Annotated in this window: 76 protein-coding genes (1 of these 76 running past the window's edge); 69 read left to right on the forward strand and 7 right to left on the reverse strand. The window is 35.4% G+C overall.

Annotated features, from left to right (window positions below):
- A partial coding sequence (locus tag H964_RS01830; protein WP_039764249.1) for a M23 family metallopeptidase occupies positions 1-384 on the forward strand: 384 nt, incomplete at its 5' end.
- Positions 385-422: 38 nt separating this feature from the next.
- Here the strand turns inward: H964_RS01830 and H964_RS01835 are convergent.
- A complete protein-coding gene (locus tag H964_RS01835; RefSeq protein WP_011917841.1) occupies positions 423-1,535 on the reverse strand; it encodes an MGDG synthase family glycosyltransferase in 1,113 nt (370 codons plus the stop codon).
- 127 nt (positions 1,536-1,662) lie between these two features.
- Here H964_RS01835 and H964_RS01840 point away from each other — a divergent pair, with 127 nt between their 5' ends.
- The 28 genes from H964_RS01840 (at position 1,663) to H964_RS01975 (ending at position 25,940) form a co-directional block, all read left to right on the forward strand.
- On the forward strand, positions 1,663-2,220 hold the full coding sequence (locus H964_RS01840) for a cell wall hydrolase (RefSeq protein WP_011917840.1): 558 nt from the start codon (positions 1,663-1,665) through the stop codon (positions 2,218-2,220).
- 55 nt (positions 2,221-2,275) lie between these two features.
- Positions 2,276-3,676, forward strand: coding sequence for a germination protein YpeB (ypeB, locus tag H964_RS01845; RefSeq protein ID WP_011917839.1), 1,401 nt, complete (start codon positions 2,276-2,278; stop codon positions 3,674-3,676).
- Between the two features lie 79 nt (positions 3,677-3,755).
- On the forward strand, positions 3,756-3,929 hold the full coding sequence (locus H964_RS01850; RefSeq protein WP_011917838.1) for a small, acid-soluble spore protein, alpha/beta type: 174 nt from the start codon (positions 3,756-3,758) through the stop codon (positions 3,927-3,929).
- A gap of 134 nt (positions 3,930-4,063) precedes the next feature.
- On the forward strand, positions 4,064-5,047 hold the full coding sequence (gene gpr, locus H964_RS01855; RefSeq protein WP_039764250.1) for a GPR endopeptidase: 984 nt from the start codon (positions 4,064-4,066) through the stop codon (positions 5,045-5,047).
- Between the two features lie 92 nt (positions 5,048-5,139).
- Positions 5,140-6,279 carry a stage II sporulation protein P gene (spoIIP, locus tag H964_RS01860; protein WP_039764251.1) on the forward strand — a complete coding sequence of 380 codons (1,140 nt, stop codon included), beginning with the start codon at positions 5,140-5,142 and terminating at the stop codon, positions 6,277-6,279.
- The gene (locus tag H964_RS01865) at positions 6,276-6,599 is read left to right on the forward strand and encodes a hypothetical protein (protein ID WP_039764252.1); all 324 of its coding nucleotides are present in this window, start codon (positions 6,276-6,278) and stop codon (positions 6,597-6,599) included. The genes spoIIP and H964_RS01865 overlap by 4 nt, the downstream gene beginning before the upstream one ends.
- Before the next feature lie 53 nt (positions 6,600-6,652).
- Positions 6,653-7,216 carry a hypothetical protein gene (locus tag H964_RS01870; protein WP_039764253.1) on the forward strand — a complete coding sequence of 188 codons (564 nt, stop codon included), beginning with the start codon at positions 6,653-6,655 and terminating at the stop codon, positions 7,214-7,216.
- Between the two features lie 43 nt (positions 7,217-7,259).
- Positions 7,260-8,135, forward strand: a complete 876-nt coding sequence (xerD, locus tag H964_RS01875) for a site-specific tyrosine recombinase XerD (RefSeq protein ID WP_039764254.1) — start codon at positions 7,260-7,262, stop codon at positions 8,133-8,135.
- A gap of 75 nt (positions 8,136-8,210) precedes the next feature.
- Positions 8,211-9,551: a MurT ligase domain-containing protein gene (locus tag H964_RS01880; protein ID WP_039764255.1), complete on the forward strand. Its 1,341-nt coding sequence runs from the start codon at positions 8,211-8,213 to the stop codon at positions 9,549-9,551.
- A 20-nt stretch (positions 9,552-9,571) separates the two neighbouring features.
- Positions 9,572-10,285 (forward strand): type 1 glutamine amidotransferase, encoded by a 714-nt coding sequence (locus H964_RS01885; protein ID WP_083931420.1) that lies wholly within the window; start codon positions 9,572-9,574, stop codon positions 10,283-10,285.
- A 183-nt stretch (positions 10,286-10,468) separates the two neighbouring features.
- Positions 10,469-11,491: a BMP family lipoprotein gene (locus H964_RS01890; protein WP_039764326.1), complete on the forward strand. Its 1,023-nt coding sequence runs from the start codon at positions 10,469-10,471 to the stop codon at positions 11,489-11,491.
- A gap of 104 nt (positions 11,492-11,595) precedes the next feature.
- Complete coding sequence (gene mtnP / locus H964_RS01895) at positions 11,596-12,330, forward strand: S-methyl-5'-thioadenosine phosphorylase (RefSeq protein ID WP_039764257.1); 735 nt, start codon at positions 11,596-11,598, stop codon at positions 12,328-12,330.
- Positions 12,331-12,349: 19 nt separating this feature from the next.
- A complete protein-coding gene (locus H964_RS01900; protein ID WP_039764258.1) occupies positions 12,350-13,861 on the forward strand; it encodes an ABC transporter ATP-binding protein in 1,512 nt (503 codons plus the stop codon).
- 7 nt (positions 13,862-13,868) lie between these two features.
- A complete protein-coding gene (locus H964_RS01905) occupies positions 13,869-14,942 on the forward strand; it encodes an ABC transporter permease (protein ID WP_039764327.1) in 1,074 nt (357 codons plus the stop codon).
- Position 14,943: 1 nt separating this feature from the next.
- Positions 14,944-15,873 (forward strand): ABC transporter permease, encoded by a 930-nt coding sequence (locus tag H964_RS01910; protein WP_039764259.1) that lies wholly within the window; start codon positions 14,944-14,946, stop codon positions 15,871-15,873.
- A gap of 20 nt (positions 15,874-15,893) precedes the next feature.
- Positions 15,894-16,625: a GntR family transcriptional regulator gene (locus H964_RS01915; RefSeq protein WP_039764260.1), complete on the forward strand. Its 732-nt coding sequence runs from the start codon at positions 15,894-15,896 to the stop codon at positions 16,623-16,625.
- Positions 16,626-16,629: 4 nt separating this feature from the next.
- Positions 16,630-17,037 carry a cytidine deaminase gene (gene cdd, locus H964_RS01920; RefSeq protein ID WP_011917824.1) on the forward strand — a complete coding sequence of 136 codons (408 nt, stop codon included), beginning with the start codon at positions 16,630-16,632 and terminating at the stop codon, positions 17,035-17,037.
- 39 nt (positions 17,038-17,076) lie between these two features.
- Entirely contained in the window at positions 17,077-17,247 is a 171-nt protein-coding gene (locus H964_RS01925; RefSeq protein WP_039764261.1) for a XapX domain-containing protein, read from the forward strand.
- A 33-nt stretch (positions 17,248-17,280) separates the two neighbouring features.
- Positions 17,281-18,606, forward strand: coding sequence for a pyrimidine-nucleoside phosphorylase (locus H964_RS01930; RefSeq protein WP_039764262.1), 1,326 nt, complete (start codon positions 17,281-17,283; stop codon positions 18,604-18,606).
- Positions 18,607-18,629: 23 nt separating this feature from the next.
- Positions 18,630-19,292, forward strand: coding sequence for a deoxyribose-phosphate aldolase (gene deoC / locus H964_RS01935; protein WP_039764263.1), 663 nt, complete (start codon positions 18,630-18,632; stop codon positions 19,290-19,292).
- A gap of 38 nt (positions 19,293-19,330) precedes the next feature.
- Positions 19,331-20,500, forward strand: a complete 1,170-nt coding sequence (locus H964_RS01940) for a phosphopentomutase (RefSeq protein WP_039764266.1) — start codon at positions 19,331-19,333, stop codon at positions 20,498-20,500.
- A 37-nt stretch (positions 20,501-20,537) separates the two neighbouring features.
- Positions 20,538-21,353 carry a purine-nucleoside phosphorylase gene (locus tag H964_RS01945; protein ID WP_039764268.1) on the forward strand — a complete coding sequence of 272 codons (816 nt, stop codon included), beginning with the start codon at positions 20,538-20,540 and terminating at the stop codon, positions 21,351-21,353.
- Positions 21,354-21,506: 153 nt separating this feature from the next.
- Positions 21,507-22,061, forward strand: coding sequence for an ECF transporter S component (locus tag H964_RS01950; RefSeq protein WP_039764270.1), 555 nt, complete (start codon positions 21,507-21,509; stop codon positions 22,059-22,061).
- 47 nt (positions 22,062-22,108) lie between these two features.
- Positions 22,109-22,810: a DUF6873 family GME fold protein gene (locus tag H964_RS01955; protein WP_237738165.1), complete on the forward strand. Its 702-nt coding sequence runs from the start codon at positions 22,109-22,111 to the stop codon at positions 22,808-22,810.
- Between the two features lie 88 nt (positions 22,811-22,898).
- The gene (ytxC, locus tag H964_RS01960; protein ID WP_039764273.1) at positions 22,899-23,792 is read left to right on the forward strand and encodes a putative sporulation protein YtxC; all 894 of its coding nucleotides are present in this window, start codon (positions 22,899-22,901) and stop codon (positions 23,790-23,792) included.
- Between the two features lie 99 nt (positions 23,793-23,891).
- Entirely contained in the window at positions 23,892-24,194 is a 303-nt protein-coding gene (locus H964_RS01965; protein ID WP_039764275.1) for a YerC/YecD family TrpR-related protein, read from the forward strand.
- A 6-nt stretch (positions 24,195-24,200) separates the two neighbouring features.
- Positions 24,201-25,316 (forward strand): THUMP domain-containing class I SAM-dependent RNA methyltransferase, encoded by a 1,116-nt coding sequence (locus H964_RS01970; protein WP_039764276.1) that lies wholly within the window; start codon positions 24,201-24,203, stop codon positions 25,314-25,316.
- Between the two features lie 48 nt (positions 25,317-25,364).
- Positions 25,365-25,940: a tropomyosin gene (locus H964_RS01975; RefSeq protein ID WP_039764277.1), complete on the forward strand. Its 576-nt coding sequence runs from the start codon at positions 25,365-25,367 to the stop codon at positions 25,938-25,940.
- 80 nt (positions 25,941-26,020) lie between these two features.
- On the opposite strand, the gene H964_RS01980 is transcribed toward H964_RS01975, so the two are convergent.
- Together H964_RS01980 and H964_RS01985 are read right to left on the reverse strand one after the other, a co-directional pair.
- Complete coding sequence (locus tag H964_RS01980) at positions 26,021-27,895, reverse strand: hypothetical protein (RefSeq protein WP_039764278.1); 1,875 nt, start codon at positions 27,893-27,895, stop codon at positions 26,021-26,023.
- Positions 27,896-27,918: 23 nt separating this feature from the next.
- Positions 27,919-29,031 carry a S1C family serine protease gene (locus tag H964_RS01985; protein WP_011917811.1) on the reverse strand — a complete coding sequence of 371 codons (1,113 nt, stop codon included), beginning with the start codon at positions 29,029-29,031 and terminating at the stop codon, positions 27,919-27,921.
- Positions 29,032-29,252: 221 nt separating this feature from the next.
- Between H964_RS01985 and H964_RS01990 the strand changes: the two genes are divergently transcribed.
- The 6 genes from H964_RS01990 to H964_RS02015 all read left to right on the forward strand — a co-directional run bounded on the left by H964_RS01990 (position 29,253) and on the right by H964_RS02015 (position 32,590).
- Positions 29,253-29,456 carry a 4Fe-4S binding protein gene (locus H964_RS01990; protein WP_039764279.1) on the forward strand — a complete coding sequence of 68 codons (204 nt, stop codon included), beginning with the start codon at positions 29,253-29,255 and terminating at the stop codon, positions 29,454-29,456.
- 9 nt (positions 29,457-29,465) lie between these two features.
- A complete protein-coding gene (locus H964_RS01995; protein ID WP_011917809.1) occupies positions 29,466-29,723 on the forward strand; it encodes a metal-sensitive transcriptional regulator in 258 nt (85 codons plus the stop codon).
- A 194-nt stretch (positions 29,724-29,917) separates the two neighbouring features.
- A complete protein-coding gene (locus tag H964_RS02000) occupies positions 29,918-30,142 on the forward strand; it encodes a sulfurtransferase TusA family protein (protein WP_011917808.1) in 225 nt (74 codons plus the stop codon).
- Positions 30,143-30,154: 12 nt separating this feature from the next.
- Positions 30,155-30,631 carry a DsrE/DsrF/DrsH-like family protein gene (locus H964_RS02005; RefSeq protein WP_011917807.1) on the forward strand — a complete coding sequence of 159 codons (477 nt, stop codon included), beginning with the start codon at positions 30,155-30,157 and terminating at the stop codon, positions 30,629-30,631.
- A gap of 127 nt (positions 30,632-30,758) precedes the next feature.
- Entirely contained in the window at positions 30,759-32,369 is a 1,611-nt protein-coding gene (locus tag H964_RS02010) for a B12-binding domain-containing radical SAM protein (RefSeq protein WP_039764281.1), read from the forward strand.
- A gap of 20 nt (positions 32,370-32,389) precedes the next feature.
- Positions 32,390-32,590 carry a DUF6485 family protein gene (locus H964_RS02015; RefSeq protein WP_011917805.1) on the forward strand — a complete coding sequence of 67 codons (201 nt, stop codon included), beginning with the start codon at positions 32,390-32,392 and terminating at the stop codon, positions 32,588-32,590.
- Positions 32,591-32,647: 57 nt separating this feature from the next.
- Here H964_RS02015 and H964_RS02020 read toward each other — a convergent pair whose 3' ends face one another.
- On the reverse strand, positions 32,648-33,862 hold the full coding sequence (locus tag H964_RS02020) for an Nramp family divalent metal transporter (RefSeq protein WP_039764282.1): 1,215 nt from the start codon (positions 33,860-33,862) through the stop codon (positions 32,648-32,650).
- Between the two features lie 209 nt (positions 33,863-34,071).
- Between H964_RS02020 and H964_RS02025 the strand changes: the two genes are divergently transcribed.
- Entirely contained in the window at positions 34,072-35,496 is a 1,425-nt protein-coding gene (locus H964_RS02025) for an aminopeptidase (protein WP_039764283.1), read from the forward strand.
- A gap of 16 nt (positions 35,497-35,512) precedes the next feature.
- Here H964_RS02025 and H964_RS02030 read toward each other — a convergent pair whose 3' ends face one another.
- On the reverse strand, positions 35,513-36,706 hold the full coding sequence (locus H964_RS02030) for an MFS transporter (RefSeq protein ID WP_039764284.1): 1,194 nt from the start codon (positions 36,704-36,706) through the stop codon (positions 35,513-35,515).
- A 123-nt stretch (positions 36,707-36,829) separates the two neighbouring features.
- Complete coding sequence (locus H964_RS02035) at positions 36,830-38,221, reverse strand: phosphoglucomutase/phosphomannomutase family protein (protein WP_039764285.1); 1,392 nt, start codon at positions 38,219-38,221, stop codon at positions 36,830-36,832.
- A gap of 161 nt (positions 38,222-38,382) precedes the next feature.
- Between H964_RS02035 and H964_RS02040 the strand changes: the two genes are divergently transcribed.
- Entirely contained in the window at positions 38,383-39,087 is a 705-nt protein-coding gene (locus tag H964_RS02040; RefSeq protein ID WP_039764286.1) for a response regulator transcription factor, read from the forward strand.
- Positions 39,071-40,438: a sensor histidine kinase gene (locus H964_RS02045; protein ID WP_039764287.1), complete on the forward strand. Its 1,368-nt coding sequence runs from the start codon at positions 39,071-39,073 to the stop codon at positions 40,436-40,438. The genes H964_RS02040 and H964_RS02045 overlap by 17 nt, the downstream gene beginning before the upstream one ends.
- Before the next feature lie 13 nt (positions 40,439-40,451).
- On the opposite strand, the gene H964_RS02050 is transcribed toward H964_RS02045, so the two are convergent.
- A complete protein-coding gene (locus H964_RS02050) occupies positions 40,452-41,642 on the reverse strand; it encodes an HD domain-containing phosphohydrolase (protein WP_237738167.1) in 1,191 nt (396 codons plus the stop codon).
- A gap of 202 nt (positions 41,643-41,844) precedes the next feature.
- Here H964_RS02050 and H964_RS02055 point away from each other — a divergent pair, with 202 nt between their 5' ends.
- The 31 genes from H964_RS02055 to rpsD form a co-directional block, all read left to right on the forward strand.
- A complete protein-coding gene (locus H964_RS02055; RefSeq protein WP_011917795.1) occupies positions 41,845-42,351 on the forward strand; it encodes a ferritin-like domain-containing protein in 507 nt (168 codons plus the stop codon).
- Positions 42,352-42,410: 59 nt separating this feature from the next.
- Positions 42,411-42,572 (forward strand): hypothetical protein, encoded by a 162-nt coding sequence (locus tag H964_RS12580; protein WP_011917794.1) that lies wholly within the window; start codon positions 42,411-42,413, stop codon positions 42,570-42,572.
- A gap of 331 nt (positions 42,573-42,903) precedes the next feature.
- Positions 42,904-43,224 (forward strand): 30S ribosomal protein S10, encoded by a 321-nt coding sequence (gene rpsJ / locus H964_RS02060; protein WP_011917792.1) that lies wholly within the window; start codon positions 42,904-42,906, stop codon positions 43,222-43,224.
- 4 nt (positions 43,225-43,228) lie between these two features.
- Entirely contained in the window at positions 43,229-43,861 is a 633-nt protein-coding gene (gene rplC / locus H964_RS02065) for a 50S ribosomal protein L3 (protein WP_039764288.1), read from the forward strand.
- 29 nt (positions 43,862-43,890) lie between these two features.
- Positions 43,891-44,517, forward strand: a complete 627-nt coding sequence (gene rplD, locus H964_RS02070; RefSeq protein WP_039764290.1) for a 50S ribosomal protein L4 — start codon at positions 43,891-43,893, stop codon at positions 44,515-44,517.
- 1 nt (position 44,518) lies between these two features.
- On the forward strand, positions 44,519-44,809 hold the full coding sequence (gene rplW, locus H964_RS02075; protein ID WP_011917789.1) for a 50S ribosomal protein L23: 291 nt from the start codon (positions 44,519-44,521) through the stop codon (positions 44,807-44,809).
- 34 nt (positions 44,810-44,843) lie between these two features.
- Positions 44,844-45,674: a 50S ribosomal protein L2 gene (gene rplB, locus H964_RS02080; protein ID WP_039764293.1), complete on the forward strand. Its 831-nt coding sequence runs from the start codon at positions 44,844-44,846 to the stop codon at positions 45,672-45,674.
- Positions 45,675-45,709: 35 nt separating this feature from the next.
- Positions 45,710-45,994, forward strand: a complete 285-nt coding sequence (rpsS, locus tag H964_RS02085) for a 30S ribosomal protein S19 (RefSeq protein WP_011917787.1) — start codon at positions 45,710-45,712, stop codon at positions 45,992-45,994.
- A 56-nt stretch (positions 45,995-46,050) separates the two neighbouring features.
- Positions 46,051-46,419, forward strand: a complete 369-nt coding sequence (rplV, locus tag H964_RS02090; protein WP_011917786.1) for a 50S ribosomal protein L22 — start codon at positions 46,051-46,053, stop codon at positions 46,417-46,419.
- A gap of 22 nt (positions 46,420-46,441) precedes the next feature.
- Complete coding sequence (gene rpsC / locus H964_RS02095) at positions 46,442-47,110, forward strand: 30S ribosomal protein S3 (protein ID WP_011917785.1); 669 nt, start codon at positions 46,442-46,444, stop codon at positions 47,108-47,110.
- Entirely contained in the window at positions 47,110-47,553 is a 444-nt protein-coding gene (gene rplP / locus H964_RS02100; protein WP_039764296.1) for a 50S ribosomal protein L16, read from the forward strand. The genes rpsC and rplP overlap by 1 nt, the downstream gene beginning before the upstream one ends.
- A complete protein-coding gene (gene rpmC / locus H964_RS02105; RefSeq protein WP_011917783.1) occupies positions 47,540-47,758 on the forward strand; it encodes a 50S ribosomal protein L29 in 219 nt (72 codons plus the stop codon). Before rplP ends, rpmC begins: the two co-directional genes overlap by 14 nt.
- A gap of 25 nt (positions 47,759-47,783) precedes the next feature.
- Positions 47,784-48,044, forward strand: coding sequence for a 30S ribosomal protein S17 (gene rpsQ, locus H964_RS02110; protein WP_039764298.1), 261 nt, complete (start codon positions 47,784-47,786; stop codon positions 48,042-48,044).
- Positions 48,045-48,086: 42 nt separating this feature from the next.
- Positions 48,087-48,455 (forward strand): 50S ribosomal protein L14, encoded by a 369-nt coding sequence (gene rplN, locus H964_RS02115; RefSeq protein WP_011917781.1) that lies wholly within the window; start codon positions 48,087-48,089, stop codon positions 48,453-48,455.
- Between the two features lie 20 nt (positions 48,456-48,475).
- Entirely contained in the window at positions 48,476-48,808 is a 333-nt protein-coding gene (gene rplX, locus H964_RS02120) for a 50S ribosomal protein L24 (protein WP_011917780.1), read from the forward strand.
- A gap of 27 nt (positions 48,809-48,835) precedes the next feature.
- Positions 48,836-49,378 (forward strand): 50S ribosomal protein L5, encoded by a 543-nt coding sequence (rplE, locus tag H964_RS02125; protein WP_011917779.1) that lies wholly within the window; start codon positions 48,836-48,838, stop codon positions 49,376-49,378.
- Between the two features lie 26 nt (positions 49,379-49,404).
- Positions 49,405-49,590 carry a type Z 30S ribosomal protein S14 gene (locus H964_RS02130; RefSeq protein WP_011917778.1) on the forward strand — a complete coding sequence of 62 codons (186 nt, stop codon included), beginning with the start codon at positions 49,405-49,407 and terminating at the stop codon, positions 49,588-49,590.
- Positions 49,591-49,616: 26 nt separating this feature from the next.
- Positions 49,617-50,015, forward strand: coding sequence for a 30S ribosomal protein S8 (gene rpsH / locus H964_RS02135; protein ID WP_011917777.1), 399 nt, complete (start codon positions 49,617-49,619; stop codon positions 50,013-50,015).
- 33 nt (positions 50,016-50,048) lie between these two features.
- A complete protein-coding gene (gene rplF / locus H964_RS02140) occupies positions 50,049-50,597 on the forward strand; it encodes a 50S ribosomal protein L6 (protein WP_011917776.1) in 549 nt (182 codons plus the stop codon).
- A gap of 16 nt (positions 50,598-50,613) precedes the next feature.
- Complete coding sequence (gene rplR, locus H964_RS02145) at positions 50,614-50,982, forward strand: 50S ribosomal protein L18 (RefSeq protein ID WP_039764309.1); 369 nt, start codon at positions 50,614-50,616, stop codon at positions 50,980-50,982.
- Between the two features lie 20 nt (positions 50,983-51,002).
- Entirely contained in the window at positions 51,003-51,509 is a 507-nt protein-coding gene (rpsE, locus tag H964_RS02150) for a 30S ribosomal protein S5 (RefSeq protein WP_039764310.1), read from the forward strand.
- 17 nt (positions 51,510-51,526) lie between these two features.
- The gene (gene rplO, locus H964_RS02155) at positions 51,527-51,970 is read left to right on the forward strand and encodes a 50S ribosomal protein L15 (RefSeq protein WP_039764311.1); all 444 of its coding nucleotides are present in this window, start codon (positions 51,527-51,529) and stop codon (positions 51,968-51,970) included.
- Between the two features lies 1 nt (position 51,971).
- Complete coding sequence (secY, locus tag H964_RS02160) at positions 51,972-53,279, forward strand: preprotein translocase subunit SecY (RefSeq protein ID WP_039764312.1); 1,308 nt, start codon at positions 51,972-51,974, stop codon at positions 53,277-53,279.
- 37 nt (positions 53,280-53,316) lie between these two features.
- Complete coding sequence (locus tag H964_RS02165) at positions 53,317-53,964, forward strand: adenylate kinase (RefSeq protein WP_039764313.1); 648 nt, start codon at positions 53,317-53,319, stop codon at positions 53,962-53,964.
- Between the two features lie 17 nt (positions 53,965-53,981).
- Positions 53,982-54,725 (forward strand): type I methionyl aminopeptidase, encoded by a 744-nt coding sequence (gene map, locus H964_RS02170; RefSeq protein ID WP_039764314.1) that lies wholly within the window; start codon positions 53,982-53,984, stop codon positions 54,723-54,725.
- Between the two features lie 12 nt (positions 54,726-54,737).
- The gene (locus H964_RS02175; RefSeq protein ID WP_013429983.1) at positions 54,738-55,007 is read left to right on the forward strand and encodes a KOW domain-containing RNA-binding protein; all 270 of its coding nucleotides are present in this window, start codon (positions 54,738-54,740) and stop codon (positions 55,005-55,007) included.
- A gap of 14 nt (positions 55,008-55,021) precedes the next feature.
- Complete coding sequence (infA, locus tag H964_RS02180) at positions 55,022-55,240, forward strand: translation initiation factor IF-1 (protein ID WP_011917768.1); 219 nt, start codon at positions 55,022-55,024, stop codon at positions 55,238-55,240.
- A gap of 27 nt (positions 55,241-55,267) precedes the next feature.
- Positions 55,268-55,381, forward strand: coding sequence for a 50S ribosomal protein L36 (rpmJ, locus tag H964_RS02185; protein ID WP_011917767.1), 114 nt, complete (start codon positions 55,268-55,270; stop codon positions 55,379-55,381).
- 23 nt (positions 55,382-55,404) lie between these two features.
- A complete protein-coding gene (gene rpsM, locus H964_RS02190) occupies positions 55,405-55,779 on the forward strand; it encodes a 30S ribosomal protein S13 (RefSeq protein ID WP_011917766.1) in 375 nt (124 codons plus the stop codon).
- A gap of 19 nt (positions 55,780-55,798) precedes the next feature.
- Positions 55,799-56,191 carry a 30S ribosomal protein S11 gene (gene rpsK, locus H964_RS02195; protein ID WP_011917765.1) on the forward strand — a complete coding sequence of 131 codons (393 nt, stop codon included), beginning with the start codon at positions 55,799-55,801 and terminating at the stop codon, positions 56,189-56,191.
- A gap of 23 nt (positions 56,192-56,214) precedes the next feature.
- Positions 56,215-56,420, forward strand: the 5' end (the start) of a protein-coding gene (rpsD, locus tag H964_RS02200; RefSeq protein ID WP_039764315.1) for a 30S ribosomal protein S4. 421 nt of this gene lie beyond the right edge of the window; only the first 206 of its 627 coding nucleotides appear in the window; it begins with the start codon at positions 56,215-56,217; the stop codon falls past the right edge of the window.

Genomic DNA, 56,420 nt, shown 5'->3' on the forward strand with positions numbered 1-56,420 from the left:
ATAATCAGAGAGTTTTCTGACCAGTCACTTGTGTACTCTAAAACCTTAGATGAATGGACAGAACATTCAGGGATTGATATTGAGGCAGAAGAAGGTAGCGATGTAAAAGCTTGCTTTGACGGTACTGTAATTGACTTAGGTGAAGACCCTCTTTATGGCAAATATGTTGTTGTTGACCACAGCGATGGATATATTTCAAAATACTTTAACTTGAGAGATTTAAAATATGTCCAAGTTGGAGATATAGTTAGGCAAGGGCAAAAAATTGGTGAGGTGGGCACAAGCTCTAATATAGAATATATGGACCCACCACATTTACACTTTGAGATTTTATACAACGGTGAGAACCAAAACCCAGCAAGATTTTTGCCACAACCACAATAAAAAAGAGAAATCTTTTATAGAAAGGGGAATGGGGCCTTTTAAAGCACCATTCCCTTTATAAATTCCACAATGTCATTTGATGAACTTGGCTTTGCTAAAAATGAACACGCAAGTTTCATGTGTTCAAGCCTTTGAGGGTTATTTATTATTTGGTTAAAAACTATATCAAAGCTTTCAATATTTTTTACATAGGCAGCAGCGCCGTTGTTTATAAGATAAAAAGTATTTCTTTCTTCTTGCCCTGGAATTGGTGATATCAAAATCATTGGAAGTTTGCAAGAAAGTGCTTCAGCACAGGTAAGACCACCAGGCTTTGTAATCAAGATATCACTTATTGCCATGAGCTTGTCTATAAAACTGATAAAACCAAATACAACAACCTTTCTTCCAAAATTTCTTTCCTCCAATGACTTCTTTAATGTTTTGTTTTTCCCAGTAACAACAATTATTTGATAACTCTCGTCACATATGTGGCAAACCATTTCAACTATATCCTCAATATTTCCAAGCCCTAAACTTCCACCCATAATTAAGATTGTTGGCTTATCTTCGAGGTTTAACTCAGATAAGATTTCTTTTTTTTCATAATTTATTGAGAAAGAAGGATTAATGGGAATACCAAGAGGTATTACTTTTTTTCCTGGAGCTCCTTTTTTAACCGCTTCATAAACCAAATTCTCATGATGGACAATTATATAGTCTGCATATTCGTTAATCCAATAAGGGTGTATTGTAAAATCTGTAACTATGCTGATGATAGGGACATTTATGTTTCCACGTTTTTTTAGCTGACTTACCATATCAATTGGTGACGGATGAGTTCCAATTATTACATCAGGGTTTAGTTCAGAAATAATGTTGTAAAGCTTATAAAATGCAAAATAAAATTTTTCATAAATTGCCTTGCTAAAGCGTGTAGGTGGGTCTTTGTCTGTTGAATCATAAACAAGGCCATATATAAATGGAACTGTTTTAATAGCTTTCAAATATGTTCCAACGGCCAACTTGTCCAAGATTGGACTTATAATCTTAAGGGTGTCTACAATTTCAACTTTTGCTTGGGGATCTTTTTGCAAAAATGCAGTTTTCAATGCGTTTGAAGCAGCAAAATGTCCACCACCGGCATCAAGGCTCAGTATCAAAATGTTCATGTTTTCTCTTACCTCGTTTTTTTATCGAAAACTTAATTTAAATTTATTTTATCACAAAGCTGAATAATAAACACAAGCTTACAAAAAATAATTTTAAAAAGAATTTTGACTTGGGGGTTTTGGAAAGGTGAGCAAGCTACTAAAAAAGTATACCATTTTCATCATCTTATTGATAATAGGGTTTCTCTTAAGTGTCTACTCAGCAAAGTTTATTTATGATATTAAAAGAACAAATGATGAAAAAATTGAAAAAAGACTCGAAAAAGCCCTTGAAAAAAGTGAAAAAGAGGTTCGACAGGATTCCATTGCAACTCAAGCATCAACAAATTATCAAAACAAAGATTTATATTTATTAGCAAGAGTTATAAATGGTGAGGCAAGAGGTGAGCCATATATTGGTCAGGTAGCAATTGGAGCGGTTATAATCAATAGAACAAAGCATCCGGGTTTTCCAAAGACAATAAGTGGTGTAATTTACCAACCTGGTGCCTTTACATCTGTAACAGATGGGCAAATTAATGCAAAGCTTGAACCTACTGCTCTAAAAGCTGCAAGAGATGCGCTAAATGGTTGGGATCCAACAAATGGATGCATTTATTACTACAATCCTGCAAAGACTACAAATAGATGGATATGGAGTAGAAAGGTTGTGCTTGTAATTGGTAAACACAGATTTGCAAAATAACAGGTTTAAACTCCATAGATTCAAATTTTATAAAACTTAAAGAGGTGAGTTTGATTTGAGTATTTTAGGTGGATATAAGGAATTAAGAGAAAGACTTAAAAGTGTGAGACTTTGGAGTATTATGGCAGTTGTAATTGGAGTTTTAGTGATTGTAGCCCTTTGGGGGGTAAATCAGTATCGAGGTAAAGCAAACTATCACAATTACCTTACTAATATGTGGCATAGGGCCTTTTTTGATATGGTGGGGTATGTTCAAAATATTCAGGCACTTTTGTCAAAGGCTGAAGTATCAAACGATGACAGACAAAGAGCAGCTTTATATACAGAGGTTTGGAGAAACGCCTTTGCTGCCCAGGAAAACCTTGGTCAGCTTCCAATAGAAAACAACGTTGCACTTGAGAGAACAGCAAAGTATCTGACCCAGGTGGGTGATTTGAGTTTTTCACTTTCTAAACAACTTATGAGCGGCAAAAAGGAAACTAAAGAACAAAGAGCACAACTTGCAAAACTTCGCAGCTACGCTGATAAGCTTAGTAAAAACTTAAATGAACTTGCAATTGAAATAAGCCAGGGCAGACTCAGATGGGGTGAGGTCAGAACAGTTGGAACGTCAAGGTTTAGAAGGATTAGCCAAAATGTCACAAGTAGTCGTATGCTTGCAGTGGAAGCAGGTTTTAAAGACTATCCAACGCTGATATATGATGGACCTTTTTCTGACCATATTGCAAGACAGGTGCCAAGAGGACTTCCAGAGAGTGTAATCAATAGGGATGAGGCAAAGAAAATTGCACTTGATTTTTTGAATATCAAAAGAGCTGACATGATTAGCTACTTGGGACTTTCAGGTGATAAGATTAAAACCTTTAACTTTGAGATAATCCCTGACAGAATGGCAAGAGATAGAACCATTACAGTAGCAGTTTCTAAAAAAGGTGGCAAAGTCATCTGGATGATAGATAACAGAGCTACTTCTGCACCAAAGATTGGTGTTTCAAGAGCAAAAGAAAATGCTTTGAGATTTTTAAAGAGCAAAGGATTTACCAATATGGTAGATACTTTTTATCTTAAACAGGACAACACAGCACTTATAAACTATATCTATCAGCAAAATGGTGTAAAGATATATCCTGACATGGTCAAAGTACGAATAGCGCTTGATACAGGACAGGTGGTTGGCTTTGACGCAGCAGCATATTATATGTCTCATACCAACAGGAAGATTCCAAAACCAATAATAACTGAAGCACAAGCAAGGAAACTTATGAGCAAGAACTTTGATATTCAGAGTGTGTCACTGAGTATAATTCCACTTGAGTCGGGAAGAGAGGTTTTCACATATGAATTTATGGGAAAATATGACAGAAAATATTTTGCAGACTATATTAATGCAATTACTGGTAAGGAAGAAAATATCTTAGAGATAATAAAAGACCCCAATGGTATCTTATCAATGTAAGAAAATGTATTAATAAAAAAGATGTTTACTGGGGTATATTAAAGATTGCGGTGACAAAACCGCAAAGGGGGTTATTGGCTTGGCAAGGCAAAAAGTTATGTCAGAAGAACTTAAAATGGAGATAGCAAAAGAACTTGGAGTGTACGATGTAGTCACAAAGTATGGTTGGGGCGAGGTAAAATCGCGCGACTGTGGTAACATCGTCAGAAAAGCCATAGAGATGGCAGAAAGAGCCTTGAAAGAAAAGCAATAACCCCTTTTTAAAAAAGGGGAACTGTGGCAAAACATTTTGCTACAGTTCCCTTTTGAGATGTTTTTAAGGTTTAATAATTTCAAAAATGTTGATAATAATATTTCAGGATAAATTTTTGTAAAGGAGAGCGATCGATGTTTAAAATTCATACTGACCTTGCACTTGAAACAAGAGAAATTGTTCAAAAAGGTTTGGGGAGAGAAATTGAAGGTGTTGAAGTTGAAGAGAGAAAAGAGTTTGATGATAAAATAAAGGTAACCAAAGTGAAAATAAACTCAGTCAAAGGTGAGGCAATTTTGCAAAAGCCCATGGGAAACTACATTACAATTGAAGCAGATGGATTGCGTGATGAGGATTTTGAAGTGCAAGAAAAGGTATCAAAGATATTAGCTGAGGAGTTAGAAAGCTTAATAAGATTATCCCAGAAGAGCACAATTCTTGTTGTTGGGCTTGGTAACTGGAACGTGACACCTGATTCACTGGGGCCAAAAGTTGTTTCAAAGGTTTTAATTACGCGTCATTTATTTGAATTTGTACCTGAAAAAGTCCAAGACAGGCGTATTCGTTCTGTGTGTGCCATTTCTCCAGGTGTTTTGGGTATTACTGGAATTGAAACAAGCGAGATAATTCACGGGATTGTTCAAAAAATCCATCCTGATTTGATAGTTGCCATTGATGCTTTGGCGTCACGCAGACTAGAAAGAATCTCAACAGCTATACAGATAGCAGACACTGGCATTTTTCCTGGTTCAGGAATTGGCAATGAAAGAAAAGGCATTACACAGCAGACAGTGGGTGTTCCGGTTGTTGCTATAGGTGTTCCTATGGTTGTTGACGCTGCAATTATCGCAAATGATGCAATAGACCTTTTACTTGAAAGACTTAAAAATGAAACAGAGAAATCTTCGCCTTTGTACTTGCTTCTTGAGGGCATACCTGATGAAGATAGGTTTAATCTAATCAAAGAGGTTATATTTCCATATTATGGAAATTTATTTGTCACTCCCAAAGACATAGACAGGATTGTTGAGAATATCTCTACAGTAATTGCTGATGGTATCAATATGGCAATTCATCCAGAGGTGAAAGAGAATGACCAGTTTAGATATGTCAATTGAGGTTTTTACCAAGAAGGAATAAATTCTTTTTTATGTGAATAGAGATTTTACAAGAAAGTTTTTATCTCACGCTTTTGAGGAGATTTGTATTGATGGTGAAGGTTATTGATTTGAAAAGATTTTGGTATGTTGTTTTTATTGCCATATTATTGGTTATAGAACTTTTAGTAAATAAGTTTGTTTTTTCAAATAGAGAGTTATTAGATCTTTGCTTCAAATATTCTAAGCAACTAATTATTTTTAACACACCTTTTTTGGCAAGCAAAACGGATATTAGTAATTTAATCAAAATAGAAAATTTGATGAGGTTTTCTCATCCACTTTTTGCTTCTTTCAATAGAACTCAAACATTTGAAGAACAAAGTTTTTATGAAGACGATGCTATTGTAATAAATTATGACCAAGAAAGGCAAGATAATTCTAAAGCATCTGAAGAAAATCAAGCTGATGATAATATAGAGTTTCAAAAATATCTAAAGAATATTCGGCCAAATGGCTCTATTTCCTACAACATTGAGGTTATGAATCAAACAGAATATAGAATAGATATAACTAAGTTTCTTAACACAAAATTTAAGATTTATGGCAAAGTAAAACCCTCAATTCTTATTTATCACACACATACAACTGAAAGCTATGAGAACCCCTCAAAAAATCTTATTTACACCCGGGGAACAACTGATAGAACCTTAGATTTTAACTACAATGTGGTTAGAGTGGGGGAAGAGCTCAAAAGGATTCTTGAAAAAGACTATGGTTACAAGGTTTATCACAGCAAGGACATAAATGACTATCCTGAATATAAAGGCTCTTATGCAAGGTCATTGAAAATAATTGAAAGATATAAAAAAGAACATCCTGATATAAAGATTTTCATAGATTTGCACAGGGACGCAATAGGAGATGGCTCAAAAAAAATAAAAGTCTCAACAGTTGCATTTGGGCAGGAGTTAGCAAAGGTTATGCTTGTTGTGGGGACAGACAAGCTCGGACTTTACCATCCTTTTTGGCGAGAGAATCTGACTTTTGCAGTTCATCTTCAGAAGAATCTCATGAAAGTTTGCCCGCAGATTACAAGACCAATAAATATTTCGGCAGCAAGGTATAACCAGCATATATCACCATATGCATTAATAATTGAAATTGGTAGTAACGGCAATCTGCTTAGTGAAGCTTTAAAAAGTTGCCAGATTGTTGCGAAAGCTCTTGATGACACTATTATGGGAAGGTGAAACTTTTGAGAAAAAGTAGATACAAAAGATACCTTCAGCATAAGTACTTTGTCAGAACAGCAAGAGCAGGTATATTGCTGCTTTTAGTGGTTTTTCTCATTCTTTTTTTGACAGTTGAGTTTCGCAAACAGTTTTTTTTACCAGAAGACAAATATATGGTTAAGGTTCTCTTTAAGTATGATGAGACTATTTTGAAGTTATATAATGGTAAAATAACGCTAAGGATTGACAAAAAGATTATAAATGGTTTCTACAAAAGTGTAAACTATTTTTATTTTAAATCTAAAGGATATGTTTTCTCATTAGTAGGTAATAACTGACTTGTAATTGACATATTATTTTACTATAAATAAGCGCAAGCAAAAATAAGAAAATGGGGAAAAAAGTAAAATTACTATTTTTTGCTATTTTAACACTTTACTTAGGAGGCGTAATTGCTGGTATAAATTTCTATTTTTTGCTCAGCCAAGCTCGAAGAGACGAGCTCAAAAATTTTATAGTACTTTCAATAAACAGTGCGAAAACTCCAGATAATTTGTACTGGAATAAAGTAATCTTTTTTTCGATATTTGCTATTTTATTGTATCTTACAATATGGGGACTATCAAATTTAAATAAATACTTGCAAATTTTAAATATAGGCATGATTATTTTAAAAGGATTTGTGTTTGGGCTAACAATAGGTGCTTTTTTCACTATCTACAAGTTTCATGCTATAGGTTTCTTTTTCACTTACATATTACTAAAAGAATTGATTGTTTTAATATTTTTGATTATACTTATTCTGTACTCATTTACCAACTATTTAATTAGGGATAGATTGTTCAAATTTGAAAAAAGATTTAATATTGTGGTAGGTCTAATAGTGGTATTATTAATATGTGGCATAGTTGTGATAGATGCTTTTGTTTCGAGGTTTGCATGCAATTTGATTTAAGATCTATAAATGGAATTTATGTATAGAGGGGATTTGAAAATAGATGAAGATAGTAGAGGCTTTTTATGAACATCTATGCCAAAAACAGAGATTTTCACAAAATACAGTTATGTCTTATTTGAGAGATATAAAGAAATACATAGAGTTTTTGGATAACATCGGGATGAAGATTGAAGATACGTCACAGGCTACTATAATCACATATATTATCAATATGCAAAAAAGCGGAAAGTCAAACAGCACAATAGCAAGAACAATTGTTTCACTAAAGGTATTCTATGAATTTTTAAAGGACCGGAACATTGTAGACATAGGGAAAATAGAGATTAACCCGCCTAAACTTGAAAGAACACCTCCGCAAATTTTGACAAAAGATGAGGTAGAAAAGCTTTTGAGTTGTCCGCGAGAAGATGATATAAAAGGTATAAGGGACAAGGCAATGCTTGAGCTTTTGTACGCAACAGGTATAAGGGTAAGTGAACTAATTAGTCTTAATCTTTCTGACATTAATCTTGAGCATGGCTATATTATATGCAGAAATAAAAAAAGAGATAGGATAATTCCAATTGGTTCGTATGCAATTGAGGCAGTAGAGAAATACTTGAACTACTCAAGACCATACCTTGCAAGAAATAAAGAACAGGAGGCTCTTTTTTTGAACTTCAATGGGGCAAGGATGACAAGGCAAGGATTTTGGAAAATTGTAAAATTCTACGCTAATGTGGCAGGTATAAATAAGGAAATAACTCCGCACATATTAAGGCATTCTTTTGCAACACATCTAATTGAAAATGGAGCAGATGTGAGAGCTGTCCAGCAGATGCTTGGGCATGCTGATATTTCAACTACTCAAAGATATCTTCAGGTTGCGAATATCAAGCTAAGAGAGGTTTATCAAAAAGCGCATCCTCGGGCTTGAAAATAATGGAATTAGCAAGGCAAAGCCTTGCTTTTTATCTTTATGAAGTAGTTGTGGACAAGGGGATGAAAAATATTGAAAAACTTAAGATTTTATTTAGCCACTTTTGCAGGAACTACAGCAAAATTTTTTCTAAAGCTTTTAAGAAAAGATGCAACAAGTGCACCTGGCAAGATTGCCTATAAAATCTGCCCAGATATTTTAAAAGAGATTGACAAAAGGTGCAATTTTAAAATACTTGTATCTGGTACAAATGGTAAAACAACAACTAACAACCTTATAAACTGGATAATAAGTCCTGACAAAACCATTCTTTCAAATCTAAAAGGTTCTAACATGGTAAATGGGATAATAAGTGCGTTTATAAATAACCTCAAAAAAAGCTATGAGATAGCCTGTTTTGAGGTTGATGAGGGATCACTTCCTGTTGTTACAAAGGATTTAAAAGCGGATATATTTGTGACAACAAATGTTTTTAGAGACCAGCTTGACAGGTATGGTGAACTTGACAGAGTAAAAGAACTAATCTTGAGCCATATAAATGGGGCTTTGGCAGTTATAAATGCCGATGATCCAAATTTAGCAAGTTACAGCGGAGAAAAAAAGGTATTTTATAGTGTTGATGAAAATGCGCTCAGCAGGTTAGCAAATGTTACACTTGATTCACGGTTTTGCCCAGTTTGTAATAGCGAGCTTGAATATACGTTTTATAATGTTGGACATCTTGGAAAATACATTTGTTCTCAGTGCGGATATAAAAATCCTGAAAGCAGGTTTTTGATTACGAATATAAAGTATGAAGGTGGTAGTTTTGTTTTTGACTTTATGGACAGAGAAAATAGTATAAAGATTCAAGATATTAGATGGAAAATAGGAGGTATTTATAACCTTTACAATGTCTGTGCAGCAATGTCTGTGGCTATGTTGCTTGGAATAGAGACAAATAAAATAAAAGAACGGGTTGAGGCTTTTACAAACAAACTTGGCCGCATGGAAGAAATAGAAGTGTATGATAAAAGAGTAGTCATATCTCTTGTCAAAAATCCAATTGGTATGAGTGAGACACTGAAAGTAATAGCAGATGACCCTTGCCCTAAAGCAATTGTTTTTATTCTCAATGACAACGCTGCTGATGGGAAAGATGTCTCATGGATTTGGGATGCCGATTTTGACATATTAAATGAAGTTAAAAATATTAGGGCTTTATTTTTTGGTGGAAAAAGAAAAGAGGATATCGCACTAAGAGTTAAATACAGTAGTTTTGAGCTAAAAGACTTCGAGTTTATTGATTTTGAAAAAGATTTAAAAAAAGTAATTTCACTGAAAGAAGCTTACAAGATTTACATTCTTCCCACATATACAGCTTTGTTTAAGACAAAGAAATTAGTAGAGAGTTTGAAAAAAAGCATGAGGTGATTGAATTGGAGCTAAACATTGTGAATATGTTTCCAGAAGCTTTAAATTTATATGGTGATAGGGGTAATATCATTACCCTGCAAAAAAGATGTGAATGGAGAGGTATAAAAGCAAATATAGTTGAATATAACTTCAATTCTAATGTAGACATTTTAAAAACTGCAGATATAATCCTACTTGGAGGGGCCTCTGACAGGGAGCAAGGAATTATGTTTAGCCATTTGCTAAACTTAAAAGACCTGCTTAAAAGTCTTATTGAGGATGGAGTTTGCTTGCTTGCAATTTGTGGAGGGTATCAGCTCTTAGGGGAGGCTTATATTGATGCAAACCAAAATGTAATAAAAGGACTTGGGATATTGGACTTTTATACTAAGTCTGAAAACAAAAGACTAATTGGGAATATAGTCATTGAAACAACATTAGATGTTTTTCCGAAAACAGTAGTAGGTTACGAAAATCACGGTGGTAGGACATATCATGGTTATCAACCTTTTGGCAAGGTCCTAAAAGGTTTTGGCAATAATGGAAATGACAGGTTTGAGGGGCTAATTTATAAAAACGTTATAGGTACTTATTTGCACGGTCCTCTTCTTCCTAAAAATCCACATGTTGCAGATTATATACTCGAAAAAGCTCTTGAAAGAAAGTATGCTTTTGATGCTTTGGAATTCGAGAAGTTAGATGACACTTTAGAGTACATGGCTCACGAGAAAGTAAAGGAATTGTATATGTAAAACAATGATTGTAGCAAGGGGCTGCGACACAATAAAGCAGCTTTTTATATTATAATTCACAAATTTACAAATTTTCATATTGACTTTTTTGAACAAAGATTATAAAATAGTAATGTCAGATGTCAGATGTTAGATGTCTGACATCTAAAAAATAAAAAGGGAGGTTTGCTTTTTATGAAGAATATGAAGAAAAGGCTATATGCAGTGTTAAGTCTTGTTGTGATTGCTGCACTTTTGCTCAGTCTAAATGTATCTTGGAACATGGCAAATGGGTCTACATCCCAAAAAGTTTTTAAGGTAGGGCTTGTTACAGACGTTGGTGGTGTCAATGACAGAAGTTTCAACCAGTCGGCATATGAAGGTTTAAAGAAGGCAGAGAAAGAACTCAAAATCAAAACAACTCTCATTCAATCAAAGCAGATGACAGACTATATTCCGAATTTACAAAAACTTGCAAAAGCTAATTATGATTTAATTATTGCAGTTGGTTTTCTAATGCACGATTCAGTTGTGACAGTTGCAAAGCAGTTTCCAAAGACAAAATTTTTAATTATTGACTCTGAGATCTCTAATCTTCCTAATGTTGCCTCGGCTATGTTCAGAGAAGAACAAGCAGGCTACTTAGCAGGTGTTGCAGCAGCTTTGCTCGAGAAGGCTAAGTTTGGCAAAACAACTGGAAAGAATGTATTTGGAGTTGTTGGTGGTATGAAGATTCCACCTGTTGACAGATACATCGCAGGTTTTAAAGCTGGGGTTTTGAGAGAGATTCCAAAGGCAAAGGTTATAATCAAATATACTGGTAAGTTTGATGACCCAGCATCAGGTAAACAAGTAGCCCTTTCTATAATAGCACAGGGTGCAGATTTTGTATTCCAGGTAGCTGGGCAGACAGGTTTTGGTGTTATCCAGGCTGCAAAAGAAAAGGGAGTTTATGCAATTGGTGTAGACTCAGACCAAAACTATGTGGCACCAAACACTGTTGTTACCTCTGCAATGAAGAGAGTTGATGTCGCAACATATAGTGTTATAAAAGATACATTAAATGGTAAATTCAAGAGTGGTATTATTTACTTTGATTTAAAGAACAACGGTGTTGGACTTGCCCCATTTATGAAAGGTGTTCCAAAGAGTGTAAGTGACAAAATAAACAAAGTAATTGCTGAGATAAAGGCTGGTAAGATAAAGATACCAACAGAGGTAAAGTAATACCATGTAAGTTTTAAAGGCCTGCTGGGCAATAGCTAATATCACAGCAGGCCTTTCGACAATATACAGGTTTATGACACGAATGGAAAGGAGATCTAATCCATATGATAGGGATAATAGGTGGTTCTGGATTTTACTCTTTTTTGGAAAATGTTGAAGAGATAGAGATTGAAACCCCGTATGGCAAACCAAGTGATAAAATAGCAATTTCAAAAGTAGAAGGTAAAGAAGTTGTGTTTATTCCGAGGCATGGTAAAATCCATATTTACCCTCCTCATAAAGTACCATATAGGGCAAATATATATGCATTAAAACAACTTGGTGTTGATAAGATTATTTCAACAACAGCATGTGGGAGCTTAAAAAAGGATATTATGCCGGGTGATTTTGTAATTGTTGACCAGTTTGTTGACAGAACATGGGGACGAGAGGATACATTTTCGGATATTGGAAATGTAAAGCACACCTCCATGGCACAGCCTTATGATGAACAGATGAGAAAAATTGCAATCAATGTTTTAGAAGAACTTGGATATAGATTTCACAAAAGAGGTACATGTGTAGTTATTCAAGGACCGCGATTTTCTACCTTAGCTGAGAGCAGATGGTATTCCAAAATGGGATTTGACGTTATTGGAATGACTCAGTATCCTGAAGTGGCATTAGCAAATGAGCTTGGAATAAAGTATTTAAATATAACTATTGTAACAGATTATGATGCTGGCCTGGAAGATGACCCGAATATAAAACCTGTTTCACATGAAGAGGTTTTGAGAGTGTTTTCTGCAAATATAGAAAAACTCAAAACTGTTATTATTGAAATAATAAAAAGATTGTAAAGACAGGTGGGGCGTGAAAATGGAATATATTTTAGAAGTAAGAGGTATTTCAAAAAGATTTGGTAATATTCTTGCAAATGATAATGTGAATTTAGATGTTAAAAAAGGCGAAGTACATGCCATCCTTGGTGAGAATGGGGCAGGAAAGTCTACTTTAATGAATATAATCTATGGGCTTTATGAACCTGATTCTGGAGAGATATATTTTGAAGGACAAAAACTTGATATCAAAGGTCCTCATGAAGCAATCGAAAAAGGAATAGGAATGGTTCATCAGCATTTTATGTTGATACCTGTATTTACGGTGGCTGAAAATATTGTTTTGGGATTTGAGCCAAAAGGTTTTAGGTTTAATGTTCAAGAAGCTGAGAAGAAAATTCTTGAAATTTCGAAAAAGTATAATTTGGAAATTGACCCAAGGGCAAAGGTTGGAGATTTGAGTGTAGGTATGCAACAAAGAGTGGAGATATTAAAAGCTTTTTATAGAGATGCAAGGCTTTTAATACTTGATGAGCCAACGGCAATGCTCACACCTCAAGAGACAAGAGAGCTTTTTAAAATTATAAATAACCTCAAAGCTCAGGGAATATCCATACTGTTTATAAGCCACAAGCTTGATGAGGTTATGGAAATTTCGGATAGGGTTACTGTTATGAGAAGAGGAAAGACAATAAAGACCTTGAATACAAAAGAAACCAACGAACAGGAACTTGCAAATTTGATGGTTGGAAGAGAGGTTAAACTTGTTGTTGAAAAAAATGAGCCACAGTTAGGTGAGACTGTACTAAAGGTTGAAAACCTTTCAGTTAAATTAAAAAGCGGTATTGAAAAGGTCAAAGATGTAAGTTTTGAAATAAGAAAAGGAGAGATTTTTGGCATAGCAGGCGTTGATGGAAATGGTCAAAATGAGCTTGTAGAAGCTATTGTTGGACTTATTCCCTCGACAGGAAAGATAATTTTCAATAGCCAGGAGATTCAAAACCTTCCCACACGCAAACGTTATGAAAAAGGAATTGCTTATATTCCAGCAGACAGGCAACAGGATGGACTTGTTTTGAACTTTACAGTGGCAGAAAATATTGTGCTTAAAAGATACTACAAAAAGCCATATTCAAATAGAGGATTTTTAAATTATAAAATTATAACTCATGAGGCTGATAAACTCATTCATGAATTTGATGTGCGTCCACCAGATTTTAGACTATTTGCAAAGAATCTTTCAGGTGGCAATCAGCAAAAAGTAATTTTGGCAAGAGAGTTTTCAAGCAGCCCAGACCTTTTAATTGCTGTTCAGCCAACAAGAGGAATGGATGTGGGTGCGATTGAGTACATCCACAGAAAGCTCATTGAGCTTAGAGACAGTGGTAAGGCAATACTACTTGTTTCTTTGGAGCTTGACGAGATTTTGAACCTGTCTGACAGGATTGCTGTGATGTACTCTGGAAGAATTATGGATATATTAGATAGCAAAACTGCAACAAAAGAAGATATAGGACTTTTGATGACAGGCAAGAAAAAGAAGGAGGCTTAAAATGGTGATGGTAAAAAAAGCTTTACAGAGTATTTTAATGCCACTTATTGCTATTTTTATATCAATGATTGTAGGCGGGATTGTGATATTAATCACAGCAAAACAAAATCCCATTTATGCGTACATAGCACTTTTTACCGGAGCTTACGGAAATCTAATGAACTTCGCAACAACGTTGACAAATGCAATACCACTAATAATAACAGGCCTTGGTGTTGCGATAGCATTTTCCTCTGGGCTTTTTAATATTGGTGCTGAAGGACAGTTTTGGATAGGTGCAATTGTTGCGACTTATCTTGGGTACCAGATAAAAGGTCTTCCATGGTATCTGCACATTCCTTTAATAATTGTCTGTGCTATGATAGCAGGTGCACTGTGGGGTGGACTTGTTCCGGGGTTGGCAAAGGTTTACACTGGTGCTCATGAGGTTATTACAACTATGATGATGAGCTACATAGCTATCTATTTTAGCCACTATCTATTAGAAGGCGGGCCGATGATGGACAAAGGGACAATACCTCAATCGCCGCTAATTCAAGACAGTGCAAAGCTAAGTATTTTAGTGCCAAATACACAGCTGTCAGGTGGACTTTTCATTGCAATTTTAGCAGTTGTGGCGGTTTATATACTCATGTACAAAACCACAATAGGTTATGAACTAAGAGCAGTAGGTTTTAATATGAAAGCTGCGAGATATGCAGGTATAAATGTTGCGAGAAAACTTGTTTTAGCTATGGGACTTTCAGGTGCATTTGCAGGTCTTGCAGGAGCTGTTCAGATAATTGGTGTGCAGCACAGACTATATGATAGCTTTACATCAGGATATGGTTATACTGCTATAGTTGTTGCGCTTCTTGCAAATAACAACCCAATTGGTGTTGTGATAGCAGCACTTTTCTTGGCAGGACTTTCAACAGGCGCGCAGGAGATGCAGATGCAAACAAATATTTCCGGCCAGCTTGCTGATGTTGTGGTGGGGCTTATAATCTTCTTTATTGCAATTGAAGAGCTTTACAGGATTATTATGGAAAAGATAAAAACCAGAAAATCAAAGTTGGAACCGGTAGGAGGTCAAGAGTGAAATGAATTTACTCAGTATTTTTACAAATCCATATTTGTGGGCATCAACCATTGCAATGGCAGTGCCGCTTGCACTTCCGGCAATTGGCGGAACTTTTTCTGAACGAGCTGGTGTTGTTAATATTTCTATGGAAGGGATAATGCTAATTTCTGCATTTGTTTCTGTTGCATTTTCGGCATACTTTCACAATGCATGGCTTGGGCTTTTAGCTGGAGTAATCTCAGGTATTTTGGTGGCATATGTATTTGCGTGGGCGGCTGCAAAAATGTACGCAAACCAAATAGTTCTTGGTATGGCTTTTAACATATTTGCATCAGGTATTACTGCTTATCTTTTCAATGCAATATATGGTCCTGAAGGAACGCCATTTGATACACCAAAACTTCCTGATGTTAAGATACCTGTTATTGATAAGATTCCTATAATTGGTCAGATTTTAAGCGGTCAAAATGTGATGGTTTATATAATGTTTGTTTTGATAATACTTAGCCAGTGGTTTTTGTTCAAGACAACTGTTGGGCTGAGACTAAGAGCTGTTGGTGAAAATCCAGAAGCTGCTGAAACAGCTGGTATAGATGTTGTAAAAATGAAGTATCTTGGTGTAATTCTTGGTGGAGCATTTTCAGCCCTTGGTGGGGCATATCTTTCAATTGGGGTTTTGAACAGTTTTTCACCTGAGATGTCGTCAGGAAGAGGTTATATAGCTTTAGCTGCTATGATTTTTGGTAAATGGACACCTGTTGGTTCATTTTTAGCATCACTTTTATTTGGCTTTGCAACAGCCCTGAGCTATACTTTGCAAGAATCATCAATTTCAAAAAACATTATCATGATGTTACCTTATGTGGTTACAATCTTGGCATTGATTGGAATAGGTGGCAAAAGCGTTGCCCCGGCAGCTGACGGTATACCTTACAGACCTAAAAAATAAGGGAAAGGAGTGGGTGGACTGTGGAGAGTGCAGAGAGCGTTGTTTATCCACCCAGGTATGAATTGGTGTTGCGAAAATTAAAGCACCTTATCGAAGAAAAATTCAAAGAGGGAGATAAGCTTCCGTCTGAGGTAGAACTTGCAAAATTTTTTGGTGTCAGTCGGGCTACTTTAAGAGAGGCAATGAGGATATTAGAAGAGGAAGGATATGTTATTAGAAAACATGGAATAGGCACTTTTGTTGCATCAAGACCAATTTTACAAACAGGTATGGAAGAACTACAAAGCATAACAAAACTTATGGAAAAGCAGGGGTATCAACCACATACAAAAGATGTAATTATTACACGTACTTATCCAAATGCAAAAGAAGCACATATGTTGAAAATTGGTCAAAATGAAGAGATTATAAAAATTGAACGTTTAAGACTTGCCGACAACATACCAGTTGTATACTGCATAGATAGACTTCCTGCTAAGCTTTTTGGTGAGAAATTTGAATTTAAGGGAGAGTCACTTTTTGACTATTTAAATGATAATTTGGGAATATATATTGCATATGCAGTCTCTGATATAATTCCAATGCTTGCTGAAAAAAATGGGATATATAAAAAGTTGGAGCTTGAAAAAAACGATGTTGTACTTTTGCTTGACCAAATACATTTTGACCAAAGTGATACTCCTATATTATATTCTTCAAATTTCTTTTCACCCAAAAAGTTTAGATTCTACATTGTAAGAAAGAGGGTATAAAAAGATGAAATACTTAACCGAGATTGATAATACGTTAAAGAGTATTTTGAATTTAGCAAAAGAACAGCAAAGTAGGGCCTATGCACCCTATTCAAACTTTAAAGTTGGGGCGGCGGTTTTAACACAAAGTGGAAAAATGTATTTAGGCTGTAATATTGAAAATGCCTCCTATTCTCTGACAATCTGTGCTGAAAGAGTTGCTCTTTTCAAAGCAATTTCAGAGGGCCACAAAGATATTAAGACTATTTTTGTAATCGGCCCTCAAAATGAACCCATTTCGCCATGTGGTGCGTGTAGGCAGGTTATGCTTGAGCTTGCAAAAGATGCTACAATATATCTTTCAAACTATGATATGACTAAAATCATTGAAACTTATGCAAAAGAGCTTTTACCCTATGGCTTTGATTTATAAATTATCGAACAAAATGATTTTCAGGAGGGAAGACAAAGGTTGAAGGCAATACTTCTTTCGCTTCTCACAGGTTTTATAGTTGGAGCAATATTTAAGATTCTCAAGCTACCTATTCCTGCACCAAATGCTCTAGCAGGAATTGCGGGTATTTTTGGGATTTTCTTAGGTGCTTTTGCTGTAGAGCAGCTTTTAAAATTGTTTACAAAATAAATCTTTAAGGATGAATAAGAAGGTGAGATTTTTATGTTGATAACTGAAATTATACGCAAAAAGAGAGATGGGTTTGAGCTTAACAAGGATGAATTAGAGTTTCTAATAAATGGGTATATAAACGATGAGATTCCCGACTATCAAATGGCAGCATTTTTGATGGCAGTTTATTTTCGAGGAATGTCAAAAGAAGAGCTGACTACTTTTACAATGCTGATGGCTCAGTCAGGTGAGATGGTAGACCTGAGTAAAATAGAGGGGATAAAGGTTGACAAACATTCAAGCGGTGGGATAGCTGACACAACAACTCTTGTACTAATACCTCTTGCAGCATCAGTTGGAGTAAAGGTTGCTAAAATGTCAGGTAGAGGACTTTCACACACAGGTGGCACAATTGACAAGTTAGAATCAATCCCTGGGTTTAGAACAGAGCTTTCTAAGGATGAGTTTATTGAAGCTGTCAACAGGGTTGGAGCAGCAATTGTTGGGCAGTCGAAGGACCTTGTTCCTGCTGACAAAAAGATTTACGCTCTGAGAGATGTTACAGCAACAGTTGAATCAATTCCACTCATTGCATCCTCTATTATGAGCAAAAAGATAGCAGCAGGGGCTGATAAAATAATTCTTGATGTCAAATTTGGAAAAGGTGCTTTTATGAAAAGATATGAGGATGCGAAAGAACTTGCCAAAACTATGGTTGAAATTGGCAATTTGGCTGGCAGGGAAACAGTGGCATATGTGACAGATATGAATCAGCCGCTTGGACTGATGATAGGGAATTCCTTAGAGGTTATTGAAGCAATAGAAGTATTAAAAGGAAGAGGACATGAGGATTTGAGAAGCCTTTGCATTGAATTTGCAACAGAGATGATGATTTTATCGGGTGTTGAGAAAGATAGAGAAAGAGCAAAAGAAAGACTTATTGAAAGCATTGAAAAAGGCTGGGCACTCAAAAAATTTAAAGAGATAATTCAAAACCAAGGTGGAAATCCTGAAGTTGTTAATGATTATTCACTGCTACCCCAGGCAAAATATGTTTATGAACTGAAATGCGAAGAAGACTTATATATAAAGGATATTGATGCGTTAAAACTTGGAATAGCTGCTTTAAAACTTGGCAGCGGTAGACAGAAAAAAGAAGACGTCATAGACTACTCAGTTGGAATTGAGCTGTTTGGCAAGATAGGTAGCAAGATTGAAAAAGGCAAGCCTTATGCGCGGATTTATGCAAACGATGAAAGAAAACTAAATGAGGTCATATCAGATGTGGAAGATGCTTTTACGTTCTCACGAGAATATGTAGAGAAAAGAAAGGTCATATTTGCTAAAATAACAAAAGATGGTATATATGAAATGTAAAATTTTATGAGGAGTGATTAGAAATGACAAAAAAAGAAATAGCAAAGTTTATTGATCATACCTTTTTAAAATCAAATGCTACTCATGCAGACATAAAAAAGCTTTGTGATGAAGCGCTCAAATATTCTTTTGCCTCAGTTTGTGTCAATCCATACTATGTCAAGGTTTGCAAGGAGTATTTAAAAGACTCCCCGGTTAAGGTTGCAACTGTGGTAGGTTTTCCACTTGGTGCAACTTCCATGAAAACTAAGATATTTGAAGCAAGAGAAGCATTTGAAGATGGAGCAGATGAGATAGACATGGTTATAAATATTGGAGCTTTGTTAGAAGGAAATGTAGACTATGTATACGAAGAGATAAAAAACATTGTTGATATTGCAAGGGGGTATAAAAATAAGATTGTAAAAGTGATTATTGAAACATCTGAGCTAAGTGACCAACAGAAAATAGAAGCATGTAAAATAGTGATGGATGCAGGAGCTGATTTTGTAAAGACTTCAACAGGCTTTTCCAAAAGTGGTGCCAAGTATGAGGATATACTTTTGATGAGAAAAGTTGTTGGTGACAAAATAAAGATAAAAGCTTCAGGCGGTATTAGAACCTATGAAGATGCACTTGAAATGATAGAAGCAGGTGCAAGCAGGATTGGTACAAGTTCTGGTATTGCAATTGTTTCAGAAGATTAAACTGAATTTTTACTTTTCTGGGAAGGGGATTTTCTATCATGAAGGTAGTCCTAATTGTACTTGACAGTGTAGGTGTTGGTGAGTTAGAAGATGCAAAACTATACGGTGATGAGGGAAGCAATACACTTTCAAATACTTCATATGCTGTTGGTGGCATAGAGCTCAAAAATATGTATAAGCTTGGAATAGGAAATATTACAGACATAAAAGGCACACCCCCGAATCCAAATCCAATTGGCGTTTTTGGCAAAAGCAAGGAAAAATCAAAAGGTAAAGATACAATTACAGGGCATTGGGAAATAGCAGGGGTTGTGTTGGAAGAACCGTTTAAAACTTTTCCTGAGGGGTTTCCAGAGGAACTTATTAAAGAATTTGAGAGACAAATTGGCAGAAAAGTGCTGGGGAATAAAGTGGCATCTGGTACTGAAATAATAAAAGAGCTTGGAGAGCAGCATATAAAAACTGGCTACCCTATTGTGTATACCTCGGCAGATTCTGTATTTCAGATTGCTGCTCATGAAGATGTCATTCCTCTTTATGAGCTTTATAGAATATGCGAGATAGCAAGAAGAATGTTGGTTGGTAAATGGCTTGTTGCAAGGGTTATTGCAAGACCTTTTATTGGAAAAGACAGAAATAGTTTTGTCAGAACTTATAACAGAAAAGACTTTGCAGTTGAGCCGCCTTATGAGACACTGCTCGATAATGTAAAAGAAGCAGGACTTGAAGTTGTAGGTATTGGCAAGATTGAAGACATATTTGCAAAAAGAGGCTTGAGTATGAGCATTCACACAGAGGGGAATATGGATGGAATTAATAAGACGTTACAAGCAATGGATGAGGTAAAAGATGGGCTTATATTTACTAACCTTGTAGACTATGACATGCTCTATGGGCATAGAAATGACCCAATAGGGTATGCTAAGGCCTTGCTTGAGTTTGATGAAAGACTTCCTGAGATTATTGAAAAGCTTGAAAAAGACGATATTCTTATAATTACAGCTGACCATGGGTGTGACCCAACAACGCCCAGTACAGACCATTCACGTGAGCATGTGCCAATATTGATATATGGTCAAAAAATTAAAAAAGGTTATAATCTTGGAACAAGGGAGAGTTTTTCTGATATTGGTCAGACAATTGCTGAGTATTTGAAAGTTAAAGCCTTGCGAAGTGGAGAGAGCTTTTTAAAAGAAATTTTGATATAATTTTAATTGGAATTTTTATAAAAATTGAGGTGATTTTATGTATTACCAAAAGGTCAAAGAGGCTGCTGAATTTATTCAACGTCACCTTCCTCAAGTTCCAGAGATTGCAATAATTTTGGGAAGTGGCCTTGGAGAGTTTGCAGAGACAATTGAAGATAAGATTGTATTAAAATATTCTGAAATTCCTTATTTTCCTGTCTCGACAGTAAAGGGACATAAAGGGAACTTGATGTTTGGAGATGTCAAAGGTAGAAAGGTTTTAGCGTTTCAAGGGAGATTTCATCTTTATGAGGGGTACAAGGTTGAAGAGGTTGTGTTTGGAGTAAGAGTTGCAGGCTTGCTTGGGGTGAAGAATCTAATTGTGACAAATGCAGCAGGTGGGATATCACAATTTTTATCACCTGGGGATTTAATGGTAATAAAAGACCATATCAATCTTTCTGGTGAAAATCCAGCAATAGGTGAGGATGCTCAGTATTTTGGTGAAAGATTTTTTGACATGACATATGCATATGACAAAGAGACAATTGAGAAGGCAAAGGATGTTTACAAGAAAAATGGAGTTGACTACAAAGAAGGAGTGTACGCATTTTTAAAAGGTCCTTCATATGAAACACCCTCAGAGATAAGAATGCTCAAAATACTGGGTGCTGATGCAGTTGGCATGTCAACTGTTCCAGAGGTCATTGCTGCAAGACAGATGGGAATTAGGGTTTTTGGTATTTCGTGTATAACAAACATGGCTGCTGGGATCTTAGACAAAAAGCTTTCTCATGAAGAGGTTATTGAGGTATCAAAGACAGTTGAAGAAAAGTTCATTAAAATAATTAGAGATATAATTGAGATAATGTAAGAAAAAGATAACAGCTCCTACATCGCAAACTAAAGGCGATGTAGGGCTTTTTGTTTTGTATATTGTATCGATGCAATTGGCAACCGATATTTTGATTTTTACTTTTTATAATGTAAAATTATTGTAGAAAAATTGTTAATTTGAGGTGAGAATATGGACAAGAAAACCAAGTTTTGGATATTTTCAGGAATATTGATAGCAGCTGTTTTTGTGTTAACCTTTACAATTAAAATACCGTTGCTAACAGGCTACTTTAATATCGGTGATGTTATTATTATGCTTGCAGCCATTTTGTTTGGCAAGGGAGTAGGGTTTTTATCGGGTTCTTTTGGTTCTGCTCTTTCAGATATAGCTTCTGGTTATTTAGTCTATGCTCCATTTACATTTATCATTAAAGGATTGGAAGGGTATATATGTGGTCTTATATTTGAAAAGTTAGAAAAAGGTAAAAAGCCAAATATTGGTTTTATTGTCGCAACCATACTCAGTGGTATTTGGATGGCAGTTGGTTATTTTTTGTCAGAAGCTTTTGTGTTAAAATATGTGTCATCAGCATTAAATGTTAATAGAGACCTGCAGTTTGGATTTAAAACGGCGCTTGTAAATCTTCCGTTTAATTTGTTGCAAGGGATATTGTCAGCTGTAATTGCTATAGTATTAATTGTGCCACTTTATAAGAATAAATTTATTGGGAAGATGAGAACTTGAGATATCTAAAATTTCCTTATTTGCCAAGTAAAAAAGTTACCCATGTTTTGATTGATAAAAGAGCTTATGATAAGACAGTCTATATCTTAGAAGATTTAAAGATTGAAGCAATTTTTTGCGAAGAATCAAATGATGTATATAATGCCATTTCTTCTCATCCAGACATATTTTATTTTCACTATGAAGATAATCTAATATTTGCCGCTCCCAACTCACCAAAGAAAACTACAGACGAACTTTGTAAATTGGGATTCAATATAATGTTTGGTGAAAGGAATATATCTAAAGAGTATCCAGGGGACATTGGTTATAATTTAGCAAGGATTGGTAACTTCGTCTTTCACAATTTCAGATTTACTGATAAAATTATTTTAAAGTACATTGAAAAAGATAACTTAAGGAAAGTACATGTAAACCAAGGATATTCAAAGTGTTCAATATTAATTATAAACGAAAGGGCGATTATAACCTCAGACAAGAAGATTTACAAAAAAGCTCTTGAAAATAACATAGATGCACTTTTAATAGTACCCGGGTTTATAAAATTAGAGGGTCTAAACTACGGATTTATTGGTGGTTGTGGAGGATTGATTGACAAAGATGTTTTAATTTTTAATGGTGATATATCAAAGCATCCAGATTATAGCAAAATAAAAGAATTTCTAAAGAAATATAAAATTGAATGCTTGTGTACAGAAGGCTTTGAGCTTTCAGATATAGGTTCGATCATTCCTTTGTGTCAGCAGTAACAAAAAGAGCATACTTAAAAAGAATTTTTGAGGGTATATTTATTATAGTCCCTTTACTCAAAGAATATTATTCAGGGATGTGAAAAGGATGCAAATATTGAGTTTGGGAGTGGCAGAAGAACCTTTCTTTGTATATAGTAGATTAAAAAAACAATTTGATGAACTAGAAAATATAAAAGGACTTTCAATAGAGCAAGGACAGAGCGGAGAAATAACCTTTTATGGAATATTTTTGAGTGATGAGGAAATAAAGAAGAACCTTGATTTATACACATATGAGAGAATAAAATATTTCATTGCTGCAGCTCTGTGCAATGTGATAATTGATTATACAAAGGAGAAGCTGATTTGCAAATTAGTAGATGAAAACTACTATTTTTTGGATGGTGTAGAAAAAGAAAAGATTTTGTTTGAAAGTAGAAAAAGAATGGATGAGATAGTTGAAAGCAGCGGATTTTCAAATATTAGATATGAGATAATTAAAAAGGTTTTAGACTTTCTTGATTATAACTTTGAATTTAATTTTGAAGGCTTTTTGACATTTAGATTAAAGGAATATCTTAAAATCATAAACAATATCATTGAAGATGCAGCAAGCAAGTACTTTTTAGAAAGAGAGTATATCCAGTTTATAAACTTGTTGAAATACTTTTTAGATCTCCAAAATACAAAAATAGATTTAGTCCACATAGTTCCTGATGAAGAAGCGTATATTCTATATGACAAAGAACTTAAAGAGATAAAAGACGAGTTTTTTGAAATGTTATCAAGAAATTTGAAGTTAAATCTTAGCAAAGAGGATATATTGCTCAGCAGATTAATATCTCTTTCGCCCCAGCAAGTTATCTTTCACAGACATTGCAGCTCCAATCTCTCTCAGGATATTTTAGAGATACTTTCTCTTGTATTTGAACAGAGAATTCGCTTTTGTGATGAATGTGAGATTGAAAAATCAAAGACTATTGCCAAAAGTGAGGAATAAATCCTCACTTTTTTTATGCTGGTGTCAAACAAAGTTTACTTCAGCTATTTAAAGTGATATAATTTTAAAGGGAATAACCTCAAAGAGGTGCAAAAGGGTATGAATCAAAAGCTAAAAAATAAGATGACCGACCATCTTTTTGAAGCCATACTGGAACTTAAGACAATAGAAGAATGTTATAACTTTTTTGAAGATTTGTGTACTGTAAAAGAGATTCAGGAACTTTCGCAACGATTTGAAGTTGCAAAGCTTTTATTTGAAGGTGCAAAGTACAGTGAGATAACCCAAAAAACAGGGGCTTCTCCTGCTACAATAAGCAGAGTAAATAGATGTTTAAATTATGGAGCAGATGGATATAGAACTGTATTAGAGAGAATAAAAAGAAAAAACAAGATTGGATGAGCAAAAGTGATGGAACTTTTTATAGCAACAGCCTTTGGTGTTGAATCTGTAACAAAAGAGGAATTGATAAGATTAGGATATAAAGATTTAAAAGTTGAAAATGGAAGAATATTTGTTCGAGGAGATATAGAGGATATTCCAAGGCTTAATATAAATCTTAGGACTGCAAATAGGGTTTTTGCCATACTTAAAAAATTTAAAGCAGAGACGTTTGATGAGCTTTTTAGTGGCATTTATGATTTTGAGTGGCAAGAAATTCTTCCCAAGGATGCTCATATTCTTATAACAGGCAGGTCTGAAAAGTCCAAACTTTTTAGTATAAGCAGCTGCCAGTCTATAACAAAGAAAGCTATAATTGAAAAGTTAAAGAAAAAGTACAGTGTATCATGGTTTGAGGAGACAGGGAATCTCTATAAGATTGAGATTGCTCTTTTGAATGATACAGCATATGTACTTTTTGATACAACAGGTGAGTCTCTTCACAAAAGAGGATACAGAAAACTTCAGTCACTTGCGCCTTTAAAAGAAAATATAGCAGCGACATTGGTAATTTTGAGCAGGTGGAGACCTCAACAGGAGGTTTTATGGGATCCCTTTTGTGGTTCGGGAACAATTCCTATTGAGGCAGCTATGATTGCTAAAAATATTGCACCTGGTTTAAATAGGACATTCTTAGCTGAGCAAAATAGTTTTGTGTCTCAAGATTTATGGAACAAGGCAAGACTTGAGGCTATTGGAAAAATTGATTATAATAGTAAATTTAATATTTTAGCTTCTGACATAGATGAAAAGATGATTTATATTGCAAAGACTAATGCAAAAGCTGCAGGGGTTGAAAAGGATATAAGATTCTTTAAAGCAGATAGCAGAAAAATCAAAAAATCTTCTGACAAAGGCATAGTTATTACAAATCCACCTTATGGAGAGAGGATAGATAATAGTGACATTTTTAATCTTTATAGGGATTTTGGAAAATGTCTAAGAGATTTTAGTGGCTGGAGATTTTTTATTTTATCTGGCTATGATAAGTTTGAAAAGGCGTTTGGCAAGAAGGCAGACAAAAATAGGAAACTCTACAATGGGAAGATTAAAACTTATCTTTATTTTTATATTCAAGTATGATAAAATTAAGAAAAAAGTTCCACAATTTATAAGGAGTGCAGAACAAAGATGAGTGATAACAATGTTTTAGAACTTGTAGTATCTTCTTTACAGAGTTTAAATGCCTCGTTTGAAAACGTGGGGAAAAGACTTGAAAATATTGAAAAGCAACTCGAAGGTATGGGGAAACGGATAGATAGCATGGAAAAACGACTTGATAGCGTGGAAAAACGACTTGATAGTGTGGAAAAACGACTTGATACCATGGAAAAACGATTTGACCAGTTAGAAAAGAGATTAGATAGCTTAGAGCAAAGGCTGGATAGAGTGGAACAAAGACTTGATATGGTAGAGCAAAGATTGGATAGAGTAGAGCAAAGATTAGATAATCTTGAAATGAGGGTCACAAGATTAGAAAATGAAGTAGGAGAACTCAAAGATAATGTGAAAGAGCTTAACAGAAGAATGAATGCAGTATATGACCAGGTTGCATTCTTAACAGAGTTTAGGACGGAGGTTTTAATATTCAAAGATGAGACAAATAAGAAATTTGAAAAAGTCACCAAAGAGCAAGAGGCAATAAAGGATTGGTTAAAGGACCAAGAAGTTGAAATAAGAACCTTAAAGCTTGCCCAAAATCAGTAAGAACAAGAGTGTACATAGTGAGATAAGAAAGTTAAAAGGGCTGCTGCTTTTTTAAATGCTGTGCAGCCCTTTTAAATTTTTTATTCATTGTTTTTTTTCTTAAACTTTTCTAAATCTTCATTGACAAATTTCATATTCAGTTTAGAGAAGTTTATTTTGTCAATCTTGATTGTATTTATCGACTTTACAAAATTGTCTAAAGTAATATTATTCCAATAAAGAACAGGCACAGATAAATCAATAGTATAGTAGTACTGCTTGTACTTTATCATGTATATTACCCTGTTTTGAAGACTTAAGAAGTTAAAGTCTCGATTAGGATTTCCCTTTGCTAAGTTTGGTAGTTTGCTTAGGTTGTATACATAAGTGAACTTGTAAATTGTAAGTTCACCAGTTGAGTACTTTTGAAGGCTCATATCAACTGTTTTACTTTTATATTCATTGCTTTCAACCCAAGCTTGCATAGCATTTTTTATAATTTTCTCAGCTGGATCGAGATTAATGCCACCGTTTATTGTTAAAGTTGAATATGGTGTATTGTAAAGTGTGATTGTTTCGACATCTGATATTCCCTGAGAAATTGGAAGAGCAGTTGCATTTATTACTTGAGTGTAATAACTGTAATAATAGTATGGAATATTTGTTTTATAATCTTTAGATATATTCATTTCAAATGGTGCTTTGCTGAGCTTTACAGTTTTAGAAGTGCTTTGTGGTTTTAAATCACCCGTCCAAAGTATAGAATCAAGGTATTTGCTTTTTGCTGGTATTGGTTTGAATGAGTTTATAATCCTATCATATTTTTGTTTGTCTTTGTTATATTTGTCCTCTTTGACATAAAGCTTTACAAAATATTTGTTGTTATTGAAGTCCACATACATTCTTTTTTCAACGAAATTTTTCTGGAGGCTCTTTCTTATATTGAGCTCAAAGAGTTTGGCTTTTGCACCATTTATATTTAAAGTTTTAGAAGAAATTATCTTGCAAAGAGATTTGTTATAAAGCTCAACGTTTTTCATCTCAAGTTCAACCCACTTGTCAAAACTTACATTTGAATTAGCAACAAAACTGACAGAGAGATATTCGTCATACTCTTGCTGCTCACCTTGTGGTGGCGTTGTAACTACATCTTGCTGTTTTTGAGTATTTAACCCCATTTCTTCATCTGTATAAAGTGGGGCAAAAGACTGGGTTGATGAGTTATATTCAAGGTTATAAATGTCAGTTGATTTCCAATAAGGTGGCAGGTCAATCTGCCAGCCATAACTTGTATTTTTATGAACTCTCCAGCTTGTTACGTTGTCTGCTAAATCCTTTATATTAGGGTTTTTTGAATCAAACTGAAGTTCAAATGAATCAGCTATTTTATACAGAAGATTTTTATGCTCGGTATAAAAGTTTAAGTCCATGCTGATTGTGAGTCTATAAATGTAGTTATACTTCTTGTTTTTGCTAAGATAAATACGTGTAAAATTAAAGGTGCCAGAACTTTCTTCTTCATCTACAAAAACGTAAAAAGAATCTGTATAGACACTTGTGATTTCAATGTACTCTTGCCCATTTTTATCTTTACCTTTTTTCAACGAATATATTTTAGAAACCGAGCCATAATTATTTATAATGTCTGAGCCGTACAACAAAATTTCATCTAAGGAAGAAAAGCCTTCTTTGTTTAGAATTGCTTCAACACTTATATTTGCTTTATAGCTACTGCTAGACATTGAAAAATAACTTCCTTTTGGGTCTTTGTTAATATAAGCATCTTGGGGCATGTATATTGACCAGTTGTAAATGCTATTTCCAACTCTATTTTTGTTGACATCATCTTTTGAAAAAACTGTGTAAAAGTCAATAACTCCATCATCATCCTGAGCAAAACTAAAAGGAGCAACCAAAGAGATCAGAAAAGTGACAAGTAGGGAAGCTATTAAAAATCTTTTTAATTTCTTTACCATCAAATATCATCCTTTCTATGTTTTTATTTATTTTCTGGATACTCTTTTAGCACTACTTCTTTTTCAATTACCTTTCCGTTTCTCTTGATATTAATCTTTACCTTATCACCTGGAAGATATTTCATAAGGGTTTGATTATACTCTGCAATTGAATTGACAGGATAATTGTCAATTGACACAAGTATATCATTTTCTTGAATAAATCCTTTTAAAGGACTATCTTCTTTCACATCAATTATTTTCAATCCAAGAGTAGATGGCAAACCAACAATAGAAAGCCAGCTGTCTTCAAATTCAAGTCCTAAATAACATCTTTTTATTTTACCAAATTTTTTATAGTGGTTCAAAAAATAGAGAATATTTTCAGCAGGAATTGCAAAATTAATTCCCTGAAAATATTCAATACCTAAGGTATTTATGCCGACCAACTTCCCTTGCATATTTACAAGAGGACCTCCACTATTTCCAGGGTTTATAGCTGCATCTGTTTGCAAAAATGTATAAGTTTCATCTACTGGTCTGTTTAATCCACTGATTATTCCTTTTGTTACACTGTTCTGCCAACCCAAAAAAAGTGGAGTTCCAATTGCTAATACTTCTTGTCCCACTTTTATATTTTTGGGGTCTTCGATTTCGATTGGATTTATATTGGTACGATTTACTTTCAAAAGAGCCAAATCTATGTCTTTATTTCTATACAATACTGTTGCTTTATATGCTTTAGCATCATAAAAAATCACATAAGGTTGTTTCATGTCTTCTACAACATGGTTGTTTGTGAGGATTAAACCGTTTTTGTCAATGACAACACCAGACCCGTGCGTAAGCCCTGCAGGTATCTTGCTGTAGTAAAAGTCATCTGCTTTTATCTTTTTGCTGTCACCAATTATTGCTACAACAGATTTGTTAACTTTATCAATTACTTCGCTTATAGATAAGTCCTTTTTTTGAATGGTCACTCCATCTTGGGATTTTACATAATCAAAACCGAAAAAATCTTTCAAAGAGTCTAAATCCACATACATTTTGCCATTAATTACTTTTGGAGTTACTTTAATTGACTGAGCAAATGCCACGTTGAAAATGAGCAAAAAGACAATAAAAAAAACCAGATACATCTTACATAGCTTTTTCATTATAAAACCTCCCGTGTATAAATTTGTTACTATTTAATTATAACATATTTTATCAAAAGATGTTATACCCTAAGAAAGAGGTTTTCAAACTTTCCTTTTTGGGATTGATTATTTTGCATTTTTGAGTTATAATAAACTTGAAAATTGAAATACACCCCCATGGTATAGGGGTTACAAATAGAGGTTGCAAAACATTTTGAGAAAGGAGCAAAAGATAGAAAATGAAAAAGGCAGTACTTAACAAAAATCTATGTGATAGGTCACCGTTTTGCCCAGCTTCACGTTCGTGCAAGTTTGGAGCAATAAAGAGAAAAGTGCACGGTTTTTTTGATGTTGAGATTGAAATAGACAAAGAAAAGTGTACAGGATGTGGGGGTTGTACAAGGTATTGTCCTCAAGGTGCAATTGAAATTGTTGAAGAGTAGGTGTTTGAAATGCCTGACAAGGAGAGAAAAGAAGAGATTCTAAGTAGACTAAAAAATATTAAAGGTCACATTGATGGTATTATTAAAATGGTGGAAGAGGAAAAAGAATGCGAAGAGATTATGCTTCAAATAGCTGCAGTAAAAAACGCAATAGAAAAAGTTGGTTATTTTATAATCGAAAGTCATGCTGCAGAGTGCTTGTCAAGCGTAGGAAACAAAGATGATATCCAAAGGATTTTAAATATAATGATGAAGTTTTTGGGGTAAAAAAACTCCTAAAAAGTCAAGAGTGTCTTTCTTTTTTTAAACTCATTTGAGACATTGTATTTTGTGTAAAAGTGTTATTATTTTAACAAAGTGTTTTGTAAAGAATTTTATTGTGTGCTTTTGTTAAATAAATCCTATTGCCAAGGGGTAACAATATAAAAAGTTAAAAATAAAGTTTTTGGAGGTGTGTGATTGTGGCAGAATATTTTATTGATGCAAAGGGTCTTCAGTGTCCGGGGCCTATTACTCAACTTTTTAAGCAGATGAAAGAAGCTCAAAGTGGTGACATAGTCACAATTGAGGTGACAGATCCAGCATTCAAAAGAGATGTGGAGAGCTGGTGTAAAAAGACAAAAAATGAACTTTTGTCTTTAGAAGAAGTAAATGATGTTATAAAAGCTAAGATAAAGAAAGCTTAAAGGGTGATTTGTATGAGAGAGGATAAGAAGACCATTATTGTCTTTAGCAATGACATGGACAAGGTGATGGCTGCATTTGTAATTGCAACTGGTGCTGCTGCGATGGGCGATGAAGTGACAATGTTTTTTACATTCTGGGGTTTGAATGTTCTAAGAGATGCTAAAAAGAAAGCACAGGGAAAATCATTTTTAGAAAAAATGTTTGGTGCTATGATGCCAAAAGGGGTTGAAAAGCTTCCACTTTCAAAGATGAACTTTTTAGGGATTGGTCCAAAGCTTATGAAATATATGATGAAAAAGAAAAACGTGATGATGTTACCTGAGATGATAAAACAAGCGCAAGAGCTTGGTATAAAGATGGTTGCATGTTCAATGTCAATGGATGTTATGGGGATAAAAAAAGAAGAGTTAATTGATGGTGTTGAAATTGGTGGTGTTGCCACATATCTTGGTGAGGCAAGCGAAGCAGGTGTGAATCTGTTTATCTAAGTTAGGGGAATCTTAACTAATAGAGGCAGGAAAAACCCTGCCTTTTTGTTTTTTAGCTCTTTTGAAATAAAAACTGTGATATAATAATGAGACAATAATTAATTATTATTCAGAAAGGAAAATCGCTATGATCCTGCTTGTTGCAATAAACTCAAAGTATGTTCATACAAATTTAGCAGTCAGATACCTTTATCAGCTCTGTAAAGAAAACTATCCATGCGAATATGTTGAGTTTAATATCAATCAGTCTTTGCATGATGTGCTCTATGAGATTTTGAGTAAGAAACCTGAATATGTTGCAATTTCAACATATATCTGGAACAGAAGCTATGTCGAAAAACTTGTTGAAGGATTAAAAAAGGCAAGGAAAGACATAAAAATAATTCTTGGCGGGCCAGAAGTGTATTTTGACAGCCTTGATGAGTGGAAGTTTGTTGACATAATAATCAGAGGAGAGGGAGAGTACCCTTTTTTAGATTTATGTGACCATATTGCGGCTGGCAGGCAATATACCCAAAAAGAGTATCCGCCGTTTGATTTGAACAAACTTCCTTTTGCGTACAAGGACGAGAAGTTAGACCAAAGCAGAATCTATTATTATGAAAGCAGCAGAGGCTGCCCTTTTAGATGTACGTATTGTCTTTCTTCTATTGAAAAAAGTGTTAGATTTGCGTCTCTTGAAAAGGTGTTCGAAGAGCTTGACTATCTTTTTAAAAAACAAGTAAGACTTATAAAGTTTGTTGACAGGACATTTAACGCAAACAAAGAAAGAGCAATAAAAATAATAGAGTTTTGTAAACAAAAGTCGCAAGCTACCCAAATACACTTTGAAATAGACCCAACACTTTTAGATAGTGACATTATCACTGCAATAAATACTTCAAAAGATAATCTCTTCAGACTTGAAATAGGTCTTCAGAGTTTCAATCCACAAACTCTTGATGCAATTGATAGATTTTATGATATAGATAAAATTGATAAAAACTTGAAAGAGCTTATGGAGAACAAAAAGGCCATTGTTCATCTTGACTTGATAGCAGGCTTGCCATATGAAGATTTTTTGAGTTTTAAAAGAAGTCTTGATAAAACTATATTGTATTTTGCGGACGAAGTTCAACTTGGATTTTTGAAGATGTTAAAAGGAACAAAGATAAGAGAAGAAGCAGCTAAATACAATTATGAGTTTTTCAAAGATCCGCCGTATGAGGTTATCTCAAATAGCTTTATTAGCTTTGAAGAGATTTATGAGCTTAAAAAAATAGAAGATTTGATAGACAAAGTTTACAACAGGCAGTACCTCTATTTTACTTTAAGATACATCTTTCAAAAAATTTCTCCTTCTGAATTTTTTGAAAAGCTCTCAAGCAAAGTGAATAGCAATTTAAACACAAGGGAGTTTATAAAAGAGCTTTACAGAGCCATAAAAGAGAATTTTGATTTTGACAAGGCTGTATTTGATAACTTGTTCAGATTTGACATTCTAAGAAGGTTTCCGGAAGAATTTTTGCCAGAGGAATTGGCAGTGTCGAAAGAGGAAAAAGAGAAAATTAAACAAGCAATATACAGAGTCAGCCCAGAATACCAAGATATCGGAGAACCAAAAGAGATTATTAGAAGATCAAGGGCTTGCATATTCGGATTTGACATTGAAAGGTTTATAGAAGATAATAAAATTGAAAATGGAGATTTTTTATACATCTTTTTCGAAGAGAAAGTAAAGAAAATAAAACTTCAGTAAAAAGGGGGAAAAAGGGTAATATGGAGTGCACACTTTCAAAAAACCTTTCAATCTGCACATGTACTTATGAACCGTGTCCAAGAAAAGGAAGATGCTGCGAGTGTTTGCACTATCACAGGAAAAATGGACAGCTTCCTGCTTGCTATTTTTCAAAAGAAGCAGAAAGGACATATGACCGTTCAATAGAAAACTTCATTCGTGACTATTCTTCAAGGAAGTAAAAAAATAAAGAAGTGGGCAGGCAAAGTGTTTTTCTTTTCATCTGCCCACTTTTATTTTTATAAAGTAGTTATGAGCAGAAAAACATCAAGTCCTATTACTAAAGCTGCCACAATTCCAAGAATTATCTTATCTGCTAAAGAGTTTGCGAATTTACCCATGACTTTTTTGGATGACGTCAAATAAATTTGAAGAATGATTGTGATTGGTAGCTGGATACTCAATAGCATCTGTGAGAGTATTAAAGCTCTGAACGGATTTGAGATAAAAACTATGATGATAGATGCTAACACCAATGGAATGATAATTCCAACTTTAGTTGGCAGCTCTTCTATGTTGTAAGGCCTTCTATAAAACCCTGCCATGATTGTTCCACCTGTATATGCAGCTGTTATGCTTGAGGAGATGCCAGAAAGCAATAGAGCAAATGCAAAAATTGTTGCAGAGAAATTTCCCAAAATAGGCTTTAACATCTGCTGAGCCTGTGGTAGCGATTCAACAAAGATACCTTTTGTGTAAAAGGTTGTGTGAGCTATTATAATCATGCTGCTGTTAATTAAAAATCCTATAAACATTGAAAAAAGTGTATCAACAAACTCAAATTTGAGCTGATGTTTTATTACCTTTTCGTCTTGAGTGTTCCACTGCCTGCTCTGAATTATTTCAGAATGTAAAAACAAATTGTGTGGCATGACAACCGCACCAAGTATTGAAAGAACAACAATTAGTGAACCAGAAGGTATGCTTGGAGTTATCCAGCCAATGACCACATCTTTTACAGGGACCTTCACAAGAAAAAGCTCTATCAAAAAGGAAAGACCTATCAGCGACACAAACGCAATTATCCACCTTTCAACCTTTTTATATGAGTTAGAAAACAAGAAAAACATGGTAAAAGGCAGGATGATTAAACACCCAAGCTTAATAGGAATTTTAAAAAGCATCTCAAGGGCAATTGACGCTCCTAAGATTTCTGCCATAGCAGTTGAGACTGTTGCCAGCATGGCAGATGAGAGCGCAACTGTGGCAAGAGATTTATTAAGATAGATTGAAGTTGCTTCAGCCAAGCAAAGACCTGTTGCAATGCCAAGATGGGCTGCGTTGTGCTGAAGTACTATCAAAATTATGGTTGATAGTAAAACTACCCACAAAAGTTTTAAACCAAACTGGCTTCCTGCAGCCACGTTTGATGCCCAGTTTCCAGGGTCGATAAATCCCACTGTGACAAGAAGGCCCGGTCCTATGTATTTGAGTATTTCCCTTGCGTTTTTCATTTTGTGCTGCCTTTCACACCTTTCTTCTCAAGTAATTTTATGAAATATCTTCTTAAGTGGTGAATGATAAATAGTAAATCTTATCTCAAGCTCTTATATTAAAATTAATACCCAAAAAAAGATGATTGTGATATCATAGTTTGTATGAAGCTAAAAATATTTAAATGGGAACTGGACATTTTGAACACTAAAATATTGGAGGTAGAACAATGATCGAAAAGTCTTACGGCCAAGAGCTTTACGAAAAGCTATCCTACACTTCTAAAAATGCATGGGAAGTTTTAAAAGAAGAAGAAAAGCCTTTTGTTTTTGATTTGGCAGAAAAGTATAAGCACTTTTTGAACTGTGCAAAGACAGAAAGAGAAGCAGTTGAATATTTCATAGAAAGAGCTAAAGAAAAAGGATATAAAGAATTTAACAGTAATATCCAAAAATTAAAGCCAGGTGATAAGGTATATTTTGTCAACAATAACAAAAGCATTTTGCTTGCTCATATAGGGAAAAAACCATTGAAAGAAGGATTTAATCTGATAGGTAGCCATATAGATTCTCCACGACTTGATTTGAAGCCAAAGCCACTATATGAGTCAAATGAACTTGCACTTTTGAAGACACACTATTATGGTGGCATTAAAAAATATCACTGGGTAAATGTACCCCTTAGCATCCACGGAGTTGTTGTGAAAAGTGATGGCTCAAAAGTGAAGATTACAATTGGTGAAGATGAAAATGACCCTGTTTTTTATATAACAGACCTTCTTGTTCACTTGTCTTCTGATCAGCTTCAGAAAAAAGCAAGCGAGGCAATTCCCGCTGAGAACTTGAACGTGCTCATAGGAAGTATGCCGTTTAATGATGAGAAAGTGAAAGAAAAGGTAAAACTTAATGTCTTGAAGATTCTGAATGAAAAATATGGTATTACAGAAGAGGATCTTATTTCAGCTGACATTGAGGTTGTGCCTGCTGCAAAAGCACGTGATGTGGGGCTTGACAGAAGCCTAATTGGCGCATATGGTCAGGATGACGGAGCATGCAGTTTTTTAGCAGCAGAAGGCATCTTTTCAATAGATGAAACTCCGGAAAAAACTGCGCTGGTCTATTTGGTTGACAAAGAGGAAATAGGAAGTGTAGGAATATCAAGCGCTGAGGCAAGCTTTTTTGATGTATCAGTTGCAAAGCTAATGAAAGCATTGGGTGAGTACGAGAATAGCCTTGATTTGGCTCTTTGCTTTGAAAACTCAGCAGCAATTTCTGGCGATGTTGCAGCAGCACTTGACCCAACATATGAAGGTGCTTATGATAAGCTCAATTCTACGTTAATTGGCCATGGTGTCACTATTGAAAAGTATACAGGGGTTAGAGGCAAATATAGTGGTTCTGAAGCAACAGCAGAGTATGTAGGCAAAATCAGAAACTTTTTGAATTCAAATAACATCTGCTGGCAGACAGGGCTTTTAGGTAAAGTTGACCAAGGCGGTGGCGGCACAATTGCTATGTTTATTGCAAGAAAAATGATAAATGTAATAGACTCAGGCGTTCCAGTTTTGTCTATGCACTCAACATTTGAAATAACAAGCAAAGTTGATGTGTATATGACTTATAAGTTTTATAGCCAGTTTTTAAGGAAATTTTAAAATATAGTCAATTGACTCAAGGGCTGTTCTTAGGGGATGAGGAGAACAGCCCTTTCAAAAACGTAATACCAGTAAAAAAGCTCAAAGCTATAATAAAAATGCTACAAATAATAAATGTTGTTCGAATACTCAAGACCTTTGTTATTATTCCACCAACAAACAAAGAGATTATTGAAGAAGTGTTTACAAACATAGTATTTAAAGCAAAAATTCTGCCTAAATGTTGGACATCACAGTTTTGCTGAATAATTGTTGTTCGAGAGATTGTGTAAAAAGAATTGAATATTCCATTTAAAAAATGAATAACTAAGGCTAAAAAGAATAAATTATTTAATGAAAAAACGGTTGTTGTGATTCCAAGGCCGAACAAACTCATTATAAAAATCAGTTCAATTTTAATGTGGGCAAGGTATTTATAGGCAAATAAAGAACTTAAAACCATTGCTATACCTTTTGAGGTAAGAATAAATCCATAACCTTGAGAATTTGTTTTTAAGTATTCAAAAACATACATCATCATCAAACCATTCAGTGTTCCTGAGGACAATCCAATTAAACCATTAACCATTAAAGTAGTCCTAATTAAATAGTTAGTTTTTATGTACTTTATTCCATCAGTAAATTTAGGCTTAGAGTAATCATTAAACAAGAGTTTAGAAATTGGAAATTTTTTGTATTCTATCATGAGAACTAATATCATAGATGCTAGAAATGTGAGAGAGTCAATGTAAAAACAATATTTCAAGTTTAACTGGGAAGAAAGCAAACCGCCTATGGATGGACCAATAATCATCATTATAGAATTTAAAGAATTACTTAAACTATTAATTTGCCGAAGTTTTTCTTTTTTAGCTAATTCTACTACAATACTACTTTGGGCTGTTTCATAAAAAACTGTTACTGACGCAATTATAAATACCAATCCTATTACATAATTTGGCAATAGTGACACTAAAAATACCAAGACAGCTCTTATAAAGTCTCCTAACAAGAGTATAGACTTTTTATTATAAGAATCAACTAACTTTCCTGCGACTGTACCAAATAATAGTGAAGGCAATAACATTACAATTGACAAAATTGACATTTTAATTGATGATTTACTCATTTCATATATCAAAGTTAAAACAGCAACTCTGTCAATCCAATTCCCAATATCAGAAATGACCTGTGAGGCTATCAGTAAAGAAATGTTCTTGTTGATTTTCATTGATATTTCTCACCTTAAAAATTAAATTTTTAAATTTTCAATAATTTCCAAAAATTTTATGAAGTAAAGTAAAAAGGGCTTCCCCTTTTTTTGGAGCAAAAGGGTAAAAGCCCTATCACAGATTTATTTCATGCTTTCTATAAACTTCACAGCCTCATCTAAAAGCCTTTTGACCTCGTCTTTGGTGAACTGTTCTGTGTATACTCTCAAAACAGGTTCTGTGCCAGACGCTCTGAAGAGTATCCATGAACCATCTTCAAAGATATATTTATAGCCGTCTAATGTTTGAATCTCTTTAATCTTTCTGCCTGCAAACTCTGTGTTTTGGGAAATCATCTTCAACGTCTTTTCTTTGATTTCGATTGGCAAATGCAGGTCAACTCTGTCATAGTAGTGATAACCTATTTCTTTAAAAAGCTCGTCAAGTATTTGACTGATTGGTTTTTGATAATAAGCCATAATCTCAAGGAGCAGCAAGCTACATAAAATTCCATCTCTTTCAGGTATATGATTTTTAATTCCAATACCTCCGCTTTCCTCGCCACCAATGAGAATGTCTTCTTTTAAGAAAAGTTCGCAGATATATTTAAAGCCAATCGGTGTTTCATAGATTTTGAGTCCGTACTTGTTTGCCAAAATAGGAACCATATTGGTAGTTGAAAATGTTTTTACAACACCACCCTTTAAACCTTTTGCTTCAACTAAATGTCTCAGAAGCAGTGCATATATTCTGTGTGAATCAATAAACTCTCCTTTTTCATCAACAGCCCCTACCCTGTCTGCATCGCCGTCTGTTGCAAGGCCAATGTCTGCGTTGTTTTGGACAACAGTATCAATCAATTTTCCAAGGTTTTTATAAATAGGTTCTGGATTGACTCCTCCAAAGTACGGGTTTCTTTCATCTCTTATCTGGATGTGTTTGATTCCATATTTTTCTAACAAGGTTTTAACATATCCAACTCCAGCACCGTGCATTGGATCGATTATTGCAAAAGGTTTGAATTTTGCAATAAGATTAAGGTCTACAAGCTTTTCAATGTGTTCAAAATAGTCCTTGTCAGCATCTATAAAGGAAAAGAGACTGCTTTCTTCAGGTTCAACAAACTTTACCTCATTTTTATAAAGATGTTTTTCAATTTCAGCAATTATAGACGGTAGTGCAGACCCACCATAATCGCCTTTGAACTTTATCCCATTCCATTGTGGTGGGTTATGGCTTGCTGTAATCATTATAGCGCCAGCTAAATTCATGTTTTTTACAGTAAATGATACAACAGGTGTTGGTGTTGGCTTTTTTGTAAGATATGTCTTTATGCCGTTTGCAACAAGAACACCTGCACAAAGCCGAGCATACTCTTCTGACATAAATCTTGTGTCATATCCTACCAAAACAGGCCTTTTGTCATCAATTTCTTTTATATAGTCAGCAATTGCTTGGGCGACAATCTTTACATTGTCAAAAGTGTAATCCTTACTGATTACTGCTCTCCAGCCGTCTGTTCCAAACTTTATCATCTTGTTTCACCTCCTGCAAACAGTGCATAAAATGTGCTATAATGAATCTTAGAAATAGTCTTATAAATCCTGACAATTATATAGTATACAAAAGTTTCAAGAATTTTTCAAACAAGACAAGATATTTTTTGAATTATTCAAATAAAGAGAGGAAAATCACAATGTCAAGATACCTTGTATATGTTGTCGATGATGAAAAAGATATTTTGGACATTATCTATCAGTATCTGATAAGCAGAGGTTACGAGGTTAAAACATTTGAAGATGCTTCGAGTTTTCTAAAAGAGTTTGAGGAAAATGAGCCTGACATAGTCATATTAGATATTATGCTCCCAGACATTGATGGATATGAGCTGTGCAAAAAAATAAGGAAAAGTAGCAATGTACCAATTATAATGCTCTCGGCTAAAGGTGAAGAGTTTGATAAAGTTTTGGGACTTGAGCTTGGCAGTGATGATTACATATCAAAACCGTTTTCACTACTTGAGCTTGAAGCAAGAATTAAGAAAATTTTACGAAGAGTGGGTAAAGATACTCTTAAAGTTGACAATGTCTTAGAATTTTTTGGAATAAAGGTTGATTTAAATCAGAAGAGTGTATTTTACAATAATGTAAAAGTGGACCTTTCGCCAAAAGAATTTGAGACATTTTTACTTCTCTTTAGGGAGCACTCCAAGGTACTCAAAAGAAGCTACATATTAGAGCAGGTATGGGGAGCCCCGGCTTTATATGATGAAAGAATGGTAGATGATGTGATAAAAAGGTTGAGAAAAAAGATTTTACAGTATAAACTTCCCATCGAGATAAAGACAATGTGGGGACTTGGATATAAACTCGAGGAGAAGAAAGATGAAAATCAGAACTAAAATCTATCTTTCATACTTAGGTCTCATAGTGTTCATATTTGCTACATTTTCGATAATTTTTTATGCTACTTTTAAAAGTAACTTAATAGAACAGGTAAAAACAGATAATTTAAGATTTGCAAAGCTTGTTGAATCCTTTTTTACAAATCAAAGTAAAAATATTAAAAATCTAAAAAAATTTGAGTCATATTTTGAAACATGGGGATATAAATTTCTTCAGGACTATATTGTAATAGTTACTAATGATGGCTCAATTGAGTATTCAAATAAAGAGCTGGATGTTGAAGCGCGAGTAAAAATAATGAAGTTATTTGATGAGAATAAGGAGTTTTCATATAGTTTTGAAATTGGACAATTACAGGAGAAACCTTATTTGTTTACTTTGTATAAAAGTAAATCAAATACACATTTCTTTATCCTTATTATCAGTGACTTAGAAAGAATTTCAATTTTTCAAAAGAGGTTTTTTAGTCTCATTTTCCAGATTGCAATCTTTACTGCGCTCTTGGCAGCTGCAGTTAGTGTGTTTGTATCTAAGCAAATAATTCAGGGTCTTCTGAAGTTAAAAGAAGGAATAATAGAAGCTTCAAAGATGAGGTTTAATAAAAAGGTTGAGGTAGGTTCAAGAGATGAAGTTGGTATGATTGCACATGAGTTTAACAAGCTTATAGAAAAGATTTCAGAGTATAACCAGGCACAGATTAGATTTCTGCAAAACATCTCTCATGAATTGAAAACACCGCTTACTTCTATTCGTGGGTATGCAGAAGTGTTGAAAATGGGACTTTTAGATGTAGAGAAAGCCAATCACGCAGCCGACAGGATAATTGAGCATGTAGATAAGCTAAAGATATTGATAAACCAGATTATAGACCTTACCAAGATTGAATCTGTTGAGAACTATTTTGTATTTGAAAAGAGGAATCTGGAAGATATCCTTTTTGATGCAGTTTTAGACAATGAAGGGTATGCTCTTTCAAAAGGAATTGAAATAGTATTTGAGCCTAACACCAAAATTCCAGTTTTGTGTGATAAAGAAAAGCTAAAAGAAGCTTTTTCTAATATAATTTCTAATTGTATAAGGTATGCTAAAAGTAAAGTAGTGATTGAAATTAAACTTCAAAAGGACGAATTTGAAGTTAGAATAGAAGATAACGGAGAAGGTTTCAAAAATGATGAAATTGACAAAATCTTTGAAAGATTTTTTAAAGGGAAAAGAGGAGAAATTGGCTTAGGACTTTCAATTGCCAAAGCAATCTTTGACAAGCATGGCTTTGCAGTAGAAGCTGAGAATGCTGAACCAGTTGGTGCAAGATTTGTTATCAAAGGCAGTAGCTATAAAGAGCAGTAGTAAAGTTTTCTCTTTATACCACTGCTCTTTTGAGAAGTTCAAACTCTTCCTCTAAAAATAGTTCATTCTTCACCATATCATAAATAATACTTAGTGCTTCTTTTTGACCCAATCCTTTTCGGTATGGTCTATCTTCAATGAGGGCTTGGTATACATCGCATATTCCCACTACTCTATCTAAAAGAGAAAGTTCATCTTTTCCAAGTTTTTCAGGATATCCACTTCTATTTACCCTTTCGTGGTGATTTCCTGCCCAGTTGGAGATTTCGCCTTTGAACACAGGGATTTGGTCTAAAATTAGCTTTGTGTAGTACGGATGTGACTTTATTATGTAAAATTCCTCTTTTGTAAGCTTTCCCTCTTTGTTTAGTATCTCATTTGGTACAACCATCTTGCCCAAATCATGTAAATAGCCAGCAATTTTTAGTTTATATGAAGTTTCATCATCTAATCCCATTATTTTGGCAATTTCAAATACTACCTCTGACAACCCCTGGGAATGAAGATGGGTAAACTTGCTTTTATTGTCAATCAAAAGAGCAATTGCTTCGGAGAATTTGAGCATAGTTTGTATGTCAAAGTAAACCTCATCATCTGGTAAAAGTCCTAAGATGATCTGCCTCAGTTGAGGGTTGTAAAGGTCTAACCAAAATTTATCCTTATCAGTAATATCTAAAAATGCATCAACTATAAATGGATTGAACAAAATGCCTTTATTTTTCCCCACCCACTCTTTTAAATCATCAACCTGTAAATAGTAAGGCTTTGACCAGTTCATGCTTATGTCTATCTGGTCAGCTAAATTTATAATCTGAGAGGCCAATGGCAAAACTCTATAGTCGTATCCGAATGCACCTGAGCCGTTGTAAAAGTCATGATGGTATTTAATGATTTCTGAAATCTCTTCATCTAATGGGAGCTTTCTAACAAACTCATATCCTAACAAGCAATGGTTTTTTGCGAGTTGAATATCCACATGTGAAGCATAAAAATTATTATCCGACACAGTGATACCAATATCATGCAGAAATGATGCGTAATAAATCTTTTTTATCTCGTTTTTTCGATTTGTAACTGTTTTGCAATTTGCAAAGATATGTAAGTGACCTTTGGTGCATGTTCCTTTCTGCCTTGGGCAATGTCTATTAAGTATGAGATTGATAAGAGAAGATTTCCCACACCTATTTTCATAAATCTTTTCCACCACCTTAAACTACTTTGAAACTTCTTTACTTTAAGCTAATTATACATCAAAACCTCGAAAAGTTTTACCAAAGTTTTTTGATAAATTATCCGTCCTTTTAGGAAGTTTTTCAAAATGAAGTCTGAAAAGTAGCAAAAATTGCTTTCAAAAATATAATGTATTAAAAGCCCAATAAAAACTTTTGGGAGGTAATAGGTTAAAAATGGATTGGACTAAGTTTGCATATGATGCACCATATCCAGAGCCAAAAGTTGAAGAGCCAAACAGGCACTATGCAGAGATTTTGCTTGATGACTATGCAGGATATGCAAGTGAATTTACAGCAATTGCACTCTATTCTTACCAGCATTTTATAAGTGATGTAAGAAACAAAGACTTTGCAGAGCTGATTATTGGAATTGCTCGGGTTGAGATGAAACACTTGGACCTTCTTGGTACTACAATTTACCTACTTGGTGCACTGCCAAAATATAGGGGTTCTTACACAACATATGGTCAGTACTGGAATGGGTATTTTGTAAACTACGACAAAGATTTAAAAGACATGATAAAAATTGATATACAATCCGAAAAGGAGGCAATCAAAAATTACAAGAGGCATATCGAAATGATAGATGACAGGTACATCAGAAAGCTTTTGGAAAGAATAATACTTGACGAGGAGAAACACATCAAATTGTTAAAAGATTATCTTGATAGAAAATTTTGATTTGTGGGTATTAAATAAATAACAAGGGAAGTAAAATATACTGAGGAGGTAAAATGAATATGCAAGAAAAATATGTCTGTGGAATTTGTGGTTATGAGATTGTTGATTTAAATTCTCCGTGTCCATATTGTGGTGCTGAACCAAATCACTTTGTAAAGGCGGATGAGGTTGACGTTGAGCTAATTAAAAAAATCTATCAAGAAGGCGGAGCAACTTATTAAAATTTCTCTTGCAAACCGCCTTTTTTTATTATAAAATTATAAAGTCGTTGTGTGGGTAAAAGAAAAAACTACTTAAAAAGCTTGCGATGAGGCAAAAGGTTGCTGCAAAGGTAAAGGACTTTGCAGGGAATTTTTGCTGAGTATGTCTTGTCCTTTGAGACGGGCGACACGGGGAAGGTATGAAAGAATATTTCATGCCCGGTGTTTTTATGCCCGAAGATGGAAAACTCCGGGTATTTTTATATAAAAAGTTCTGACACACACGGCTAAGTTGCCAAGTTCCCCTGTCGCAGATAAAATAAAATAACACTATTTTTAAGGAGGGGAATACATGTCAAAGGCACAAAGAATGCGAATCAAGTTAAAATCGTTTGATTACAAGCTTTTAGATCAGTCAGCAAGGAAGATTGTTGAGACAGCAAAGAGTACAGGTGCAGAGGTATCAGGACCAGTACCACTGCCAACAGACAGAGAGGTAATTACAATTATCAGGGCACCACACAAGTATAAGGATTCGCGTGAACAATTTGAAATCAAAACTCACAAAAGACTTATTGACATTATCAAGCCCACACAGAAAACAGTCGATGCACTTATGAGAGTTGAACTTCCTGCAGGTGTTGACATCGAGATTAAGCTAAAGGAGGTGTAAGCACATGACAAAGGGTATACTTGGCAAAAAAATAGGTATGACACAGGTTTTTGATGAGGCAGGGAAGGTAATACCTGTCACAGTAATTGAAGCAGGGCCATGTGTTGTTGTTCAAAAAAAGACAGTTGAAAAAGATGGTTATGCAGCTATTCAAGTGGGTTTTGAGGATATAAAAGAAACCAAACTAAACAAGCCTTTAAGAGGTCATTTTGCAAAACACGGTGTAAAGCCGAAGAGATATTTGAGAGAATTGAGGCTAAAAGATGCAGATAAATATGAAGTTGGGCAAGAGATAAGGGTTGATATCTTTTCACCTGGCGAAAGAGTAGATGTAACTGGTATTTCAAAAGCTAAAGGATTCCAAGGTGTTATCAAAAGACATGGTCAGCAAAGAGGTCCTATGAGCCACGGTTCTATGTATCACAGAAGAGTTGGTTCAATGGGTTCTAATACATTCCCTGCAAGAACATTCCCAGGTAAAAAGATGCCTGGTAGAATGGGTGGTCAGAGAGTGACAGTTTTGAACTTGCAGGTTGTAAGGGTTGACCCAGAAAGAAACCTGCTTCTTGTAAAGGGAAGTGTTCCAGGAAATAAGAATTCACTTTTAATAATCCGAGACTCAGTTAAGAGCAAATAAGCTTTAAGTTTTAGGAAGGAGGAAAAAGAATGCCAAAGGTTCCGGTTTACAATATAGAAGGGCAACAGATTGGTGAGATTGAGCTTAATGACTCAATCTTCAATGTTCCTATAAATACTCATGTTTTGCACCAAGCTGTTGTTGCACATCTTGCAAACAGACGTCAGGGGACATTTGCTGCAAAGACAAGAGCAGAAGTCCGTGGTGGTGGTAGAAAGCCATGGAGGCAGAAAGGAACAGGTAGAGCAAGACAAGGTTCTATCAGAGCTCCCACATGGAGAAAAGGTGGCGTTGTATTTGCAAAAAAACCAAGAGATTTTTCAATAGACCTTCCAAAGAAAGTAAGAAGACTTGCTTTAAAATGTGCACTGTCTTCCAAAGTCAAAGAGAACAATCTCATTGTGCTTGACAAATGGGATATGAACCAGTATAGAACAAAAGAGGTAATCAGGGTTTTAAAGAATTTAGGGCTTGAGAATGAAAAAGCCTTGATAGTAATTCCTGAAAGGAATGAATATTTACAAAAGTCAACAAAGAACATTCCGGAAGTAAAGACATTGCAGGTAGGAAACTTGAATGTGTTTGATATACTAAAATATGACAAGTTTATTATCCTCCAGGACGCTGTAAAGAAAGTAGAGGAGGTGTACGCATAATATGTTGCCAGAAGAGATAATTAAAAGGCCAATAATAACAGAAAAGAGCATGAGCATGATTCCACAGAAAAAATACACATTTGAAGTTGATAGAAGAGCTAACAAAATTGAGATAAAGAAAGCTGTTGAGCAGCTGTTTGGCGTTGAGGTTGAAAAGGTTTGGACAATGAATGTAAAACCAAAGAGAAAGAGAGTAGGAAGATTTGAAGGAAGAACGAAGGCATGGAAAAAGGCCATTGTTAAACTTACAGACAAGAGCAAGACAATAGAGTTTTTTGACAGCTTAATTTAATTGAGCATAAATGCTAATAAGGAGGGGAAAAAAGGTGGGTATAATAGTCTACAAGCCTACATCGCCAGGCCGCAGAAATGCATCAGTTTTGAACTATAAAGAGATCATTACAAAGACAGAGCCTGAAAAATCCTTAGTATTTACAGAGAAGAAATGGGCAGGAAGAAACAATCAAGGAAGAATTACTGTTCGTCATAGAGGAGGCGGACATAAGAAAAAGATAAGAATTGTTGACTTTAAAAGGGATAAGGATGGTATTCCTGCAAAGGTTGAGGCTATCGAGTACGACCCAAACAGAACAGCATTTTTGGCACTCTTATGTTATGCAGATGGTGAAAGAAGATATATCTTAGCACCTGAGGGCTTAAAAGTGGGAGACACTGTTATGTCAGGTCCTAATGCAGATATTAAAGTTGGTAATGCTTTGCCACTTAAATATATTCCTGTTGGTACAATGATACACAATATTGAGCTATATCCCGGCAGAGGCGGTCAGCTTGTGAAAAGTGCAGGTGCAGTTGCACAGCTCATGGCAAAGGAAGGCAAATATGCTCTTATCAGACTTCCATCTGGTGAACTCAGATATGTAAGCCAGGAGTGCAGAGCTACAATAGGTCAGGTTGGAAACTTAGACCATGAGAATGTCAGAATAGGAAAAGCTGGACGTAAAAGATGGATGGGTATCAGGCCAACAGTTAGAGGTTCTGCAATGAACCCTGTTGACCATCCACATGGTGGTGGTGAAGGTAAAGCACCAATTGGTCATCCAGGGCCACTTACACCGTGGGGCAAACCAACATTGGGTTACAAGACAAGAAAGAAGAATAAACCATCAGACAAATTCATTGTCAAGAGAAGAAAATAATATAAAAGCAGCTTTATAAGTGAGGAGGGATAAGCGTGGGCAGATCTTTAAAAAAAGGTCCTTATTGTGACCCAAAGCTTTTAAAAAAGATTGAAAAACTAAACCAGAACAATGAGAAAAAGGTTATCAAGACATGGTCTCGAAGGTCAACAATTTTGCCTCAGATGGTGGGTCATACAATAGCTGTCTATGATGGAAGAAAGCATGTGCCTGTGTATATAACAGAAGAGATGGTTGGACATAAGCTTGGCGAGTTTGCTCCAACAAGAACATTCAAAGGACATGGGCATCACACAGAAAGGTCAACTGCGCTGAAATAAAAATTATTGTGGTTTTGGGATTTTAGTGTTCAATTGTTAGAAGGGAGGAGAAGCTTGTGGAAAAGGCTGTAAATACAAATACTGAAGTGAAAAAGGCAACAGCTACCTTGCGCTATGCAATGATATCGCCACGAAAGGTCAGAATAGTTATTGATCTTATCAGAAATAAACCTGTACAAGAAGCTTTGAATATATTGAAATTTATACCAAAAAGAGGTGCAAGGTTTGTTGAAAAGCTTCTAAAGTCGGCGATTGCTAATGCAGAAAATAACCATAACATGAATGTTGATAAACTCTATATAGCAGAGATTTATGCAAACGGTGGACCTATGCTAAAAAGAATAAGACCGAGAGCACAAGGAAGAGCCTTCTTGATTAGAAAAAGAACAAGCCATATCACAGTTGTACTCAAAGAAAGAGAGTAACTTTTGATAAGGAGGGAAATAAATGGGTCAAAAGGTTCATCCAAAGGGGTTTAGGCTTGGGATTATCAAGGACTGGGATTCAAGATGGTTTGCAAATGACAAAGATTTTGAAAAGTATTTACTTGAAGACTACAAAATCAGACGTCATATTAAGGAAAAACTCTACAATGCAGGAATTTCAAGAATTGAGATAGAAAGAGCTGCAAAGAGAATAAAAGTTATAATTCATACAGCAAAACCGGGGATTGTTATAGGAAGAGCAGGTTCTGGTGTTGAGGCTTTGAGAAAAGAGCTTGAAAAGATTACAGGTGGAAAGACAATTTCACTTGATATAAAGGAGATTAAGGTACCAGAGCTTGATGCACAGCTTGTTGCAGAGAATATTGCTGCTCAGCTTGAAAAGAGAGTTTCATTCAGAAAGGCTATGAAACAAGCAATGGCAAGAGCACTTAGAAGTGGTGCAAAAGGTATCAAGACGATGGTATCTGGCCGACTTGGCGGTGCTGACATTGCAAGAACTGAGTGGTATAAGGAAGGAAGAATTCCTCTCCAGACTTTAAGGGCAGACATTGACTATGGATTTGCAGAGGCTCATACCACATACGGAAGAATTGGTGTTAAAACGTGGATATATAAAGGCGATGTGTTGCCGCAAAAAGGAGCAGCTGCTGAAAAAGGAGGAGATAAATAATGCTTATGCCAAAGCGTGTCAAGTACAGAAAACAACAGCGTGGCAGAATGAAAGGAAAAGCAACAAGAGGCAACTTTGTTGCATACGGTGATTTTGGTATTATGGCATTAGAGCCAGGTTGGATTACGAGCAATCAGATTGAGGCAGCCAGAGTGGCTATTGCAAGACATATAAAAAGAGGCGGTAAGGTTTGGATAAAGATATTTCCTGACAAGCCTGTGACAAGAAAACCTGCAGAGACACGAATGGGTTCTGGTAAAGGTTCGCCTGAGTACTGGGTTGCAGTAGTAAAACCAGGAAGAGTTATGTTTGAGGTGGGCGGTGTTGATGAAGAGGTTGCAAAAGAGGCTTTAAGACTTGCTATCCATAAACTACCAATAAAGTGTAAGATAGTTTCAAGACAAGATGTGGAAATGGGTGGTGAGGTAAATGAAGGCGTCTAAGATTCGTGAGATGACAAATCAAGAGCTTCACAATGAGCTAAAGAAGTTGAAAAATGAACTTTTTAACTTGAGATTTCAGCTTGCAACAAACCAGCTTGAAAATCCAATGAGAATTAGAGAGGTTAAAAGAACAATTGCAAGAATAAAGACAATCCTAAGAGAAAGAGAACTTGAACAAGAAAAAGCGAATAAAAATGCAAAATAAAGTAGATTCTGAGGAGGGAATTTAAGTGGAGCAAAAGAGAGGCATGAGAAAGACAAGAATTGGCGTTGTTGTTAGCGATAAAATGGACAAAACCGTTGTAGTTGCAGTAGAAACTTTGGTACAGCATCCTCTTTATAAAAAGACTATAAAAAGAACAACTAAATTTAAAGCACATGATGAGAACAATGAATGCAAAGTTGGTGACAAGGTTTTAATAATGGAGACAAGACCGCTTTCTAAAGAAAAGAGATGGAGAGTTGTGCAGATTTTAGAAAGAGCAAAATGATTAAAACCAAACCTTAGGTTTTAAAAGGAGGGAAATTGAGTAATGATTCAACCACAATCAAGGTTAAAGGTTGCAGATAACACTGGCGCAAAAGAGGTTATGTGTATAAGAGTGCTTGGTGGTTCAAATAGAAAATTTGCTAACATAGGTGATATTATAGTTTGTTCTGTTAAAGATGCAACACCAGGTGGCGTTGTTAAAAAAGGTGATGTTGTAAAAGCTGTTATTGTCAGAACAAGAAAAGGTATCAGAAGAGAAGATGGGACTTACATCAGGTTTGACGACAATGCAGCAGTTTTGATAAGAGAGGACAAAACACCAAGAGGTACACGTATATTTGGACCTGTTGCAAGAGAGCTCAGAGACAAAGATTTCATGAAGATTGTGTCTCTTGCACCAGAAGTTCTATAAGCTTTTAAGGAGGGAAAGCCATGCCAAACAAGGTTCATGTAAAAAAAGGGGATACAGTTGTAGTAATTTCAGGCAAGTACAAAGGAAAACAGGGCAAAGTTCTTACTGTTTTACCAAAAGACAAAAAAGTTGTTGTTGAGGGTGTTAATATTGTTAAGAAGCATGTAAGGCCAAATCCTAAGATGCCGCAAGGTGGTATTATTACTCAAGAAGCACCAATTTGGGCATGTAAGGTAATGCTTGTATGTCCAAAGTGCAACAAACCAACACGCATAGGTCACAGGTTCATTCAAGAGGGAGAAGAAGAGAAGAAAGTTAGAACATGTAAAAAATGTGGTGAGATTATAGATTAATAGCCAAAGTGAGGGGAGGTAACATTTATGGCACCAAGGCTTAAAGAAAAGTACTACAAAGAAGTTGTTCCTGCGATGATGCAGAAGTTTGGATACAAGAATGTTATGCAAGTGCCAAGGCTTGGCAAGATTGTAGTAAATATTGGACTTGGCGAGGGCAAGGATAATCCGAAGGCATTAGAAGCAGCTGTGAACGATCTGATGGCAATTACTGGCCAAAAACCAATTGTCACTCGAGCAAAGAAGTCTATTGCAAACTTCAAATTGAGAAAAGGGATGCCAATAGGTTGTATGGTGACATTAAGAGGAGATAGAATGTATGAATTTTTAGATAAAATGATAAACCTTGCATTGCCAAGGGTGAGAGACTTTAGAGGCGTGTCTGACAAATCATTTGACGGAAGAGGAAACTATTCAATAGGTTTTAAAGAACAGCTTGTTTTCCCTGAAATTGATTATGATAAGGTTGATAAGATTAGAGGGCTTGAGGTAACAATTGTCACCTCGGCAAAGACTGATGAAGAAGCAAAAGAGCTTTTAAGACTTTTAGGTATGCCATTTGCAAGTTAACTTTTAAAAGATAAGGAGGGTAATTAATGGCAAGAAAGGCGCTGATTATAAAACAACAAAGGCCTCAGAAATTTTCAACAAGGTATTACAATAGATGCAAAATTTGTGGGAGACCAAGAGCGTATTTGAGAAAGTTCGGCGTTTGCAGACTTTGTTTTAGAAAGCTTGCTCATAATGGAGAGATACCGGGTGTTAAGAAAGCGAGCTGGTAATTTTTAATTAGGAAGGAGGTAATAAAATGTACGTAATAGACCCAATTGCAGATATGCTCACACGTATTAGAAACGCGAATAATGCTCGCCATGAAGTTGTTGATATTCCAGCATCAAAGATGAAAAAGGCTATTGCTCAGATTTTGTTAGAAGAAGGCTTTATAAAAGAATATGAAATTATTGACGATGGAAAAAATGGAATTATAAGAATAAAGTTGAAATATGGTCCTAACAAGGAAAGAGCAATCACAGGTCTAAAGAGAATTTCAAAACCCGGAAGAAGAGTATATGCAGGTAAAGATGAGCTTCCAAAAGTGTTAGGAGGACTTGGAATAGCTATTATTTCTACATCTAAAGGCATAATGACGGATAAAAAGGCAAGAAAAGAAGGGGTTGGCGGAGAGGTTCTCTGCTACATCTGGTAATAATAAGACTTTATTTTTGTTGGAGGTGAAATGATGTCAAGAATAGGAAAAAAACCTATTGATATACCAAGCGGTGTTGAAGTTAAAATAGATGGCAATGTCATTACCGTAAAAGGTCCAAAAGGAAGCTTGACAAAAGAGATTCATCCTGAGATGATAGTTAAGATAGAAAATAATCAGATTTTAGTGCAGAGACCTTCTGATGAAAGACACCACAAAGCACTCCATGGTCTTACAAGAACACTTATTGCTAACATGGTTGCGGGTGTTACAAAAGGGTACGAAAAGGTATTAGAAATTGTTGGAATAGGTTACAGAGCACAAAAACAGGGGAAAAAACTTATTTTAAACGTTGGTTATTCTCATCCTGTTGAGATTGAAGAGCCAGCGGGAATAACTATCGAGGTTCCTGACCAGAACAGAATAGTGGTAAAAGGAATTGACAAGCAGCAAGTTGGCAACTTTGCTGCAAATATAAGAAAGGTACGTGAACCTGACCCATATTTGGGTAAAGGTATTAAATATGCAGATGAAGTATTAAGACTCAAAGAAGGAAAAGCCGGCAAAGGCGGTAAGAAATAGAGGGGAGTGATTGGGCTTGTATAAAAAGGTGAATCGTAATGAAAAAAGGCTAATACGTCACAAAAGAATTAGAAAGAAGGTTTTTGGCACAGCTGAAAGACCTCGTCTTTGTGTCTACAAGAGCTTGAAATATATATATGCTCAGATAATTGACGATGAGAAAGGTCACACCTTAGTTGCAGCGTCATCACTTGAACCAGAGATTAAGTCAAGATTGACATCTACAAAATCTATCGAGGCAGCACAGTATATTGGAAGAGTTATTGCAGAGAGGGCAAAAGAAAAGGGAATAACAAAGGTTGTATTTGACAGAGGCGGTTACCCATATCATGGAAGAGTAAAGGCATTAGCTGATGCCGCAAGAGAAGCTGGTCTTGAGTTTTAATTTTGAAGGAGGGATAGAGCTTGGTTCAAAAGAGAATTGATCCAAAGGAATTAAATTTGAAAGAAAGAGTTGTTAATATAAATAGGGTTGCAAAGGTTGTAAAGGGAGGTAAGAGGCTTAAATTTTCAGCTATAGTGGTTGTTGGTGATGAGAACGGTCATGTTGGTGCAGGACACGGCAAGGCAGCTGAGATACCTGATGCTATAAGAAAGGCTATTGAAGATGCTAAAAAGCATCTTATTGAAGTACCAATTGTAGGTACAACAATACCACATGAAGCAATTGGCGATTTTGGAGCATCAAAGGTATTGATTAAACCTGCTCCAGAGGGTACTGGAGTTATTGCAGGCGGTGCTGTAAGAGCTGTTTGTGAGCTTGCAGGAATTAAAGATATTAGAACAAAAAGCCTTGGATCTAACAACCCGGCTAATGTTGTACATGCAACAATTGAAGCTTTAAAGCAGCTCAAAAAACCTGAAGAGGTTGCAAGACTTAGAGGAAAGACCTTAGAAGAGATACTCAAATAAAAAGGAGGGCAAGCTTTATGAAACTTTTTGAACTGAAACCTGCGCCAGGTGCTAAGAAAAAGCCAAAAAGAGTTGGAAGAGGCGAAAGCTCTGGTCATGGTAAGACATCAACAAGAGGTCATAAAGGTCAATGGGCTCGTTCAGGCGGCGGTGTCAGACCAGGTTTTGAGGGTGGACAGATGCCGCTTACCAGAAGAATTCCGAAAAGGGGCTTTAAAAATATAAATAAAAAGGTGTATACTGAAGTTAATGTAGAAAAACTTGAAAGATTTGAAAATGACACGGTAATTACACCTGAGCTTTTACTCAAAGAAGGAGTTATTAGCAAGATAGAGAAGGACGGAGTGAAAGTACTCGGTAAAGGAGATCTCACAAAGAGGCTGATTGTAAGGGTGCAGAAGGTGTCAGAAGGTGCAAGAAAGAAGATAGAAGCAGCTGGAGGAAAGGTAGAGGTGATTTAAAGTGTTTGAAACAATTAAGAATGCGTGGAGACTACCTGACCTGAGAAGAAAAATCCTCTTTACACTCTTTATGCTACTCATTTTCAGACTGGGGGCGTTCATCCCAGTCCCCTATATAGATAGGGATGCTTTAGCAAAGGTTATTAACGACCTTACGATGCTTGGTTTTTTTGATGTTGTTGCTGGCGGAACATTTAAAAATATGAGTATATTTGCGATGAGTGTAACACCATATATCAACTCTTCTATTATCATGCAGCTTTTGACAATTGCTATACCGGCTTTAGAAGAGCTTGCAAAACAAGGCGAAGAGGGCAGAAAAAAGCTTGCTGAATGGACCAGATATGGTACAGCAATCTTGGCATTTTTACAGGCGGTTGGTATTTATTTTGGACTCAAGAATGCAACAGGCTTGACAGGTGGAGTTCCTGTTATCACAACACAAGGCCAGGGATTTTTAGGATTTATAACAATAACACTTGCTTTAACAGCTGGTACAGTATTCTTGATGTGGATTGGTGAACAGATAACAGAAAATGGTATTGGTAATGGTATATCGCTTTTGATTTTTGCTGGAATTATTTCGAGAATTCCAAATGGAGCAGTATCGCTTTGGAACTATGTCGCAAAGTTAAATGAATTTTCGCTGACAAGTATTATTGGCGTGCTTTTATTCTTAGTTATGGCATTGGCAATAATTGTTTTTATAATTGTAATCCAAGAGGGAGAGAGAAGAATTCCAGTTCAGTATGCAAAAAGAATAGTTGGAAGAAAAGTATACGGTGGACAGAGCACTCATATTCCTATTAAAGTAAATATTGCAGGGGTTATACCAATAATCTTTGCAATATCACTTGTTATGTTACCGACCACAATAGCTCAGTTTTTCCCAAATTCTGGCTTTTACAAATTTGTAAAAGCGTATTTCTCATCGGGGTCATTTTGGTATACATTTTTCTATGCTTTATTCATAATAGGCTTTACTTATTTCTATACTGCAATAGTTTTCAATCCAGTGGAGATTGCTAATAACTTGAAAAATAATGGAGGATTTATACCTGGTATCAGACCAGGAAAGCCAACAGTGGATTTTATTACACGTGTGCTTTCTAAAGTGACTTTTGCTGGCGCACTGTTTTTAGCATTTATAGCTATTTTGCCAACCTTAGTTGGGCTTATGTTCAGACACCAGCTAAATATATACTTTGGTGGAACGAGCTTGTTGATTGTTGTGGGTGTTGCGCTTGAGACAATAAGACAAATGGAAGCTCAAATGCTCATGAGACACTACAAGGGATTCTTGAGTTAAAATGAGTTCATTTTAACTGGTGGAGGTAATAAAAAAGATGAGACTTATAATCTTAGGTGCACCAGGTGCAGGCAAGGGTACACAAGCAGAGTACCTTAGCAGTAGATTTGGGATTCCCCACATTTCAACAGGGGATATTTTAAGAGAAAATGTAAAAAACCAGACAGAACTTGGCAAAAAGGCAAAGGAATATATGGACAAAGGACTTCTTGTGCCGGATGAGATAGTAATTGAAATTGTCAAGAATAGGCTTATGCAAGATGATTGCAAAAATGGGTTTTTGCTTGATGGATTTCCAAGGACAATTGCCCAGGCTGAAGCTTTAGAAAAGGTTTTAGCTGATCTTGGGCAAAAGATTGACAAGGTTTTAAATATTGAAGTACCTGATGAAAAAATATTAGAGAGAATGTCAGGAAGAAGAATCTGTAAAAGCTGTGGTGCAAGCTTCCATGTCATCTATAGGCCACCCAAAAAAGAAGGTATTTGTGATATATGTGGTGGGCAACTTTACCAGAGAGAAGACGATAAAGAAGAAACAGTAAAAAAGCGTTTAGAGGTCTATCATGCACAGACTCAACCTCTGATAGAATACTATAAAAATAAGGGTTTGCTTGTTACAGCAGTAGGTCAAGAAGAAATTGCTGATACAACAAAAGAAGTGTTAAAAGCTCTTGGAGTTGAATAAGGAGCAAGGGACAGAAAATGATTACTATTAAGTCTGAGGCTGAACTTGATAGTATGAGATGCGCAGGTAAGATTGTAGCAAAGGTATTAAAAGAGCTGGAGAATTTGATAAGGCCTGGCGTTACTACAAAAGAGCTTGATGAATTTGCTGAAGAGTATATAATTAAAAATGGCGGGATACCATCATTTAAGGGGCTGTATGGGTATCCTGCCTCTATATGTACTTCAGTCAATGATGAGGTAGTTCATGGAATCCCAAGTATGAGAAGGTTGGAAAGTGGAGATATTATCAGTATAGATGTAGGAGTTTGTGTAGATGGCCTTCATGCTGATGCAGCAAGGACCTTTGCTGTGGGGGAGATTTCCGAAACAGCAAAGCTACTTATAAAAACTACTGAAGAAAGTTTTTTTGAAGGTATCAAAAACGCGGTTGCTGGCAAAAGAGTTGGAGACATATCAAATAGTATTCAAAGGTATGTAGAAAGCCGTGGCTTCAGTGTAGTAAGGGATTTGGTGGGGCATGGGATTGGAAGAAAATTTCATGAGTCACCTCAGGTCCCTAATTTTGGTAAAGCTGGAGTTGGGATAAGGCTTATCAAGAACATGACCTTAGCAGTCGAGCCAATGGTAAATGAAGGAACGTCCAAGGTTTACACAGCAGAAGACGGGTGGACTGTAAAGACTCTTGATGGTAAGCTCTCTGCCCATTATGAGAACACTATCATAATTACTGAGGGCTTACCAGAGATAATTACATTATGAGGTGTTTTTCAAATGGATCTTCAAATAGGGCAGATAGTTCTGTCCAAAATGGGGAGAGATAAAAATAGGTTCTTTATTATATTTGACATAACCGATGATGGTTATGTGTATCTTGTAGATGGGAAATTGAGAAAGATTAAAAAGCCCAAGAAGAAAAAGATTAAACACATTGCACCTACCAAGTTTGTCTCCGAAGAGATAAAAGAAAAGATACTCAAGAAAAAGTTGACTGATGCGGAGGTTGCAAAGGTGATAGAGGAATTTGAGAATAGAAAAGAGTAGGGGGTTGATAAGCCTTGTCCAAGGAGGATGTAATTGAATTAGAAGGGACTGTTATTGAAGCATTGCCGAATGCTATGTTTCAAGTCCAGCTTGACAATGGGCATAAAGTTCTTGCTCATGTCTCTGGTAAGCTGAGAATGAATTTTATTAGAATATTACCGGGTGATAGAGTTGTTGTACAGCTATCACCTTATGACCTGACACGTGGCAGAATTGTGTGGAGGTCAAAATAAACTCTTTTTGAAGAAGGAGGAGAGAAAATGAAGGTAAGACCGTCTGTAAAACCTATTTGCGAAAAATGCAAGGTTATCAGAAGAAAGGGTAAGATAAGAATAATTTGCGAAAATCCAAAGCATAAGCAAAGACAAGGTTAATTTTTTGGAGGTGAATTTTTAGAATGGCAAGAATTGCAGGTGTAGACTTACCAAGAGAAAAAAGAATTGAAATTGCACTGACATATATATTTGGTATAGGTTTATCTAGGTCAAAGCAGATTTTGAGAGATACAGGTGTTGATCCAAACAAGAGAGTAAAGGATTTAACTGATGATGAGGTCGCTAAGATAAGAGATTATATTGATAAAAATTTCAAGGTTGAGGGTGAACTTCGTGCCGAGATTGCAAGAAACATTAAAAGATTAATTGATATTAGATGTTACAGAGGTTTAAGACATTTAAGGGGACTGCCTGTTCGTGGTCAGCGAACAAGGACAAATGCAAGGACCAGAAAAGGACCAAGAAAAACTGTTGGTGTTATGAGAAAGAAATCGTAAGAGGGAGGAGTAAATAAGAATGGCAAGACCAGCAAGAAGAACAGTTAGACGTTCTGAGAGAAAAAATGTAGAAAAAGGCATTGCTCATATACATTCAACATTTAACAATACAATTGTTACAATTACTGACCCATCAGGAAATGCAATTGCATGGGCAAGTGCAGGAACATGCGGTTTTTCAGGAACAAAAAAAGGAACTCCGTTTGCCGCTCAGCTTGCAGCTGAGAAAGCAGCAAAGATGGCAATGGACCATGGGATGAGGACAGTTGAAGTTTACGTAAAAGGGCCAGGTGCAGGAAGAGAAGCTGCGATTAGAGCACTCCAGGCAGCAGGGCTTGAGGTAACGCTTATAAAAGATGTTACTCCAATTCCTCACAATGGCTGCAGACCACCTAAAAGAAGAAGAGTATAAAATTTTATAGGAGGTGCTTTGTCTTGTCAAAGTATATTGGACCTGATTGCAGACTATGCAGAAGAGAGGGAATGAAATTATTTTTAAAAGGCGATAGATGCTATACAGAAAAGTGTGCGTTTGCAAAAAGACCATACCCCCCTGGTCAGCATGGTCAAGAGAGAAAAAAGCTTTCTGAGTATGGTATGCAGCTTAGAGAAAAACAAAAGGTAAAGAGAATCTATGGTGT

Origin of the sequence: Caldicellulosiruptor sp. F32 (assembly GCF_000404025.1) — a bacterium.
In the GTDB taxonomy this organism is placed as follows: Bacteria; Bacillota; Thermoanaerobacteria; order Caldicellulosiruptorales; family Caldicellulosiruptoraceae; genus Caldicellulosiruptor; species Caldicellulosiruptor saccharolyticus.

Bases quoted from the DNA above. Each gene is read 5' to 3' on its own strand.
- H964_RS01835 (WP_011917841.1), bottom strand. From the start codon at position 1,535: ATGAACATTTTGATACTGAGCCTTGATGCCGGTGGTGGACATTTTGCT.
- gpr (WP_039764250.1), top strand. From the start codon at position 4,064: ATGTTTAAAATTCATACTGACCTTGCACTTGAAACAAGAGAAATTGTT.
- spoIIP (WP_039764251.1), top strand. From the start codon at position 5,140: ATGGTGAAGGTTATTGATTTGAAAAGATTTTGGTATGTTGTTTTTATT.
- H964_RS01870 (WP_039764253.1), top strand. From the start codon at position 6,653: ATGGGGAAAAAAGTAAAATTACTATTTTTTGCTATTTTAACACTTTAC.
- xerD (WP_039764254.1), top strand. From the start codon at position 7,260: ATGAAGATAGTAGAGGCTTTTTATGAACATCTATGCCAAAAACAGAGA.
- H964_RS01890 (WP_039764326.1), top strand. From the start codon at position 10,469: ATGAAGAAAAGGCTATATGCAGTGTTAAGTCTTGTTGTGATTGCTGCA.
- mtnP (WP_039764257.1), top strand. From the start codon at position 11,596: ATGATAGGGATAATAGGTGGTTCTGGATTTTACTCTTTTTTGGAAAAT.
- H964_RS01900 (WP_039764258.1), top strand. From the start codon at position 12,350: ATGGAATATATTTTAGAAGTAAGAGGTATTTCAAAAAGATTTGGTAAT.
- H964_RS01905 (WP_039764327.1), top strand. From the start codon at position 13,869: ATGGTAAAAAAAGCTTTACAGAGTATTTTAATGCCACTTATTGCTATT.
- H964_RS01910 (WP_039764259.1), top strand. From the start codon at position 14,944: ATGAATTTACTCAGTATTTTTACAAATCCATATTTGTGGGCATCAACC.
- cdd (WP_011917824.1), top strand. From the start codon at position 16,630: ATGAAATACTTAACCGAGATTGATAATACGTTAAAGAGTATTTTGAAT.
- H964_RS01930 (WP_039764262.1), top strand. From the start codon at position 17,281: ATGTTGATAACTGAAATTATACGCAAAAAGAGAGATGGGTTTGAGCTT.
- deoC (WP_039764263.1), top strand. From the start codon at position 18,630: ATGACAAAAAAAGAAATAGCAAAGTTTATTGATCATACCTTTTTAAAA.
- H964_RS01940 (WP_039764266.1), top strand. From the start codon at position 19,331: ATGAAGGTAGTCCTAATTGTACTTGACAGTGTAGGTGTTGGTGAGTTA.
- H964_RS01945 (WP_039764268.1), top strand. From the start codon at position 20,538: ATGTATTACCAAAAGGTCAAAGAGGCTGCTGAATTTATTCAACGTCAC.
- H964_RS01950 (WP_039764270.1), top strand. From the start codon at position 21,507: ATGGACAAGAAAACCAAGTTTTGGATATTTTCAGGAATATTGATAGCA.
- ytxC (WP_039764273.1), top strand. From the start codon at position 22,899: ATGCAAATATTGAGTTTGGGAGTGGCAGAAGAACCTTTCTTTGTATAT.
- H964_RS01965 (WP_039764275.1), top strand. From the start codon at position 23,892: ATGAATCAAAAGCTAAAAAATAAGATGACCGACCATCTTTTTGAAGCC.
- H964_RS01975 (WP_039764277.1), top strand. From the start codon at position 25,365: ATGAGTGATAACAATGTTTTAGAACTTGTAGTATCTTCTTTACAGAGT.
- H964_RS01980 (WP_039764278.1), bottom strand. From the start codon at position 27,895: ATGGTAAAGAAATTAAAAAGATTTTTAATAGCTTCCCTACTTGTCACT.
- H964_RS01985 (WP_011917811.1), bottom strand. From the start codon at position 29,031: ATGAAAAAGCTATGTAAGATGTATCTGGTTTTTTTTATTGTCTTTTTG.
- H964_RS01990 (WP_039764279.1), top strand. From the start codon at position 29,253: ATGAAAAAGGCAGTACTTAACAAAAATCTATGTGATAGGTCACCGTTT.
- H964_RS01995 (WP_011917809.1), top strand. From the start codon at position 29,466: ATGCCTGACAAGGAGAGAAAAGAAGAGATTCTAAGTAGACTAAAAAAT.
- H964_RS02005 (WP_011917807.1), top strand. From the start codon at position 30,155: ATGAGAGAGGATAAGAAGACCATTATTGTCTTTAGCAATGACATGGAC.
- H964_RS02010 (WP_039764281.1), top strand. From the start codon at position 30,759: ATGATCCTGCTTGTTGCAATAAACTCAAAGTATGTTCATACAAATTTA.
- H964_RS02015 (WP_011917805.1), top strand. From the start codon at position 32,390: ATGGAGTGCACACTTTCAAAAAACCTTTCAATCTGCACATGTACTTAT.
- H964_RS02020 (WP_039764282.1), bottom strand. From the start codon at position 33,862: ATGAAAAACGCAAGGGAAATACTCAAATACATAGGACCGGGCCTTCTT.
- H964_RS02025 (WP_039764283.1), top strand. From the start codon at position 34,072: ATGATCGAAAAGTCTTACGGCCAAGAGCTTTACGAAAAGCTATCCTAC.
- H964_RS02030 (WP_039764284.1), bottom strand. From the start codon at position 36,706: ATGAAAATCAACAAGAACATTTCTTTACTGATAGCCTCACAGGTCATT.
- H964_RS02035 (WP_039764285.1), bottom strand. From the start codon at position 38,221: ATGATAAAGTTTGGAACAGACGGCTGGAGAGCAGTAATCAGTAAGGAT.
- H964_RS02040 (WP_039764286.1), top strand. From the start codon at position 38,383: ATGTCAAGATACCTTGTATATGTTGTCGATGATGAAAAAGATATTTTG.
- H964_RS02045 (WP_039764287.1), top strand. From the start codon at position 39,071: ATGAAAATCAGAACTAAAATCTATCTTTCATACTTAGGTCTCATAGTG.
- H964_RS02055 (WP_011917795.1), top strand. From the start codon at position 41,845: ATGGATTGGACTAAGTTTGCATATGATGCACCATATCCAGAGCCAAAA.
- H964_RS12580 (WP_011917794.1), top strand. From the start codon at position 42,411: ATGCAAGAAAAATATGTCTGTGGAATTTGTGGTTATGAGATTGTTGAT.
- rpsJ (WP_011917792.1), top strand. From the start codon at position 42,904: ATGTCAAAGGCACAAAGAATGCGAATCAAGTTAAAATCGTTTGATTAC.
- rplC (WP_039764288.1), top strand. From the start codon at position 43,229: ATGACAAAGGGTATACTTGGCAAAAAAATAGGTATGACACAGGTTTTT.
- rplD (WP_039764290.1), top strand. From the start codon at position 43,891: ATGCCAAAGGTTCCGGTTTACAATATAGAAGGGCAACAGATTGGTGAG.
- rplW (WP_011917789.1), top strand. From the start codon at position 44,519: ATGTTGCCAGAAGAGATAATTAAAAGGCCAATAATAACAGAAAAGAGC.
- rpsC (WP_011917785.1), top strand. From the start codon at position 46,442: ATGGGTCAAAAGGTTCATCCAAAGGGGTTTAGGCTTGGGATTATCAAG.
- rplP (WP_039764296.1), top strand. From the start codon at position 47,110: ATGCTTATGCCAAAGCGTGTCAAGTACAGAAAACAACAGCGTGGCAGA.
- rpmC (WP_011917783.1), top strand. From the start codon at position 47,540: ATGAAGGCGTCTAAGATTCGTGAGATGACAAATCAAGAGCTTCACAAT.
- rplN (WP_011917781.1), top strand. From the start codon at position 48,087: ATGATTCAACCACAATCAAGGTTAAAGGTTGCAGATAACACTGGCGCA.
- rplX (WP_011917780.1), top strand. From the start codon at position 48,476: ATGCCAAACAAGGTTCATGTAAAAAAAGGGGATACAGTTGTAGTAATT.
- rplE (WP_011917779.1), top strand. From the start codon at position 48,836: ATGGCACCAAGGCTTAAAGAAAAGTACTACAAAGAAGTTGTTCCTGCG.
- H964_RS02130 (WP_011917778.1), top strand. From the start codon at position 49,405: ATGGCAAGAAAGGCGCTGATTATAAAACAACAAAGGCCTCAGAAATTT.
- rpsH (WP_011917777.1), top strand. From the start codon at position 49,617: ATGTACGTAATAGACCCAATTGCAGATATGCTCACACGTATTAGAAAC.
- rplF (WP_011917776.1), top strand. From the start codon at position 50,049: ATGTCAAGAATAGGAAAAAAACCTATTGATATACCAAGCGGTGTTGAA.
- rplO (WP_039764311.1), top strand. From the start codon at position 51,527: ATGAAACTTTTTGAACTGAAACCTGCGCCAGGTGCTAAGAAAAAGCCA.
- H964_RS02165 (WP_039764313.1), top strand. From the start codon at position 53,317: ATGAGACTTATAATCTTAGGTGCACCAGGTGCAGGCAAGGGTACACAA.
- map (WP_039764314.1), top strand. From the start codon at position 53,982: ATGATTACTATTAAGTCTGAGGCTGAACTTGATAGTATGAGATGCGCA.
- H964_RS02175 (WP_013429983.1), top strand. From the start codon at position 54,738: ATGGATCTTCAAATAGGGCAGATAGTTCTGTCCAAAATGGGGAGAGAT.
- rpmJ (WP_011917767.1), top strand. From the start codon at position 55,268: ATGAAGGTAAGACCGTCTGTAAAACCTATTTGCGAAAAATGCAAGGTT.
- rpsM (WP_011917766.1), top strand. From the start codon at position 55,405: ATGGCAAGAATTGCAGGTGTAGACTTACCAAGAGAAAAAAGAATTGAA.
- rpsK (WP_011917765.1), top strand. From the start codon at position 55,799: ATGGCAAGACCAGCAAGAAGAACAGTTAGACGTTCTGAGAGAAAAAAT.